Here is a 53,230-nt window from a genome sequence, read left to right as displayed (position 1 = left end):
CGACCTCGCGGCCGAGGTAGGAGGGCAGCACGACGTCGTCGGCGAACCCGATCACCAGAGCCGGGGTCTGCACGTTCTGATAGGCGGCCAGCCGGCTGCTCTGCGGCGCGATCGACAGCTGTGTGCGCATGCCGGGCGTCGGCTTCTGCGGCCACATCGTGAACATGTCGATCCAGTCGCGGATGGCATTGTCGTCGTTCAGGGTCTTCGGCGAAAAGCTCTCCAGCAGGCGCACTTTCGCCTCGAACTCGACGGGGAGTTCGATCCCGGAGTCGGCCAGCGCCTGCTCACCCTTCCAGAAGAAATCGCGGGTGCGGTCGTGGCGGCCGCGGGTGGCCATCAGCACTGCCGAGCGCACCAGTTCCGGGCGGGCGACCATCAGCTCCTGGGCGATGTAGGAGCCCATCGACAGCGCGACGATCCGCACCGGGGCCAGGCCGAGCTGCTCGATGATGTCCACGACGTCACCGACCATGGTCTCGGTGGTGAAGCCGTCGGCGTTCTCGGTCGCGCCGACCCCGCGGTTGTCGAACGTCACACATCGGTAGCCCGCGCGGGCGAAGACGGGCACCTGGTGCAGATGCCAGGTGCGACCGGCGCCCCCGCGACCGGCGATGAAGAGCACCGGATCGCCGGTGCCGCGGTCGTCGTAGGCCAAATTCACCCCGCAATGGTACGAATCCGGCGCGCTGACCGACATCGGGCGTCGTTTCGCGCGCCGGATTCGCGGAGAAGGGAACCGATCGACCCCCTGCTGCGTCCGACAGACATGCTCAGCGACTATCTGCGCGATCAAGACGGAGTCATCACGCTCGCGCAGGCACGTGACGCCGGGCTCAGTCAACGGGCGGTGCAGTACCGGGTGCGGACGGGCCGCTGGCGCCGATGCGCTGTCGGCGTCTACTTCGTCGACGACCGTCCGTTCACCGATGCGGCACGGGTGCGCGCGGCTGTGTGGGGTCATGGCCCTCTCGCTGCGGCGAGCGGCTTGACTGCAGCCTGGTGGCAGAGCCTGACCCAGTTCGCGCCGAACAAGCATGAGGTGACCGTGCCTCGCGACAGTCACGGCCGACCGCACGACGGCACTCGGGTGCGGCGCCGGGATCTCCATCCGGCTGACGTGATCGAAGTCCGCGGCGTGCGCGTGACGGCCGTGCCGTTGACGGTGGTGGAGGCCGCGGTCAGACGTCGCGACGGTGCAAAGCTGCTGGACAGCGCACTGCAGCGGCACGTCGATCTCGAGAGCTTGTGGCGGACGCATCTGCGCAACAAGGGGCGAACCGGTGCGCCCAGAGCACGCCGGCTGCTGCAGGCGGCATCCGACGGGGCCCGATCGGAAGCGGAACGCCGGATATTGGCGCTGTTGCGTGGCGCGGGAATCACCGGATGGAAGGCGAACTACCCGGTGGGCGGTTACCGAGTCGACGTCGGATTCCCGTCGGCCAAGGTGGCCATCGAGGTCGACGGTTTCGCCTTCCACAGCGGTGCGCAGGAGTTTCAGATCGATCGCCGTCGTCAGAACGCCATCGTGCTGAGGAACTGGCAGGTGCTGCGGTTCACCTGGCTCGACCTCGTCGAGTACCCCGAGAAGGTCATCGCGACGATTCGGGCCGCGATTGCGGCGCGCTAACCCACACTCATTGTCGTTTCGCGCGCCGGATTCGCGCGAGCGCAGCGTCCCACATCAGGCCGCCGGCCGCCGCGAGCGAGGCGGGTTTGGCCAGGTCGCGTGCCATCAGCGCGGTGGCGGCGGCCTTGGTCGACGCCGACGCCTTCGACATGTGCCCGGAATCGAACGGCGGCTGCGGGTCGTACTCCATCGACAGCTGGATGACCTTGGCCTTGGCCTCTCCGCCGATGCGACCGGCCAGCCACAGCCCGAGGTCGATCCCCGCCGACACGCCTGCACAGGTGACGAGGCGGTCGTCGGCCGGCACGATCCGCTCGTCGCCGACCGGCACCGCCCCGAACGTCCGCAGCACCGGCAGCGCCGCCCAGTGCGATGTCGCCCGCTTGCCGTCGAGCAGCCCCGCGGCGGCCAGGATCACCGACCCCGAGCACACCGACGCGGTCCACGTCGACGTCGCGTGCGCGCGGCGCACCCAGTCGAGCACCGCTTTGTCACGGGCGTGCTCGAGCGTGGTCATCCCGCCGGGGATCAGCACGATGTCCGGCGACGGGGTCTCGTCGAAACTGTGCGTGGCCCCGACGAGCAGCACCTGGGAGTCGGCAGCGATGGGACCCGGCTGGTGCCAGACGAAACGGACCTCGGTGTCGGGCAACCACCGCAGGCACTCGTAGGGGCCGATGAAGTCCAGGGCGGTGAACCCGGGATAGAGCACGATCGCGACCTGCATGGCCGATCTCCTTTCAGGCGAACGTCTTTCGATACTGGTCAGGTGAGACGCCGAGACGGCGGACGAAGTTGCGGCGCAGCGTCTCCGAGGAGCCGAACCCGCAGCGCGCGGCGATGACGGTCACGGGGTCGTCGGTCTCCTCGAGCTGACGGCGGGCCGCCTCGACGCGCACGCGCTCGACGTAGGCGCCGGGTGCCTCGCCGACCTCCTCGGTGAACACCCGGGTGAAGTGACGCGGGCTCATCGCCGCGCGGCGCGCCAGCTCGGCGATGCTGTGGGTACCGCCGGGTGCGGCCTCGATGGCCTCCTGCACGTCGCGGATCGGGGTGCGCCGCGCGCGCGGCATCCACACCGGCGCGGCGAACTGCGTCTGCCCGCCCGGCCGGCGCAGATACATCACCAGGTAGCGGGCCACCGTCTGCGCGGCCTCGGTGCCGAGGTCGTCCTCGACGAGCGCCAGCGCCAGATCGATGCCGGCCGTGACGCCCGCGGCCGTCCACACCGTGGCCGAGCTGCGGATGAAGATCGGGTCGGGGTCGACGGTGATCGCGGGGAATTCCGAGGCCAGCTGCGGCGCGAACGCCCAGTGCGTGGTGGCGACGCAGCCGTCGAGCAGGCCGGCCTGCGCGGCCAGCACCGCGCCGGTGCAGACGCTGACCACGCGGCGGGCGTGCGGGGCCACGGCCGAGATCCAGTCGATCAGGTCGGGATCCTTGCGTGCCGTCTCGGTGCCGTAGCCGCCGGGCAGCACCACGGTGTCGACCGGCCCGGCCGGATCGGGCAGTGGGTCGGCGACGAGCGTCAGCCCGGTGCCGGTGCTGACCGGCACGCCGTGTGCCGAGACGACGCGGACGTCGTACCCGTCCGCGTGGTGGGCGTGCGCATACAGCGTCGCCCCGGTGAACACCTCGAACGGGCCCACCATGTCTAGCGCCTGGACTCCCTCGAAGCCGAGGATCAGGACCTGCCGCGCCATGTCCTCAGTGTCAGCGACCACCGCGATGGCGTCCAGGCCGTGTACCCCACAGATCAGGACACGAGCGGGTAGCACTGCCGGATGCGCTCGATCCACCAGTCCCGACGCGCGGGCGGCGCCGCCAACGCCGCGATCCGGGCCGGGTCGGGGGTCGCCGCCGCCGCGGGCAGGAAGCCGTCGACCGGCACCAGGGGGTCGGCGACGTCGTCGACGAACAGGCTGCCGGTACCCAGCCCGCACGCGTGCCGAAGCTCGGGGAGACACCCCGCGGCGACCAGTCCGGCGCCGATGCCGACCGCCGAGTCCAGCGCACTCGACACCACCACCGGAATGTCGATCTGCGCGGCGATCGCCAGCATCGCCCGCACGCCGCCCAGCGGCGCGACCTTGAGCACCGCGACGTCGGCCGCACCCGAGCGCACCACATGCAGCGGATCGTCGGCCTTACGGATGCTCTCGTCGGCGGCCACCGCGACGTCGACGCGGCGGCGCACCTCCGCCAGTTCGGGCACCGTCGCGCACGGCTGCTCGAGATACTCCAGCGGCCCGTCGGCGGTCAGCGCCGCGGCTGCCGCGACCGCGTCCTCGACGCTCCAGCCGCCGTTGGCGTCGACCCGCACCGTCGGGACGAGGGCGCGGACGGCGTTGACGCGCGCGACGTCATCGGCCAGCGACTGCCCGGGTTCGGCCACCTTCACCTTGGCGGTGCCCGCGCCGGGGAACCGGGCCAGCACCTCGGGGACCTGCGCGGCCGGCACCGCGGGCACGGTCGCGTTGATCGGGATGCGGTCCCGCCGCGTCGGAGGCAACGGCTGGTAGGCGGCCTCGAGGCCGGCGGCCAACCAGTGCGCGGCCTCGGCGGGGCCGTACTCCACGAACGCCCCGAACTCGCCCCAGCCGGCCGGGCCGTCGATCAGCGCGACCTCCCGCGTGGTGATGCCGCGGAATCGCACACGCATCGGCAGGGCGACGACGTGCAGGCGGTCGAGGAGGTCGGCGAGGTCCATCGCTTCGATCATCCGGCACCCGGCGGTTGCGCCTGTTCGAACGCCGCGGCGATCTCGTCGAGCCCCCTCACCAGCGCGCGACGATCCCGCTCGCTGAGGGCGGCACCCGCCGCGGAGACGCGCTGTCCGAGGGGTCGGTAGATCTCGGCGAGCGAGCGCCATGTGGTGTCGCGCAAAGCGACGAGCACGCTGCGCCGGTCGCGTTCGGAGGGGAGGCGCTCCACCAGCCGCGCCGCTTCGAGCCGGTCGACGAGCGCGGTGACCGATCCGCGTGACAGCCCGAGATGGTCGGCGAGGGACGCGGCGCTGCGCGGCCCGTCTTCCAGGGAGTTCAGTGCCCGCAGGTCGCTGCGACCGACACCCAGGGCTCGGCAGGCCGCCTCGTCGAAGTCCTCCATGGCGCGCCACAGCGCACGGCACGCCTGAAGCACGCTGTCGGCAGGTTGTGCAGCTGCGTCTCGCATGGTTCGATGACCATATCATTCGATCATCGAACTTCCTGGGAGCCCCGATGGAGTGGTCTGAGACCGTGATGATCGATCAGCCGCTGGCCCGAGTGCGACAGGCGATCGCCGATGAGAACGAGCTGCTGGCCTGGTCGGCATGGCCGGAGGCCACCGGGTACACCTGTCGGATCGAGGGCGATGGACTCAGCGTCGGATCCGCGATCGTGTTCACCGACGCCAAAGGCACGACCCAGGGACGTCAGGAACTGCACTCGCTCGACGAGCACACCGTCGACTACCGGCTGCGCAACCGCGGCCCCGGCGGCCGGGAGATGACCCCGCACCTGAGGTTCCGGCTCGAGGACGTCGACGGCGACCGCACCCGCGTCCACCTGGACTTCCAGGCGACCGCGCCCCTGCCACCCGGCCTGCGTCACCTCGTCGAGGCGGTGATGGGCCGGCGTGTCCGTCGCCTGCACATCAAGGATCTCCAACAGCTCAAGCAGCACGTGGAGAACACCACCGTCCGGTGAGCGATCGGCGGACCCATCCACGGGGTACCCCGGCCACGAATACCCCACTGACGAGTCTGGGAAAGGACATCCTGTGGCCAACCGCATCGTGAAATTCGCCAGCCAGCTGGGAGAATCCGCGCTGTCCATCGTCGGCGTCCGCACCGTCGAGGAGCCCCACTACATCAGGCGACCGCTGACCGACACCGTCGAGATCCGGCAGTACGGCTCGCGGATCGCCGCAGAGACCACCGTCACCGGCGACAAGCAGAAGGCCCTCAACACCGGGTTCCGCCGGCTCGCGGGCTACATCTTCGGCGGCAACCACCGCGACACCGAGATCGCGATGACCGCGCCGGTGAGCCAGCAGTCCGCCAAGGAGTCAATCGCGATGACCGCGCCCGTCTCCCAGACGGGCAGCGCCGAGGACGGCTGGACGGTGCGCTTCTTCATGCCGTCGAAGTGGTCGATGGAGACCCTGCCCGAACCCGACGACGAGAACGTCCGGCTGGTGACGGTGCCTCCGCAGACCGTCGCGGTGCTGACGTTCACCGGCGACCGCAGCGCGGCCGCCGTCGCCGCGCGCACCGAGGAACTGCGCACGACGCTGCGCGACAACGGCATCGAGCCCGTCGGTGAGACGACCGCGTGGTTCTACGATCCGCCGTGGACGCTGCCGTTCCGCCGGCGCAACGAGGTCGTCGTCGGCATCTAGACCGTCGCGCGGTCCCGGCCGTCCCAATGCGGTTTGCGCAGTTCCTTTTTCAGGACCTTGCCGGTGGGGTTGCGGGGTAGCTCGTCGGTGATGTCGACGGACTTGGGGCACTTGTAGGCGGCCAGCCGCTCGCGGGCGAACGCGATCAGGTCCTTCTCCGAGACCTCCGATTCGACCACGACGACCGCCTTGACGACCTCGCCCCACTTCTCGTCGGGTACGCCGATCACCGCGACCTCGACCACCGCCTCGTGCTCGGCGAGCACCCGCTCGACCTCGATCGAGTAGATGTTCTCGCCGCCGGAGATGATCATGTCCTTGAGCCGATCCTCGACGAAGATGTAGCCGCCGTCGTCGACACGGCCGATGTCGCCGGTGCGGAACCAGCCGTCCTCGGTGATCGCCTCGGCGGTGGCCTCCGGCTTGTTGTGGTAGCCCTTCATCAATTGCGGTGTCTTGAACCACAATTCGCCCTGCTCACCGGTGGGCACGTCCTCCAGGGTGTCGGGGTCGACGACCCGCACCTCGGCGTTGGGGACCAGCGTGCCCGCGCTCGAGAGCCGCTCCTCGCGGCCGGGATCGCGATGCGCCTCGGGCAGCAGGTGGCTGATCACCCCGCACACCTCGGTGAGCCCGTAGGCCTGGATGAAGTCGGTGTCCGGCCAGGCCTGCAACGCCTGACGCAGCAGGGGCAGCGGCATCGGTGACGCCCCGTAGGCGTAGGTCTTCAGCGCGGCGAACAGCTTGACCGCGTCCTCGCCCGACTCGAGCACCTTGGCCAGCACCGCCGGCACCAGGAAGGTGCGGTTGGCGCCCTTGAGGATCGCCCCCGCCAGCGCCGCGCCGTCGACGTCGCGGGTCATCACGCTCGGGAAGCCGTCGTGAATGCCGAACTGCACGTAGGACGATCCGCCGACGTGGAACAGCGGCATCGAGACCATGTTCTTGTCGCCCTCGTCGAACTCGAAGCCCTCGTGGGCGTTGACGGTGTGGGCGATGATGTTGGCCTGCGTGAGCTCGACACCCTTGGGCCGGCCGGTGGTGCCCGACGAGTACATGATGATCGCCACGTCGCCCGGTTCCACGTCCTCGGAACGCTGCACCGGCGTCGACGCGGCGAGAATCTCTTCGTACTCGTCGTCGCCTTCCGGCGTCACGGCGATGACGTGCTCGACGTTGGTCAGCTTGTCGCGGATCCGGTCGATCGAGGACATGAACTCCGCGCCCACGATGAGCACCTTGGCGCCGGAGTCGTTGAGCACGTAGTCGAGTTCGTCGGCGGCCAGCCGGAAGTTGATGATCGCGGTGGCGGCGCCCAGCGACGCGGCGGCGATCGTCGTCTCGACACACGCGGGATGGTTCTTGTCGAGGAACGCCACGACGTCGCCGCGCTTGATACCCCGTTCGGTCAGCGCCCCGGCCAACCGTCGGATCCGGTCGTCCCACTGCGCCCAGGTCCAGTTGCGGTCGAAGTAGTCCATCGCCTCGGCGTCGGGGGTGGTGGCCGCCCAGTGGGCGACGCGTTCGTCGAGGAAGCGGGGTTCGGGCAGATCGGCCATGGTCAGCAGCGTGCCATGCCCGCGCCCGCCCCGGGCCGAAAAACTTTTCTTGCCGGCCGTGTCGATTTGCGTCTGCGCCGATCGACGAGTGGGTGAAGGGCATCCTGAACAAGACCTGACGAGCCCTTCCCACCGAGAAGAAGGAGAGAGACCATGACCCGCTACATGCTGATCCTGCGGTCCACCCCCGAGGCCGAGAAGGCCATGGAGAACGTCGACTTCAACGACGTCATCGCCGCGATGGGCCGCTACAACGAGGAGCTCCTCAAAGCCGGGGTGCTGCTCGCCGGGGAAGGCCTCGCCGGACCCGAGGACGGCTTCGTCGTGAACTTCGACGCCGAGACGCCGGTGATCACCGACGGCCCGTACACCGAGGCCAAGGAGCTGTTCAACGGGTTCTGGATCCTCGGGGTGTCGTCGATCGAGGAAGCCAAGCAGTGGGCGCTGAAGTGCCCGCTGGGCTGCGGCGCACGGCTCGAGGTCCGGCGCGTCACCGAGACCGAGGAGTTCCCGCAGGACAACGAGTGGGTGCAGAAGGAGATGCAGTGGAAGAAGGAGGGCTACCCGGGCTGAGCCCTCAGCCGCCGGCATGGCCGTCCGTGCGGACCGCCATGCCGGCGCGGTGCGTCAGACGTCCTGTTCGACGTGACCGAATTCGACGTTCTTGCCGTTGAAGTCGCCCTTGCAGGACACCGTCACGTGGTAGGTCGACAGCGGCGGCGGCGGGAGCACCGGGAAGCTGGTGCTCCCGTTCGGGCCGATCGAGAAGGTCTTGTTGACCCCCGGCAGCACCGGGTTCGTCGCGACATAGGTGCACGTGCCGGCCAGCGCCGAGGAGTTGGTGATGTTCACCGTCCAGCTGGTCAACCCCCGGTCGAACGCCAACCGGATCGCGTCCGTGGGGGCGACGGGGTCGGGCTTCGGGGGCTCGGGAACGACCACGGGCGCGGGATCGGGGCCCTTGGCGACCGGCGGTGGGTCCGCCGGCTTGTTCGGAGCGCCCAGCACGATCGTCACGACGTCGACCTCGCGATCCTCGTGCCGGATGAAGCCGACGCCGAATTCGGTGAAGTCGCAGTTGGTGATGACCCCGCCGGCGCCGCGCGAGTACGCGCTCGTCGTCGCCGCGGCCTGCGGATCGCCGGACCCGAGGAACGCGAGCGTCCGCCCGTTGTATCCGGCGGGCTGTCCGTCGACCGGGTTCTCCGAGCGCGCATACGTCTGAGCAGCGCCCTCGAGGACGCCTCTGTCGTACTTCAGCGCCGGGCAGCGCGCCGGACGGTCCTTGTTGACGGTGTTGATGATCGCGTCCAGCGGGTCGGCGTGCGCGACCGGCATCGCTGCGAGCGAGCCGGCGAATGCGGTGGCCAGGGCCAGCGAAACGGCAGTTCGGGTGGTCATCAGAAGTTCTCCCCTCGGTGTCGGCCGACGCTCTGCCGGCCGTCGGGGAAAGTGTTTCGCCTGAAGTGTTTGCGATCGCGCGTAGTCGACTACGCGACTTGCGCGGACCCCGCCCTCGTCGCCCCGGGTACCGGGCCTGGTGACTAAAATTGGAACACGTTCTAATCTGTAGCCCATGAGTGATCTGCTGCGGCATCCCCTGCACTCCGGCCACCTGACCGTCGGCGCGCTGAAGCGCCACCGGGACCGGCCCGTGCTGTTCCTCGGCGACATCACGCTCACCGGCGGTGAGCTGGCCGATCGCATCAGCCAGTACATCCAGGCCTTCGAGGCGCTGGGGGCCGGCACCGGCGCCGCGGTCGGACTGCTGTCGCTGAACCGGCCCGAGGTGCTGATGATCATCGGCGCCGGCCAGACGCAGGGGTACCGGCGCACCGCACTACACCCTCTGGGGTCACTGGACGACCACGCGTACGTGCTCGCCGACGCCGAGGTGACCTCGCTGATCATCGACCCCAACCCGATGTTCGTCGAGCGGGCGCTGGGCCTGCTGGAGAAGGTGCCGTCGCTGAAACAGATCCTGACCATCGGTCCGGTTCCCGCCGAGCTCGCCGACGTCGCCGCCGTCGACCTCAGCGCCGAAGCGGCGAAGTACGCGCCGCAGCCACTGGTCGCGGCCGACCTGCCGCCCGACCACATCGGCGGGCTGACCTACACCGGCGGCACCACCGGCAAGCCCAAGGGCGTGATGGGCACGACGCAGTCGATCACCACGATGACGACGGTGCAGTTGGCCGAATGGGAGTGGCCGGAGAACCCGCGATTCCTGATGTGCACGCCGCTGTCGCATGCGGGCGCGGCGTTCTTCACGCCGGTCATCGTCAAGGGCGGCGAGCTGATCGTGCTGACCAAGTTCGACCCGGCCGAGGTGCTGCGGGTGATCGAGGAGCAGAAGATCACCGCCACGATGCTGGTGCCGTCGATGATCTACGCGCTGATGGACCACCCCGACTCGCACACCCGCGACCTGTCGTCGCTGGAGACCGTGTACTACGGGGCCTCGGCGATGAACCCGGTGCGCCTGAAGGAGGCGATCCGGCGGTTCGGACCGATCTTCGCGCAGTACTACGGGCAGTCCGAGGCGCCGATGGTGATCACCTACCTGGCCAAGAAGGACCACGACGAGAAGCGGTTGACGTCATGCGGGCGGCCCACGCTGTTCGCGCGGGTGGCGCTGCTCGGCGACGACGGCCAACCGGTGCCCCAGGGCGAGGTGGGAGAGATCTGCGTGTCCGGCCCGCTGCTGTCGGGCGGGTACTGGAAGCTGCCGGACGCGACCGCCGACACCTTCCGCGACGGGTGGATGCACACCGGCGACCTCGCGCGCGAGGACTCCGACGGCTTCTACTACATCGTCGACCGCACCAAGGACATGATCGTCACCGGCGGCTTCAACGTGTTCCCGCGTGAGGTGGAAGACGTTGTGGCCGAACACCCCTCGGTCGCACAGGTGTGCGTGATCGGTACGCCCGACGAGAAGTGGGGCGAGGCGGTGACGGCCGTGGTGGTGCTGCGACCCGATGCGGCGACCGACGAGGCCGCGGTCGACACGATGGTCACGGAGATCCAGGTGGCGGTCAAGGAGCGCAAGGGCTCGGTGCACACGCCCAAGCAGGTGATCGTCGTCGACTCCGTGCCGGTGACCGCGCTGGGCAAGCCGGACAAGAAGGCGGTGCGGGCGCAGTTCTGGGAGGGCGCGGGGCGTTCGGTCGGCTGACGACGCGGCGAGCGTGCGCCTTCTCGGGACTTTTCGCGGCGTGGCTGCCGCAGACACGCACGCTCGCGTTGAGAAACAATGACGGGGTGGCCAGCGACCCCTACGTCCAGCGCACCGTCGACGCGGTGTGGCGCATGGAGGCCGCGAAGATCGTCGCGACGCTGACCGCCGCGGTCGGCGATGTCAGCTTCGCTGAAGACATGGCTGCCGAGGCACTGGTCGACGCGCTCACCCAGTGGCCCGAGCGCGGGGTGCCGCGTAATCCCGGCGCGTGGCTGACCACCGTCGCCAAGCGCAAGGCCATCGACCACTGGCGCCGCAGCGACAACCTCGACGCCAAATACGCTGTGCTGGCCCGCGAACTCGAGACCGTCACCGACAGCGCCTGGGATCCCGACCGCATCGACGACGACGTGCTGCGGCTCGTCTTCATGGCCGCTCATCCGAGCCTGCCGCGGGAAAGCCAGATCGCCCTGACGCTGCGCCTGGTCGGCGGCCTGACCACCGACGAGATCGCCGCCGCCTTCCTCGTCCCGAAAGCCACCGTCGCGCAACGCATCGTGCGTGCCAAGAAGGCGCTCACCGGCGTACCGTTCGACATCCCCGACCGCTCCGACCACCCCCAGCGGCTGTCCGCCGTGCTCAGCGTGATCTACCTGGTGTTCAACGAGGGCTACTCGGCATCCTCCGGCGACCGCTGGATCCGCGACGAATTGTGCAGCGAGGCACTGCGTCTCGGGCGGGTCCTGGCGGCCCTGCTCCCCGACGAGGCCGAGGTGGCCGGCCTGCTCGCGCTGATGGAGTTCCAGTCCTCGCGCCTGGGCGCCCGCACCCGCGCCGACGGAACGCCGATCCTGCTCGAGGACCAGGACCGCACCCGCTGGGACCGCGCCGCCATCGGGCGTGGCGTCGCCGCATTGCGTCGGGCCTCGGAGATCCTGCAGCGCACCGAGATCGGTTGGGGCTGGTACACGCTGCAGGCCGCACTGGCGGAGTGTCACGTCGTCGCGCCGACCGCCGCCGACACCGACTGGGCCCGCATCGTTTCCCTCTACGACGCGCTGCGCCGGCTCGCCCCGTCCCCGGTGGTGGAGGTCAACCGGGCGGTGGCCGTCGCCATGGCCGACCCGGCCGCCGGCCCCGCGGCGGCATTGCGCCTGATCGACGACATCCGCGGCCTCGAGGGCTCCTACCTGGTGCCCAGCGTGCGCGCAGAACTGCTGTCGCGGATGGGCCGGCACGCCGACGCGGCCGGCGAGTTCGACCGCGCCGCGCAGTTGGCGGACAACGAGGCCGAGCGGAAAGTGCTGCAGGACAAGGCGTTGCGCGCTCGCAACGGCTAGGCGCCGGGTACCGCCGTGCGCTCGGCGACCGATGCCGCGCTCACCGTGTCGAACACGTCGATGACCACGTCGGTGTCCGTGTAGCCGCCCAGGCGGTGCAGCCCCGCGGTCTGTGCGACGACGTCGTTGGCCGCGTCACCGCTCATCGGATAGTCGTCGACGGCGTGCCGCCAGTGCGCGGCAACGACGGTGGCCGACGGTGCCAGCCGGGGCACCTCGCGGTCGAGCACCTGCCGCAACGTCTCAGGCTGCAGGTAGTAGCACAGTTCCGACAGCACCACGAGGTCGAACGGGCCGTCCGGCCACGGCTCGTCGAACGAACCACGGAGCAGTCGAACCCGGTCGGCCACCCCGGCCGCCGACAGACGCCGGTGCGCGGCGTCCAGTGCCGCGATGCTGACGTCGGTGCTCGTGACGCGGTCACAGCGCCGGGTCAGCAGTTCGGTGAGCACGCCGACCGAGCAGCCGGGCTCGAAGGCGTGCCGGTATCGCCGGTACGGCAGCACGGCTGTGGTGATCGCGTACTTGCGCTGTTCGTACCACCGCGTCCCCAGCGACCATGGGTCGTCGGCGTCGGCGTACATCCGGTCGAAGTAGGCGTCGGGCAACCGGGCACTCACCGGAACGCCACCTCGCCGACGGTCAACAGCCGGTGCACGACCGCGGGCGGAAGCACCGGTTCGCCGCCGGGAGTCGGTGCGGTGAACTGGCTTTCGAAGCACCGCGCCGCGCGTTGCTTGCGCTCCAGCGCCGCTTCCGTCAGACGCGTCATGTGGGCACGCCCCCAGGGCACCGCCGTGTCGCCGGGCCGCGCCCAGTGCCACATCCACACCGGATACTCCACCAGCACCGCCCCGGTCTGCTCGACCGCGACCGCGGCCGCCCTGCCCACCGCCTCGTGATCGGGATGACCGTCACCCCGCCACGGCGCGGCGCACCACGTGCCGGGCGGCTTTCCGTCGAGGATCTCGACGAGCAGATCGGCGAGTCGCTGCTCGTGCGCCGCCACCTGCCCGTCAGGGAGGCCGAGGCTGACCGGCGCATACAGGCCCAGCACACCGGCCGCGCGCCTCAGCTCCTCCCGTCGCGTCTGCTCGAGCCGATACCGTTGCAGCAGAGACAGTTCCGGGTAGGCCGCGCCGCCGTCGGTGGCCGACACGATCTGCGCGCGCACCCCGGACTCGGCGAGCAGCGCCGCCGTCGCACCGAAACCCAGTGTCTCGTCGTCGGGATGGGCACCGACCACCACCAGCTCCCGACAGGTCGTCAGATCCAGTTCCGGCAACTGCAGCCCGGCGTCGACCCAGGTCTGCGTCGGGGTGCCGCCGTCGGGGACGGGCTGCGCCGACAGCCGCGCACCATTTCCCACCCGCGCGGCCGTCATGGCGACGCTCCGGCGAGCACACCGAGTCGTTCCAGGTCCCGTTCGGCGTGGCTCTGCCGCACGTAGACCGAGAGGTCGGCCACCCGCCGCGCGTGCTCGGGGTCCAGGCACAGCGGCGCCGGCCCCAGCGCGCGGCCCGTCCGCGAGATCGCCTCGTCCACCGCGGTCTCGACCACCGCGCGGGCCCGACGGGCCAGCAGTTCTGCACGTCCGGAACGGTTTTCGGGATCCGCGTCGACGTCGCCGGCGACCGCGGTCAGCGTCGCCTCCGCGCAGGCCAGCGCCGCGTCGACCGCGCCCAGGTGCGCCAGCGCGTGTGCGTCGGCCTTGTCCGCCGCCGCCCGCGCGTACAGCGGCGCGGCGACCGCGCGTGCGCCACCGAGCCAGCACGCCGCCACACCCGCTCCGCCCTGCCAGAACCCGGGCCGGGTCAGGTACTCCCCCGGCTCGCCGACGACGACAGCCGGGGCGTCCTCGAAGTGCACCGATCGGGTGTCGGAGTCGGCCATGCCGGCGTTGCGCCAGGTGCTGGGCAGGGGCCGCACCCCGGGCGCGCCGAGGTCGACGGCGAACAGTCCCCGCTCCCCCGACGGCAGCTGCGCGGTGACCAGAGCGTGCGAGCACAGGGCCGCGCCCGAGCACCAGACCTTGGTGCCCGACAGCCGGACCGCACCGTCGTCATCGCGCGCCGACAACACCGCGTCGCCGGCCTCCGCAGCCCACACACCCCACCACTGGCCCGGCTCCGGACGGGGACCGCCGAGCTCGGCGAGAATGGCGACCGCGTCTGCATGCGCCTCGGCGAGCCGTCCGGCGGTCACGTCCACCTCCGCCATCGCCGCCAGCCGCTGCCAGCGCAGGGCGGTGGAGCCACGGCCCGGCAGCGGCAGGTCGAGCTCACCCGAGACCAGCCACTCCGTGACCAACCCTGTGCTCACGAGGCCGCTTTTCGCGACAATCCCCTGAGGTGGCCGGCGAATCCGTTCGGGGCGCGCCCCTCGGCGCGATCGGAGGTCGCCACCGACAGGTTGCTGTCGCGGTGGACCAGCAGGCCCGCGGCCTTGACGCGGTCCACGAGGTCGACGTCCTCACCGGTCTCGAGCGGCCGGAACCCACCGACATGCCAGTAGGCGTCGGCACGGAAGCCCATGTTGGCGCCGTGCACGTGGTGATGGCCGGGCCCGCCGGATCTGTAGGCGCTCAGGTAGCGACGGACGACCGCCGCCGAGAAGTTGCGCCACGACGGCACCCGGACCACCCCGAGCACCATGTCGGCTCCCGGCGCCGTCATCCGCACCAGCCAGTCTGCGTCGACCTGGCTGTCGGCGTCGGTCGTCGCGTACCAGGTCGCCGCGTCGTCGTCGTGGATTCCCCGCGCGTAGGCGAAGCCTGCCGCGCGCGCCGCACCGACGTTGCCGGCCTCCACCGAGACGAAGTGCACGTCGGGACCGAACTCCCCCGCCAACTGCTCGCTGCCGTCGTCGCAGCTGTCGAGCACCACGACCGTCAGGACCGGAGCGGAGACGGCCAGCGCCGCCGTGGCCAGCGCACGCAGGCAGGCGGGCAGGTGAGCGGCTTCGTTGTGGGCGGGCACCACGACGACGATCTGCGACGGAGCCGTCGCGGAGAAGCGCATGGCCCTTAATTAGCCGTTCAGCGACGTTTTCACACCTGGCACGATGGGGACGTGGGCGACGCCGTGACAGATCTGCAAGCTGTGCTGTTCGACTTCTCGGGCACCCTGTTCCGTCTCGAGGAGGACGAGAGCTGGTTCGCGGGCATGGAGCTCGACACCCCCGACAACCGGGAGGTGGACGAACACGTGCAGGCCGAGCTGGTGCGCCGGCTGACCGCCCCCACCGGCCGCTCGGTGTCGATGACTCCCGAGGCGTTGCAGGCCTGGGTCAACCGCGACCTCGCCCCGCACCTTCATCGGGAGGCGTACCTGCACGTGCTGCGCGAGTCCGGGCTTGCCCGTCATCACGCGGAAGCGTTGTACGCCAAGGTGATCGACCCGGCGTACTGGACGCCTTACCCGGACACCGCGACCGTGCTCGCCGGTCTGCGCGAGCGCGGAATCAAGACCGCGGTGGTGTCCAACATCGCGTTCGACATCCGGCCGGCGTTCGAGACGATCGGCGTGGCCGGCGACGTCGACGCGTTCGTGCTGTCGTTCGAAGTCGGCGCCGTCAAACCCGACCCGGCCATCTTCACCGCGGCGCTGGAGCAGGTCGGGGTGCCCGCCGAGCGGGCGCTGATGGTCGGCGACAGCGACGAGGCCGACGGCGGCGCCCGCGCGCTGGGCTGCGCGTTCGCGCTCGTCGACCCGCTGCCGACGCGGGAGCGCCGCGACGGGCTGGTCGCGGCGCTGTGGCCCCACGGCATCCAGATCTGATTTCGCCTACCGTCGACACCATGGCCGATCCCCAGCCGCCGTGGTGGCTCAAGCCGTTGAACAAAGTGCTGATCGCCGGGTCGCGCATCGGGCTGATCAAAGACGGACCGATGGTGCTGACCGTGACGGGCCGCACGTCCGGTCAGCCGCGGTCCACCCCCATCACACCGTTCGAGGTCGACGGGAAGCGTTACGTCGTCGGCGGCTTCCCCGGCGCCGACTGGGTGCGCAACGCCCAAGCCAACCCGGACGCGGTGCTGACGCGCGGCAAGGTGCGCGAGCCGGTGCGGATGATCGAGCTGCCCGCCGAGGAGGCGCGCCCGCTGCTGCGGCAGTTCCCGATCCTGGTACCGACCGGGGTGAGCTTCATGAAGAACGCGGGACTGGTCACCGGACCGAACCCCGACGAGTTCGAGGCGCTGGCCGGGCGCTGCTCGGTGTTCCGGTTCGATAGCGTCTGACGGGTGAGCAATCCGTTCGACGCCAGTCTGTGGGAGCCGGTGGCCGGCTTCGAGGACCTGACCGACATCACCTACCACCGCCACATCAGCCAGCCGACGGTGCGCGTCGCGTTCGACCGCCCAGAGGTGCGCAACGCATTCCGTCCGCACACCGTCGACGAGCTCTACCGCGCGCTCGACCACGCCCGGATGAGCTCCGACGTCGGCGTGGTGCTGCTGACCGGCAACGGCCCGTCGCCCAAGGACGGCGGCTGGGCGTTCTGCTCCGGCGGAGACCAGCGCATCCGCGGCCGCTCCGGCTACCAGTACGCCGCCGGCGAGACCGCCGAGACCGTCGATCCGGCGCGGGCCGGCCGGCTGCACATCCTCGAGGTGCAGCGCCTCATCCGGTTCATGCCCAAGCCGGTGATCTGTCTCGTCAACGGCTGGGCCGCCGGCGGCGGGCACTCGCTGCACGTCGTCTGCGACCTGACGCTCGCCTCCCGCGAGCACGCCCGGTTCAAGCAGACCGACGCCGACGTGGGCAGCTTCGACGGCGGCTTCGGATCGGCGTATCTGGCCCGACAGACCGGGCAGAAGTTCGCCCGCGAGATCTTCTTCCTGGGCCGGCCCTACACCGCCGAGCAGATGCACGCGATGGGCGCAGTCAACGAGGTCGCCGACCATGCCGAGCTGGAAAACGTTGCGCTGCAATGGGCTTCGGAGATCAACGGCAAATCGCCGCAGGCCATCCGGATGTTGAAGTACGCGTTCAATCTGCTCGACGACGGGCTGGTGGGCCAGCAGCTGTTCGCGGGCGAGGCGACGCGGCTGGCGTACATGACCGACGAGGCCGTCGAGGGCCGCGACGCCTTCCTGGAGAAGCGCGACCCCGACTGGACGCCGTTCCCCCGCTACTTCTAGAGCGATTTCGGCGTCGTTGGTCGCGCTGAGCGCGACCAAGCACGCCGAAATCACGAGGAGATCTCATGACACGAAACCCGCTGCGGCGGCTGGCCGAGCAGGTGGCGCTGACCAGCATGCGGCCGCCGCTGATCCCGACGCTGCTGCAGTACCGCCCCGACCGGGAGATCATCGACCTGAAGGGCAAGCGGATCCTGCTGACCGGCGCCTCGTCGGGCATCGGGGAGGCCGCGGCCGAGAAGCTGGCCCGCCGCGGCGCGACCGTGGTCGCGGTCGCGCGCCGGCAGGATCTACTCGACGCGCTGGTCACCCGGATCACCGACGCCGGCGGCGACGCCCGCGCCCACACGTGCGACCTGTCCGACCTCGACGCGATCGACGCGCTGGTCGCGACCGTCGAGGACGAACTCGGCGGCATCGACATCCTGGTCAACAACGCCGGCCGCTCAATCCGGCGCCCGCTGACCGAATCGCTGGACCGCTGGCACGACGTCGAACGCACGATGGCGCTGAACTACTACGGCCCGGTGCGGCTGATCCGCGGGCTGTCGCCCGGCATGCTCGAGCGGGGCGACGGCCACATCATCAACGTCTCGACGTGGGGGGTGAAGACCGAGTCGCCGCCGCTGTTCGGCGTCTACAACGCCTCCAAGGCGGCGCTGTCGTCGATCAGCCGGATCATCGAGACCGAGTGGAGCGACCGCGGCGTGCACTCCACGACGCTGTACTACCCGCTGGTGAAGACCCCGATGATCGCGCCGACCCGCGCCTACGACGGGCTGCCCGGGCTGTCGGCGGAGGAGGCCGCGGGCTGGATCATCACCGCCGCCCGGCACCGGCCGGTCAGCATCGCTCCGCGCATCGCGGTCACCGCGCACGCGATCAACAGCATCGCCCCCGCCGCGGTCGACACGATCATGAAACGTCAGCGCATGCAGCCGCGGGACTGACCGTGATCCACAGCGTCGCCGGCGTCGTGCGCGTGCACGGCCGTGACCGCCCGGACGCCCCGGCCCTGATCGTCGACGACCGCCCGATCACCTTCGGCGAGCTCGACGACCTGTCCAACCGCGCCGCGCAGGCGTTCGCCGCGGCCGGTGTCGGGGCAGGCGACCGGGTGGCGTTCCTCGACCGCAACGGCGCCGAGTTCTTCGTCGTGATGTTCGGGCTGGCCAAGCTCGGCGCGATCGGTGTGCCGGTGAACTGGCGGCTGGCGCCACCGGAGATAGGGCACATCATCGGCGACTGCGGGGCCGCCGCGGTGGTCGTCGGCGCCGACTTCGTCGGCCACGTCGAGGCGATCGAATCCACCCTGGACGCCCGCATCGTCGCGATCGGCGCCCACCCCCGCTGGCCGGACCTGCACGACTGGCTCCGGACCCATCCTGCGGTCGACCCCGGCGTCGTCACCGGACCCGACGACCTGGTGTTCCTGATGTACACCTCCGGCACGACCGGTCTGCCCAAGGGCGTCATGCTGAGCAACGCCAACTACGTCTGCAAGACCAGCGGTGTCGAGCAGCCATGGCGCTTCGACGCCGACGCCGTCAGCCTCGCGGTGATGCCGCTGTTCCACATGGCCGGTTCGGGGTGGGCGTTCGCCGGGCTGTGGCACGGGGCGGTGACGGTCGTGCTGCGCGACGTCGACCCGGCGGCGATCCTCGACGCGATCACCACCCACCGCGTCACCAACATGCTGGTGGTGCCCGCAGTGGTGCAGTTCCTGCTCGACACGCCGGGCATCGACGCGGCCGACCTGTCGAGCCTGCGGATCGTCGTCTACGGCGCGTCCCCGATCAGCGACGACGTCCTGGTCCGCGGGATCGCACGGTTCGGCGGCGTCTTCGCCCAGGTGTACGGGATGACCGAGACCACCGGCTCGATCACCCAGCTCGGCGGCGACGAGCACTCCCCGGAGTTGATGCGCTCATGCGGAAAACCGTATCCGTGGGTGCAGATTCGCGTCGTCGACCGGGCCGGCGCCCACGTTCCGACAGGCACCGTCGGCGAGGTCTGGACCCGTTCGGCGCAGAACATGCTGGGCTACTGGGCCAACCCCGACGCGACCGCGGCGACGCTGACCCCCGACGGGTGGCTACGCACCGGCGACGCCGGCTATCTCGACGCCGATGGCTACCTGTACCTGCACGACCGGATCAAGGACATGATCGTCTCGGGCGGGGAGAACGTGTACCCGGCCGAGGTGGAGAACGTCCTGATGACCCATCCCGGGGTCGCCGAGGCCGCGGTCATCGGCGTCCCCGACCCGCGCTGGGGCGAGGCCGTCAAGGCCGTGGTGGTGGCTGCGCCGGGCGCGCACCTGACCGAGACCGACCTGATCGGGTACGCGCGGGGCAGGCTCGGTGGGTTCAAGCTGCCCAAGACCGTCGACTTCGTCGACGCGCTGCCGCGCACCCCCAGCGGCAAGATCCTCAAACGCGCGCTGCGCGAACCGTATTGGGCCGACGCGGATCGGCGCATCGGCTGACGTGGTAGACACTGAAGCCATGGAGATCCTGGCCAGCCGGGTGCTGTTCCGTCCCGCGGACTACCACCGATCGCTGGCCTTCTACCGCGACGGGCTGGGGCTCGCGATCGCCCGCGAGTACTCCGGGGGAACGGTGTTCTACGCCGGGCAGTCGCTGCTCGAACTCGCCGGCCACGGCGCCCCGGCCGCCGGCGGGCCGCCGTTCCCGGGGGCGCTGTGGCTACAGGTTCGCGATCTGCACGCGACACAGAATGCGTTGCGGGAGCGGGGAATTCAGATCACGCGCGAGGCGCGCCGGGAGCCGTGGGGGCTGTTCGAGATGCACGTCACCGATCCCGACGGGGTGGCGCTGATCTTCGTGCAGGTGCCCGAGGACCATCCGCTGCGCCGCGACGTGCGCGACTAGCGGACCGGCGCCGCCAGCGGCCACCCGACCGAGGCCAGGCGCGCCGCCACCTGGTGCATCTCCTCCGGGTTGGGCTCCTTGTCGGTCACCAGGTGGATGGCCGCGTGGATCTCCTCGGGCGTGACGGTGTCGGAATCGGCGCGCTTGAGCACCGTCTGCGCCACCTTGACGACCTCCTCCTCGGACAGCGTCCGGGCCAGCAACGCCAGCAGCGGGAAGTAGTCGGTCTGCGGAACACCTTGGGGGTAGCCCTCGTGGAGCCACCCGAGAACGTTGTTGAGGACGTTCTGGGTCATCAGCGTGTCAGCTCACTTCTTGGGGAGGAAGGGGAACAGGTCGATGCCGGTGTGGTGAATGATCGTCGTGCGGGTGATCCACAGGACCGCGGTCAGGATCACCCAGCCGACGAACACGAACAGCGCCACACCGAGGAACTTGAGGGCCGGATTCGGCGCGACGGCGGCGGTGCCGTCAGAGCCGTCGTTGCCCGCCCCGCGGGAGAACGCCACCAGGCCGGTGGCGAAGACGGCCGGCAGGCCCGCGCCGAGGACGAGACCGACGACGAGCACCTTGAGGATGCTCTCCAGGTAAGTCATGGGATTTCCTTCGCTGTCGGCGTCGGTCAGACCGCGGCGGGCTTGGAGGGCTTGGACTCTGCGGGCGCGGCATCGCGCACCTCGGCCGGGACCACGGAGTTGGTGGAGGTGTCCCAGTCGGCGTTGACGTTGCGGTGGTCCACCTTCTGTTGCTGCGCCCGCCACCACATGTAGAAGGACAGGCCGACGAGGATCAGGAAGATCAGTCCGTCACCGGCCAGCGCCGCCCCGGTGAGCCTCTCGACGGCGTGGGACAGCCAGAACGCGAGCGCGCCGACCAGTGCGGCTGCGGGCAGCGTGACCAGCCACGCGACCGCCATCCGGCCCGCGACCGCCCAGCGCACCTCGGCGCCCGGCTTGCCGACGCCGCTGCCCAGGATCGACCCGGTCGCGACGTGGGTGGTGGAAAGCGCCATGCCGGCGGCGCTGGAGCTCAGGATGATCGCGGCCGACGACGCCTCGGCGGCCAGGCCCTGTGGCGACTCGATCTCGACCAGGCCCTTGCCCAGCGTGCGGATGACCCGCCAGCCACCGATGTAGGTGCCCAGGCCGATCGCGACGGCGCAGCTCAAGATGATCCAGAACGGCAGCCCATCGGCTTTCACGTCCCCGGTGAGGTGGCCCGTGGTGATCAGCGCCAGCGCGATCACGCCCATGGTCTTCTGCGCGTCGTTGGTGCCGTGCGAGAGCGCCACCAGCGAGGCGGTGGCGATCTGACCCCAGCGGAAGCCCTGCTCGCGACGGTTCTTCATCACCTTGCGGGTGATCCGGTAGACCAGCCAGGTGCCGCACGCGGCGACCAGGCACGCGATCACCGGCGCGGCGACGGCCGGGATCAGCACCTTCTGGGTGACGCCGGTCCAGTTGACGCCGTTCAGCCCGACCGCGGCGAGGCCCGCGCCGATCAACCCACCGAACAGGGCGTGCGAGGAACTCGACGGGATGCCGAACAGCCAGGTGAGCAGGTTCCACAGGATGCCGCCGATCAGGCCGGCGAAGATGATGGTCAACCCGGTCGAGGCGTCGATCGACGGCAGCAGTGCGCCGGTCTTGCTGTCCTGGATCTTGAGCACCGACGTCGTCACGGTGACCGCGACCTCGACCGACAGGAAGGCGCCGACCAGGTTGAGGACGCCGGCGAGCAGCACCGCCGTCTTCGGCTTGAGAGCACCCGTCGCGATCGACGTCGCCATCGCGTTGCCGGTGTCGTGGAACCCGTTGGTGAAGTCGAACGCCAGTGCTGTGACGATCAACAGCACCAGGATGATGAACTCTCCGCTCATGGCGCTCATTCTGCTGGTCCCCGATCGCTTTTGACTAATCGACATGGACCCGAAATCCAGGTGCCAAAAGGCACTTTTTCCGCTGCAGGCCAGGTGTTCATCTGATGTTCATCTTGCCGCCCGGAACCGTTGCCCGGGCGCAGCTCTCGTGCCGTGTCGGACAGGCACCGGGGCTACTATCGAGCTGCCGAGGGCGGTTCGCCCAGCGTTGTTCGTGGGAGATGGCGTTGACCAAGTTTCTGGCCAAGATCGTGGCGTGGATCGCGGCCGGGTATCCGGAAGGGGTGCCCGGTCCTGACCGCGTGCCGCTGCTCGCACTGCTGCGCCGCCGCCTGACCGACGACGAGGTCAAGGCCGTCGTCGCCGAGCTCACCGCCCGCGCGGAGTTCGATGATCCGACGGCCAACGGGATCGACCGCGTGGACATCGGGGTGCTGATCACCCAGATCACCGACGATCTGCCCTCCCCCGACGATGTGGAGCGCGTGCGCGAGCGGCTCGCGGCCCAGGGATGGCCACTCGACGACCCCCGCGACAGCGAGGACACCCCATAACCACGCTGCGCCCGCTCGCCGTCGGTTCGGGCGCCGCGGCGCTGTCCGCGATGAGTGCGATCGGCGACGCGCTCGACGGCCGGGCCGGCCTGCTGCCGGTGCCCGCCGACGATCCCGAGCAGTCCGCCGCGACGGCCCGCGCTCTGCGGGCCGGCGAGCCGATCGACGACACGGTGGCCGCCGTGCTGTCCACGTCGGGCACCACGGGCATCCCGAAGGGCGCGATGCTGACCGCGGCGGCGCTGCTCGCCAGCGCCGGCGCCACCCACGACCGGCTCGGAGGTCCCGGCCGCTGGCTGCTGGCGCTGCCGGCCTACCACGTCGCCGGCTTCCAGGTGCTGGTGCGCAGCGTGGTGGCGGGCACCACCCCGGTGGCCGTGCCCCCGAGTGCCGCCCCGGCCGAGCTGGCGGACGCGATCGAAACGATGGGCCCAGGCCGCCGGTACGCCTCGCTGGTCGCCGTCCAGCTGGACAAGGCACTCGGGGATCCGAGGGCGACCGCGGCGCTGGCCTCGCTGGACGCGATCCTGATCGGCGGTGGCCCGATGCCGGCGACGATCGCCGAAAAGGCAAGTGCGGCAGATCTTTCGGTGATTCGCACCTACGGGATGAGCGAGACGGCGGGCGGCTGCGTCTACGACGGGGTCCCGTTGACCGGGGTGCGGGTGGCGCTCGACGACGGGGGCCGGATCTCGCTGGGCGGGCCGACGGTGGCGTCGGGTTACCGGAACCCGGTGACGCCGGACCCGTTCGCCGATCCGGGCTGGTTCCGCACCGATGACATTGGCGCAGTAGATGATTCGAGGGTGCTGAGAGTGCTCGGTCGGGTCGACGACGCGATCAGCACCGGCGGTCTGACGGTGCTACCGGCACTGGTGGAGGGGGCGGTGGCCACCCACCCGGCGGTGGCCGACTGCGCGGTGTTCGGGGTGGCCGACGAACGACTGGGGCAGCGTGTCGTCGCCGCCGTGGTTCTGATCGACGGGGCGACGATCACGCTGCCCGAGTTGCGTTCTCATGTCAGTGCGGCGTTGTCGCCGACGGCGGCACCCCGGGAGGTGCACGTCGTCGACGAACTGCCGCGGCGCGGGATCGGAAAGATCGATCGCCGCGAACTCATCCGCCGGTTCGGCGGAGAAGGCTAGCTGGTGAACTTGTCCTTGATGTTCTCGCCGACCTTCTTGGCGCCCGAGACGCCCTGATCCTTCTTGCCTTCGGCCTTCAGGTCGTCGTTGCCGGTGATGTCACCGACCACTTCCTTGACCTGACCCACGGCGTCCTCGGCGGCGTTCTTGGCCTTGTCGATGAATCCCATGTCACTCATCCCTTCTCGTGTTCGCAGCACCCGTTGCGGGTGCCGACACAGGTTGGTCGTCCCCGGCGTCGCGATCCGAACGCGCCAGGGACGTGATGTGCGACACGACAGCGGGATACACCTGCGACACCGGCCACATCACCAGACCGTGCACCAGGCTGCCGAAGCCCTCGAGCAGGGAGGAGGGGACGTGGTCGGGATCCATCAGATCGTTCTCCCCGAAAGGCCCTGCGTCACCGGAGACCATGAGGCGGGTGAACTTGCGCAGCGATCGGCCCGTGCTGCGCAGAGCGTTGACGGTGGCCAGGAACGATCCGTGCCGCTCCATCTCGGCGCGGAACTCGGTCACCGACACCCCCAGGTGTTCGGACACCAGATCGTCTCGGGCGAGCAGGATTTCGTGGGCGACGTCGGCACGGTCGCCGGCCTCGATCGCGACGTCGCACTCGCTGTCGAAGCCCAGCGAGCGGTTGTTCAGATTCGACGACCCGATCCGCAGCAGGCGGTCATCGATCACCATCACCTTGGAATGGACGTAGACCGACATCCCGCCGGTGGTGACGGGCCAGTAGACGCCGAATCTGTTGTGCTCGTCGGCTTTCCACAGTTTGCGCAGCAGCCGCTCGCGGGCGCTGTCCATCGATTCCTGCTCGAGCCGGCTCTCCGAGCTGCGGGGCAGGATGATCACGACCTCGGGGCCGTCGGGCTCGCGCAGCCGCGCGGCGAGCGCGTCGGCCAGCCGCCTCGACGCGAGGTACTGGTTCTCCAGGTAGATGACCGAGCGGGCCTGCCGGATCGCGGCGAGGTTGAGCGCCTCGACTTCGCGGACCTCCGGGCGGGTGCGCAGCGGGGGCTGTGTACGGGCGATCGCGACGTCGACGTCGCGCACCGCGGGGTTCAGGCCGCGCGGCCACACCGGCCCCACGGGGCTCACCGGGTGCAGCGTCACCCCGGTCGCATCGTGCCACCGCTGGCGCGCCTGATCGGCCAATGCTCTGGCCGCGTGGTCGTCGACCACCGCGGCCACCTCGTGCCGCGGGCCGTAGGTGTGTCCCGCCGCCGAGCGGCCGTGGTCGTGGCGCTCGTGTTCGCGCCGGTCCCAGCGACCGAGGGTGAGGTCGATGCCGCCGCAGAACGCCACGGCGTCGTCGATGACGACGATCTTCTGGTGGTGCACCGCACCGGTGGGACGGGCGCCGTCGACGGCGAAATGCATGCGCGGCAGGGTCAGCCGGTTCACCAGTGACACCGGGGTGAGACCGAACCAGAACCCGTCGAGCGCGGGCAGCAGCTTCAGATTGGACTTGAGCAGGTAGATCTCGAGCTCGGGGCGGCGCCACACCAGCCAGGTCAGGAACAGCCCGAGATGGTTGGGGCCGCTCAGCGACGCCCCAGTGGGCTCGAAGGCGGTGCGGGCGTCGAGATCCCAACCGATCAGCATGATCCGCCGGCGCGCCCCGAGCATCGCCTCTTTGACGTAGTACAGGTAGTCGGCGCCGTCGACGATGCGGCTGAAGCGCCCGGCGCGTTCCGTGCGCCAGCACGTCACGCCGGGCACCAGCACCTGGCCGCCCTGCCCGACCGCCGTCATCGCACGACGGCCCCGGCCTTGGTGTCGATGTGCAAGATGGTCCGCAGGGCGACGCTGTCGCCCAGCATCACCGCGGCGGTGCGGGCGGCCTCGTCGGCGGCGCCCACGGCGGCGGGCAGGCCGTGCCGGGCCGGCACCCGCGCGGTCAGGGTGACCGTCGGACGCCCGCGCAGCACGGTGGCCGCACCGGACGCCTTGGTCACCGCGGCGTCGGCGCCCAGCGCGTCGGCGGCGGCGGACGCGACCGACGTGGCATCGGCGGTCGTCCCCGCGTCGCCTGCCAGGCTCACCCGGCTGGCCCTGGCCGCCCACCGGTGCGCGGCCAGCCACCGCAGTGCCAAAAGGATCAACACGATCCCGGCACCGCCGGCCGCCCACGGCCACCAGGACGCCGCCATCCAGTCGCCCAGGGGCGTCTGCACGGCGCGGTTCGCGCCGATGACGCCGTTGTGCCAGGCGACGGCGGCCAGACCCAGGGCGAGCAGGCCCAAGCCGGTCAGAAACGTGAAGGTGCGGTCGAAGCCGACGGACATGCGGCTCATGAGGTCTCCTCGGTTCGGGTGCGGACGACGACGCGGGGCGGGTGCTCCAGCGCACCCAGGGTCTGGGTCACCGCGTCGGTGATGGTGCTGCGCAGCGCGCCGCCGTCGTCGCGGGTGACCCGGCAACGCAGCACGACACGCCGCTTGGAGGCGGTCGCCCGCGCGTCGACCACGCCGGCCACGTCGCGGGCGCGGGCGGCGGCCAGCTTGGCGATGCCGTCCACGCTCAGATAGACCGGCGTCTCGGCGCGCACCGCGACCGCGGTGCGCCGGCGGGGCGACAGCGCGATCACCATCAGCAGCAGGCCGAGCAGGGCCAGCACCACACCCGCGGGAATCAGCCAGCCGCCGGGGGTGACTCCGTCGACCGTGTCGGCGACCGCGGGCAGCCACGTGGACCCGGACGCCCAGCCCAGCCCGACGACCGCGTCGCGAACGGCGACCCCGCCGGCGGCGGCCAGGACGAGCGCCAGGACGACCGCGACCTTGCTGGCCCCGGCCGCGGCGACCGGAACGGGTCCGGATCGGAGCGAAACATTCTGCGACGGAGGTGTTTCCAGCGTTGTCATGAGAGTGTCCTTCCGTTCGTGCGCCCCTCGGGGGTGACGATCGCCGCGACGTGCACGGTGATGCCGTCGACCACGAGACCCGCGTGATCGCGCAGCGCCGTGGTGATCCGGGAGCGCGCGTCCGCCGCCAGGGCGGCCAGCGGGCGGCCCCACTCCGCGGCGATCTCCACCTCGGTGCGGACGTGATCGCCGGCGACGACGGCGTCGACGCGCGGCAGATCGTGGCCGATCAGGCCGCTGAGCGCCTTCCCGTGCCGGCGCACGCCCGGCGTGGTCAGCACGGCGGCCTCCACCAGATGCTCGATCGCGCGGCCGCGCACCTGCAGGCTGCCACGGTCACCGGGGTCGGTGACCGGGGCAGCCTCGTCGAGCACGGCCGCGCCGGTCTCAGCCACGGCGCCGGCCCTGGAACCAGGTCGTCACGTCGAACTCGCCGTCGCGCTGTCCGCCGATGACGTAGCCGATCGCGCCCAGGATCAGGGCGACGAGGAAGCCGGTGAAGCCACCCGCGGCCGCCGCCACCCCGAGGAGCACGCCGGCGAGCATGCCGACTGTTGCAGTGGTCATTGTTGGTTCTCCTCTGACGTTCGTCCGGGCGGCCGTCACTCGACCCGGCCGGAGCGATCCTCGGCGTCGTCACCCTCGTCGGGGACGTGAACGTCGTGCACCGTGATGTTCACCTCGACGACCTCCAGACCGGTCATGCGCTCCAGCGCGGCGATCACGTTACGGCGGATCCCCGAGGCGACATCGGAGATGGACACCCCGTACTCGGCGACGATATCGAGATCGACGGCCGCCTGCTTCTCGCCCACCTCGACCGAGACGCCCTGCGCGTAGTTGGTGGACGCGCCCGGGATGCGGTCGCGCAGCGCGCCGACGGCGCGGCTGGCATTGCCGCCGAGATCGTGCACGCCGTGCACCTCACGGGCGGCCAGGCCGGCGATCTTCGACACCACGACGTCGGCGATGGTCGTGTTGCCCTGGGTGGTCACCAACGGGCCGGCCGGCTTGGTGGCAACGGCGGTCGTCGAGCTGGTCATGTCAGGTCCTCCTGTGTGGATGTGTTCGTCTTCGTACACGTCTTCTGTCGTGCGGCCCGACCCGATCCGAATGCCGGCTCGATGTAATCCGGCACACATCCCCACCACGGAGCAAATAGGCAGCGGTATCCAATACCCGGTGCGGCTCGGCGGGCAAACCCACGTCACCGACGTGTCAGACCTCGTGCCGCACCCGATCCCTAGGCTGTCGGACGTGTCTATCGGTCGCAGAGAAACGGTCGCCGTCGCGGTCGGCACGGTCCTGGTGGTCGCGGCGTTCGTCGTCCCCCGCCTGGACCTGGGCCCCGTCACACCGCTGATCAACGCGACACCGGACCGGTTCCGCGACTTCGCCGACACCGCCCCGATCTTCGGCTGGTGGAACGCCCACGTGGGGCCCGGTACCGTCCCGGCCGTCGCGCTGGCGCTGGCCGCCGTGCTGTGGGGACCCGCGCTCGCCCAACGGCTGCCGTGGCGCTGGCTGCCGTGGACCGCCTGGGCGGTGTCGTGCGCGTGGGCGTTCAGCCTCGCGATGGTCGACGGCTGGCAGCGTGGCTTCGCCGGCCGGCTCACCGCCCGCCACGAATACCTGCGCCAGGTCCCGACCATCGACGACGTCGGCGAGGCGGTGCGCACGTTCGCCGGCCGAATCCTGGACTACCAGCCCGATTCGTGGATCACCCACGTCTCGGGGCACCCGCCGGGGGCGCTGCTGACGTTCGTGTGGCTGGACCGGATCGGGCTCGGCGGAGGGGCGTGGGCCGGGCTGCTCTGCCTGCTGGCCGGGTCGAGCGCGGCGGCCGCCATCGTCGTCGCGGTGCGCGCGCTCGCCGACGAGGACATGGCCCGGCGGGCGGCGCCGTTCGTGGCGGTGGCGCCGACCGCGATCTGGATCGCCGTGTCCGCCGACGGCTACTTCGCCGGTGTCGCGGCATGGGGCATCGCGCTGCTGGCTCTCGCGGTCACGGGCACGACGCGGCTGGCGGTGCCGGCCGCGGCGGGGGCGGGGCTGCTGCTGGGCTGGGGCATCTTTCTCAACTACGGCCTGGGGCTGATGGCGCTGCCCGCGGTCGCCGTGCTGATCAGCGCGCGCACCCGACGGGCCGCCCTGACCGCGCTGGTGCCGGCCGTGGTGGCCGCACTGCTGGTCGTCGGAGTGTTCGCCGCGGCCGGGTTCTGGTGGCTCGACGGCTATCACCTGGTGCAGGAGCGCTACTGGCAGGGCATCGCCAACGACCGCCCGTTCGCGTACTGGGGCTGGGCGAACTTCGGATCGGTGGTCTGCGCGATCGGGCTGGGCAGCGTGGCCGGGCTCAGCCGCGTCTTCGACCTCGCCGCGCTGCGGCGGCGCAGCGGGATGCACCTGGTGGTGCTCGGGGCGCTGCTGGCGATCGTGGCCGCCGACCTGTCCCGACTGAGCAAGGCCGAGACCGAACGGATCTGGCTGCCGTTCATGGTGTGGCTGGTGGCCTCGGCGGCGCTGCTGCCGCGGCGGTCACACCGCTGGTGGCTGGCCCTCAACGTCGTCGGCGCGCTGGCCGTCAACCACCTGATCCTGACGAACTGGTAGCCGCCGCGCCACGAGCAGGTACACCGGGACGCACACCCAGACCACCGCGAGCGCGATCCACAGCCCCGCCGCGTAGTCGCGGTCGAGCACCGTGAGGTTGTCGGGCCGCGCGCCCGGCTTGTCGTAGACCGGGATCGCCAGCAGGGCCAGCACCACACTGCACAGCGCCGCCACCGCCACCGGTGTCCGCCACGCAGCCGGCACCAGCCGTCGCCCGGCGAAACCCAGTGCCGCGCACAGCGGCGCGAACACGAAGTCGTGCAGGACGACCCCGGCCGCCGCCCACACCGCGATCCGCACCAGCACCACCGGTGGTTGGTCGAGCAGCAGCAGCGCGCCGTACGCGCCGACCGCGAGCCCGGCCACCACCAGGGCGATACGCAGGATCCTCACGGCACCACCTCGATCCGGGTCAGCCATTTGGTCTGCAGCACACCGGGTCTCGTCGGCGCGATCAACCGGCACGGGTAGCCGTGGTCGAGATTCAGCGTCTCACCGTTGATCTGCAGGGCGATCAGCGACATGTCGTCGCGGGCGTGCCGGGCGGGCAGCACGGTCCGCGAGTACGGGCCCGGCGGCTCCAGCGAGATCATCCGCACATCGGAGTCCGGCGCCGCCCCCACCTCGGCCAGCAGCCGTGACAGCACCACCCCGGTCCATTGCGCCTCCGCGCTCCAGCCCTCCACGCACGCGATCGGCAACCGGTGGGTGCTCTGCGGCATCGCGGCCAGCTCGGCGAGGGTGAACGACCTGCTGCGTGCACCGTTGGTCACCGTGAGCCGGTACTCCGGCGACCGGGCCGCGGCGACCACTCCGGCTGCCACGGCGGACCTGTTGACCGGAATCCCTTGCGGCCCAGTGCCCGAGCGTGGCGCGAGCACCGAGACCCGGCGCAGCAGCGGGACCGTCTGACCTGCGGTGACGACGGTGGCGACCGCGACCGACAGCCATGTTCCGATCAGCACGGTGCGCCGCGTCGGGCCGGCCTGCGGGACATGCGACCCGTCGTCGAGCGGCTCTCCGAGCGCACGCCGGATCACCGGCAACTTGACCCCGATGTGCACGATCACCGCGCCGATCGCCACGTAAGTGGCCGCGTAATGCGCTGTGGTGAAGAAGAATCCGAACACGTACCACTGCGCGGTGTTGAGCAGCCCGGTACTCAACTGGAAGATGATCGAGGCGACCAGCACCAGGATCGAGATCCGCTCGAGCGCGCGGACCGGGCCCCCGAGCAGCGGACGCTCGAACAGCTTCGGCCAGACCGACCACAGTTTGACCACGAGCAGCGGAATCGCGGCGATACCGCTGACGACATGCAGCCCCTGCGTGAACCGGTACAGCCACACGGGCCGGGTCGGCCACCAGAACCACGGCTGCGGATGCTGGATCAGATGACTGATCAGCCCTGTGGCGAAACAGATTCCGATCGCGACGCCGAGCGCCACGCCGACGCGGGCGGTGACGGCCGTCCCGCGCAGATACAGGGTGGGCATCTCGTCACGCCGCGGCGAGGCTTGCGACGACCCGGTCGCCGATGTGGCGCACACCCGCCACGGACAACCCCACCTCGGCGGCCAGGTCCGGCATGCAGTCGATGCCCACCGAGGCCCAGCGGAACCACGGGCCGATGGTGCTGGCCGACTCCAGCCGCACCCAGCCGACGTCGACTCCCGCTGTGTCGGAATCGAATTCGGCGACGCACTGACCGCCGCTGCGCAGCAGCTCGGCGGCGCGGCGGAGCACTTTGACCGGGTCACCGCCGAGGCCGACGTTGCCGTCGGCCAGCAGCACGGTCTGCCAGCGCCCGGTGCCGGGCAACGGTTCGAACAGGTCGCGGTGCAGTGCCGGCGCACCGCTGCTGCGGGCCAACCGCACCGCCGTCTCCGACAGGTCCACCCCCAGCGCCGGTACCCCGCGCTGCACCAGGTGGGCCACCAGCCGGCCCGGGCCGCAACCGAGGTCGATCGTCGGGCCCTCACACATCTCGACGACGGTGTGGTCGAAGCGCTCGTCGGCGTGCCGGCCGCCCAGCCAGCTGTGCACCGGCAACTTGCTCACCCGCCCGTCGTCGCGACGCACCCAACATCGCTCGCCGTCCAGGGCGCGGTCGTAGAGCTGTCCGAACATCAGGCCTCCACCGTCGCAGTGATCCGGCTGAATCGTGAGCCGGCCGGGCAGGCGCGACGCACCACGTCGACGTCGTCGATCGTGTCGACGTCGGCGAGCTGCGCGACCAGTCCCACCGACAGTCCGGTGTGCTGCAGCGCCGACAGCGTTACAGCGCCGGTGTCGGGCGCCGACATCGGCACGTCGCGCAGACAGTCGGCGCGCGCCGCGTCGCGCACCCCGAGCACCCACCAGCCGCCGTCACACGCCATGCCGAGTACGGCGTCGTGCTCGGCGAGGCCCCGCACACAGTCGGCCAGCAGCTCGGGGGTCACCTGCGGGGTGTCCATCCCGATCTGCACGACCGCCGCCCCGTCGCTCGCGGCCGCCGCGTCGAGGTGCGCGTTGGCGAGCCGGTCGGCGAACCCGTCGCCCCGCTGCCCGACCACGACGAAGTCGTCGAGGCGGGCCCGGATCTCGGCCGAACGGGCGGCGGCGTCGAGGTCTCCGGTCATCGCAACGACCCGCGCCTCGGCGGGCATCGCCGCCACGGCGTCGAGAGTGTCGAGCAGCGCGGCGGCGGCGATGTCGGCGGCCACCGCGTCGCCGAGCGTCGCCGCGAGCCGCGTCTTCGCGAGCCCGGGCACCGGCGCCTTCGCCACGACCAGCAGGCAAATTCCCGTCACGAGATGGCCTTCCAGAAGTCCAGGGCCGCGGTGGCGCTGCCGCGCACCGAGCCGCTCACCTTCGAGGTGCCGCCGGTGCGCGGGCCGTAGGCGACGTCACGTTCGGTCACCGTCCAGCCTGCCTGCGCGGCGCGCACCAGCAGCTCCAGCGGATAACCCGAGCGGCGGTCGGTGACGCCGAGCGCCAGCACCGCATCGCGGCGGGCCACCCGCATCGGGGCGATGTCGTGGACCTGCAGTCCGTAGCGGGTGCGCAGCCGCCAGCACACCGCTGCCGTGCCGAGGCGGGCGTGCCACGGCCAGGTCAGGCCTGGTGTCGCACGGCGGCGTCCGATCGCCATGTCGGCGCCGCGCTCGACGTCGTCGACCAGGGCCGGCAGCTCCTGCGGGTCCAGCGACCCATCACCGTCGAGCACCGCGACGATCGGCGTCGACGCCGCCACCACGCCGGCGTGCACCGCCGCCCCGTAGCCGGGGGTCGTCTCGGCGACCACGTCGGCGCCGCAACGGCGCGCCACCAGCGCGGTCGCGTCGGTGCTGTTGTTGTCCACCACCAGTGCCCTGTACCCCTTGGGCACGGCGGCCAGAACGCCCGGCAAAGACTCGGCCTCGTTGAGGCACGGCAGGACCACCGTGACGGGACAGTCGGGCATAGACCGCAACGCTAGGCCAGGCATGCGGCGGACGCGAGCGGCAAGCCTGACAATTCGATGACATAGCTGCAGGTAGCAGCATTGTGGGGCTAGCCTCTGTGTGGTGACCCGCGTGCTGATCGCCGATGACGATGACGTCGTCCGCGACGTCGTCCGGCGCTATCTCGAGCGCGACGGACTCGTCGTGTCCACCGCACACGACGGCACCGAAGCGTTGCGGCTGTTGGGTTCCCAGCGCATCGACGTCGCGGTGCTGGACGTGATGATGCCCGGCCCCGACGGCCTGTCTCTGTGCCGCAGCCTGCGCAAACGCGGCGGCTACGCAGTGCCGGTGATCCTGCTGACCGCCCTGGGCGAAGAGGACGACCGCATCGCCGGGCTGGAAGCCGGGGCCGACGACTACCTGACCAAACCCTTCAGCCCCCGCGAACTCGCGCTGCGGGTGCGCTCGGTGCTGCGCCGCGCCCCGTCGGCGACCGGCGTGATGCCGATGGATCTGCGATCGGGTGATCTGACGATCTCGACGGCCTCGCGCACGGTGACGCTGGCGGGCAGACCGGTCAGCCTCACCAATCGCGAGTTCGACCTGCTGCTGTTCTTCCTCACCCACACCGACACCGTGTTCACCCGGGAGGACTTGCTCAAGCAGGTGTGGCACTGGGACTTCGGCGACCTGTCGACGGTGACCGTGCACGTCAAGCGGCTGCGGTCCAAGCTCGGCGACCGTCACCGGGTGCAGACGGTGTGGGGCCGCGGCTACATGTGGACCTCCGACGCGACGGCCGATACGAGGGCCGACGCTTCCGCAGAACCGACCTCCGGACGGCCGGATGCCGACGACTGATTTCTGGGAGACCGTCGGCTGGGCCCTGGCCTGCTCGGTACCCGTGGTGCTGGTCGGCGCGGCGGTCATCCGGCTGGCGCGGACGTGGTCGCTCGCGGTCAGCATGGTCGCGCTGGTGCTGATTCCGGTGCTCGCGACGCTGGCCGGGGTGATCGGCGCCAGCGGCTTCATGATCACGCCGGCCAGCATCGCCGTGGTGTTGGCGGTCGTCTCGGTGGTGACGATCCCCGCCGCGGTGATGCTGGGCCGCTATCAGGCGCGGCGCACGGTGTGGGAGGCCGAGATCCGCGACTCCGAGCGGGCCGCCGAGCAGTCGAGGCGCCGGCTGGTCGCGTTCGTCAGCCACGACCTGCGCACGCCGCTGGCCGGCATCCGCGCGGTGTCGGAGGCGATCGCCGACGGGGTGGTCCCCGACGACGAGGTGCGGGTGCACGCCAAGCACATCGAGCACGAGTCGGTGCGGCTGTCGGAGATGGTCGACGACCTGTTCGAGATGTCGAAGATCAACGCGGGCGCCCTGACGCCGTCGTTCGACAAGGTGGCGCTCGACGAGGTGGTCGACGACGTGCTGTCCGCGCACCGGATCGCCGCGGAGCGTGCCGGGGTGCAGTTGGAGGCGAACCTGCCCGAGGAGCCGGTGCGGGTGGTGGGCAGCGACCGCGCGCTGGTGCGGGTGCTGTCGAACCTGGTGGCCAACGCGATCGCGCACACGCCCGAGGGCGGCAGGGTCGAGCTGGCGCTGGGCGCCGACGAGAACAGCGCGTGGGCCCGGGTGGACGACACCGGCGTGGGCATCGACGAGGCGGACCTGCCGCGGGTGTTCGACGTGGCCTATCGCGGGTCCAACAGCCGTGTGCCGCGGGCGGATTCGTCGCTGCCGAGCGGGTCGGGGCTGGGGCTGGCGATCGCGGCCGGCCTGGTGCAGGCGCATCGCGGCACGCTGTCGGCGCACAACCTGCCGACGGGCGCCCGCTTCGAGGTGCGCCTCCCGCTGGCCAGCGACTGAGTTTCCTTGCCGCGGAATAGCATTCCTGGTCGCTGCGAGCGAGATTTCACAGCCCGGAATGCTATTCCGCGCAACGTCAGCCGGGCAGTGAGTTGCTCAGGCGTTCCGCGGCGGCCAGGTAGTCCTCGATGAACTCGCGCACCACCTCGCGGGCCGGCTTCACCTTGTTCATCAGCCCGACGCCCTGCCCGACGAAGTAGGTGGCCAGCGCCTGCGCGCCCTCGTGGCCCTGCGAGGCCAGCACGTCGATGCGGCGGATCACCGGCTCGCACAGCATCGACTGCAGCGGCAACGGCAGCGGCTGATGCCCGTCGGCGCTGGGCTGCCAGGCATCGGTCCACTCCGACTTCAGCTGCCGCGACGGCTTGCCCGTGCGGCCCGCCGAGCGCACGGTGTCCCGCGACGACGCCGCCAGCATCTTCGCGACCGTGTGCGGCGCGGTCTCGGCCTCCTCGGTGGTCAGCCACACCGATCCGGTCCACGCCCCGGCGGCACCCATCGCGACCATGCCCGCCATCTGCCGGCCCGTCACGATGCCGCCGGCCGCCAGCACCGGCACCGCGCCGTCGATGGCGTCCAACACTTCGGGCACCACGACCAGCGTGCTGACCTCACCGCAGTGCCCGCCGGCCTCGGTGCCCTGGGCGACGATCAGGTCGACGCCCGCGGCGACCTGCTTGACCGCGTGCTCCTTGGCGCCGACCAGCGCCGCGACCGGGATGCCCCGTTCCTTGCCGGCCTCGATCATGTAGTCCGGCGGCACCCCGAGCGCGTTGGCGATCAGCTTGACCGGATGCGTCAGCGCGACGTCGAGCAGTTCGCGTCCGGTGTTGCCCGACAGCGACGAGCCGCCGAGTCGGCGTTGCGGCTCGGGCTCGATGTCGTGGGCGCGCAGCAGGTCGTCGACCAGGTCGCGGTAGCTCTGCGGGATCCGGGCGGCCAGGTCGGAACCGGACAGCTTCTCGCCCTTGCCCTCGAACTTCGCCGGCACGATGAGGTCCACGCCGTAGGGCTTGCCCGCCACGGCGTCGTCGATCCAGGCCAGCTCCCGGTCCAGCTGCTCCGGGCTGTACGCGGTCGCCCCGAGCACGCCGAAGCCGCCGGCGTTGGTCACCGCGGCCACCACATCCCGGCAGTGGCTGAACGCGAAGAGCGGAAAGTCGATCCCGAATTGGTCGCACAACGCTGAGCTCATGAAGCCCAGTATCGCTTGACGGCTGTCAAGAACGCCAGATGCTCATCCCCGCAGCGGCGCGGTCGCGAACTCGGTCAGCCCGTCGGCCGGATCGATCACCGCACGGAATCCGAGCACCCGTTCCGCCTTCGCCGGGTCGGCGACGATGTGCCGGACGTCGCCGCTGCGGTACTGGCCGGTGACCACCGGCGCGACGTCTGCGCGCGCGTCGCACAGTTCGGTGGCCACGTCGAGGATCGACACCGGCCGGCCCGAGCACACGTTGAACGCGTCGAACCCGTCGAGGCCCGCCTCCACGGCCGCGACGTTCGCCGCGGCGATGTCGTCGACGTGCACGAAGTCGCGCATCTGCCCGCCGTCCTCGAAAACCCTTGGTACGTCACCTGCTTCGAGCGCCGACCGGAAGATCGCGGCCACCCCGGAGTACGGGGTGTCGCGCGGCATGCCGGGGCCGTACACGTTGTGGTAACGCAGCGCGACCACCGAACCGCCCGTCGATTCGCTCCACGCCAGCGCGTAGTGCTCCTGCGCGACCTTGCTCGCGGCGTAGAGGCTGCGCGGGCGCAGCGCGGCGTCCTCCCCGACCAGCGCCCAGTCCACCCGCTCCCCGCCCAACGGGCAGCGATGGTCGAACACCCCGGCGTCGAGGTCCTCGCGCCGCCGCGGCTGCGGGTCCACGTCGCCGTGCTCGGGACACACGAAGCGGCCCTGTCCGTAGACCACCATCGACGACGCCAGCACGAGGCGTTGACATCCGGCGGCGAACATCTCCGCCAGCAGCACCGCGGTGCCGAGGTCGTTGTGCGACGCGTACGACGGCGCATCCGCGGCGTTCACCCCCGCACCCACCACCGCGGCCTGATGACACACCACGTCGACACCCTCGAGCGCCGCGGCCACCGCGGCGGCGTCCCGCACGTCCACCCGCGTCACGTCGGCAGGCAGGTCGGCGTCCTCCCCGTGCGCGGCGGGCAGCAACGCGTCGACGGCGACGACGTCGTGGCCGGCGTCGGCGAGCCGGGCCCGGATCCGGGTGCCGATGAAGCCGGCGGCGCCGGTCAGCAACACCCTCATGGCAGGTCGAACGGCAGCTCGACGCCGTTGTGGGGGAGGCAGTGGGTACAGGTCCGCTCGGAGTCGACGTTCTCGATCGCCTCGTGCACGAGCTGCTTGAACGGCACCAGGTTGCGCTCGAACTCGGCGAACACGTCCACCGCCCGCACGCCCTGTCCGGACTCGATACCCGCGTCCAGATCGGTGACCAAAGCGATTGCGGCGTAACACATCTCGAGTTCCCGCGCGAGGACAGCCTCCGGGTATCCGGTCATGTTGACCAGCCGGAAACCCTGATCGGCGAACCATCTGCTCTCGGCGCGCGTCGAGAACCGCGGCCCCTGGATCACCACCATCGCCCCGCCGTCGACGACACCGGGCAACCCCGTCACCGCGTCGCGCAGCGTCGGGCAGTAGGGGTCGGCGAATCCGACGTGGATGCCGCCCGAATCGAAGTACGTGTCCGCGCGCGCCGATGTCCGGTCGACGAGTTGATCGGGCACCACCATGGCGCCCGGACCGAGTGCGGGGTCGAGACTCCCGACCGCGCACGGGCCGAAGATGCGGCGCACGCCCAGCGCGCGCAGCGCCCACATGTTGGCGCGGTACGGCACGGTGTGCGGCGAGAATTCGTGGTTGACGCCGTGCCGCGGCAGGAAAGCGACCTCGTGCTTGCCGACCGTCCCGACGGTGATCGCCGCGCTCGGTGCGCCGTAGGGGGTGTCCAGGCTGACGCTCCTGGCGTCGGATCCGAAGAACGAATAGAACCCGCTGCCGCCGATCACTCCCAGCACTCACCCGCTCCTCACGTCACCGACACTGCGCCCCATTGTGGAGCATGGGTCCGGCCCGCCGTCCATGACGTTGCTGTGACGTCTCGGCGTGGGCCGGCGGGACGAGGGGCGCAACGATGCAGGCTGACCGCAACGCTATGCGGCCGCACATGTCGAGACCCCGGACCTGGTTCGCTCTCCTCGTCGGCCTCGCCGGCGTCGCGAGCGCGCTGGCCCTCCCGTTCGCCCCCGTCGTCGCCGAGACGTCGACCCTCACCTGGCCCGCGTCCGGCAGGCCGCCGGTGTCGAGCACCGTCCTGACGGTGCCCTACCGGCCGCAGGAGCTGACGGTGGCGCTGCCGTGCCCGGTGTTGCGCCCGGCGGCCGACCGTCCGACGGCGGTGACCGTGCTCAGCACCGGCGACGGGGGGCTGACGGTGACCGGCGGCCCCGCCGGGGTGCTGCTGCGCGCGGGTGACCGGACGGAGGAGCTGCCGGTTCCCGCGGCACCGGCGGACTGCCGGATCAGCATCGAGGCCGGACCCTCCGGCATCGCGGTGCTGCAGGCCGACGGACGCGTCACGTACCTCGCCGACCAGCAGGTGCCCGAGATGTTCGAGCTCCGCACCGACCTCGACCCGGCCCGCGCACTGGGACTGTCGGTGACCGCCCTGATCGGGGGCCCGTTCGGCACGACGCCGACCACGGCCAAGGCCGTACTCGTCGCGGTGCAGCTGCTCTGCGCCGCCACGGCACTCGCGCTGCTGCTGAGTGGCCGTGTCCGGCGGCCCCGGCTGCGTTGGACCCGGCTGTGGTGGATCGACGCCGCGGTGATCACCATCTTGTGCGGGTGGGCCGTCATCGGCCCGCTCGCCGTCGACGACGGCTGGGCCACGACGATCGCCCGCACCGTCGCCGCGACCGGCGACCCCGGCAACTACTACCGCTGGTGGAACGCCGCGGAAGTCCCGTTCGCGCTCAGCCAGGAGCTGCTCGCCCCGCTGACCCGGATCAGCCTCGCACCGCTGTGGCTGCGCGTCCCCAGCACCCTGCTCGCGGTGGCGACGTGGTTCACGCTCAGCCGCGGCGTCCTCGGCGCAGCGCTGCCGCGTCACGCCGGCCGGGTGCGGCTGCTGGCCGCCCTGTGCCTGCTCGTCACCTGGCTGCCGTTCAACCTGGGCACACGTCCGGAGTCCTACGTGGCGCTCGGCGTCACCGCGGCGCTGGCCCTGGCGTGGCGGACACGGGGGCCGGCCGGGCTGGGCCTGCTCGCGCTCGTCGTCGCGCTGACCGTCCCGATCAGTCCGACCGGCCTGCTGGTCGCGGCCCCGATCCTGGTCTTCGCCGACCGGCTGCGCGCCGCGGCACGTGCGCCCAGCCGCCTGCACATGCTGGCCACGCTGGCGTTGGTGGGCAGCATCGGCGCCGTCGCGCTCTCGGTGATCTTCGCCGACCAGACGTGGGATGCGCTGGTCACCGCCACCGAGTGGCACAACACGTTCGGGCCGTCGCTGCCGTGGAACGAGGAGCCGACGCGGTACCGCTACCTGTTGCAGGCCGACCAGCAGGGCAGCATGGCCAAGCGGCTGCCGATCCTGGTCGCGATCGCGCTGCTGCCGATCGCCGGCGCGACCGCTCTGCTGCGCCGGGACCGCACGGGTGCGTCGGCACTGCGCCTCGCGGCGGTCGTGGTGGTGATGCTGGCCCTGTTCGCGACCGGCCCGTCGAAGTGGTCCTATCACTTCGGGGCCGGCGCCGGGGTGTTCGCGGCGTTCCTGACCGTGACGACGGTGCTGCTGACGCAGCGGGTCCGCGCCGCCGGCCGAGTGCAGGCCGCGGTGGGGGTGGTCGGCTCGGGGCTGCTGGCCGCGGCGGCGGCGCTGGCGTTCGCCGGCCCGGACGCCTGGTGGCTGCCGGTGCTCTACGACGTGCCGTGGGCGTCGTCGTCGATCCGGCCCGCCGGTGTGCCGCTGGACAACCCGCTGCTGTGGGCCGCCCTCCACGCGGCGGGTGCGGTGGCGCTCGCCGTCGTCGCGCGAACGCGGCTGCCCGCGCTTCTGGCCGCCGGGCCGGCGGTGCTGACGCTGGTCACGTTCGGCACGGTGGTGGTGCTTCTGCTCGGGTCCTTCACCGCCGCTCCGTTGCGGCGATCGGCGGGATCGCTGGCGATGGTCAACCTGCATCGGCTCGCGTCGACGCGGGTGTGCGGACTGGCCGACGACATCGAGTTGCTGCCCGACGGCGAGGTGTTGGCACCTACCGAAAGCACCGACGAATCAACAGGTTTCGCCGCCGGAGCCGGATACTTTCCCGGCGCTGCGCCACCCGACCCGCCGGGCACCGGGACGTCGGCCTCCCTGTGGGGCAGCTGGACGCCGGACCCGTCGTCCACCGGCACGATCACCACCGAGTGGTTCACGCTGCCGTCGTTGGCGCCGAATTCCGGTGTGGCCCTGTCGGTGTCGGGACGCACCTCGGACGGCAACGCACTGAGCCTGGAATTCGGCAGGACCGACGGCAACACCGTCGCGGTCCTGGGCAGCAGCACCCCGGTCGACCGGCCCGCCGCCGACGAAGTGCCGACGCAACCGCTGTGGCGATCGATCGGTGTCGACGCCGCCGACGTCCCGGCGGGCGCGGACCGGGTCCGGGTGCGTGCCGTGGACGGCCGGACCGACGAGCAGGGCTGGCTGGCGTTCACCGGGCCGCGGCTGCGCTCGACGATCCCCCTCACCGCCTTCCTGGCGGCGAACGGTCCCGTGCTGATCAGTTGGCCGCAATCGTTCCTGTTCCCGTGCGTGCACGACATCGCCGCGGTCACCGGCGGTCTGGCACAGACGCCCCGGACGGTGATCGAGTCTCCGCGCCCCTGGTTCACCGAGGACCGCGACCCTGCCGTCGGCGGAACGTTCGCCGGGCTCACCGGGTCCGCGGTGCTCAACGAGATCCCCAGCCGCATCATCGGACATCCCGACCTCGACTGGGGCACGGTGCGCGTCGTCGACACCCGCTTCGAGCGGGACTCCTACGCGCGCAGCACGACTCGCGCGACGGTGTGGGGTATCGGCGCTACTGCTCGTCGTCGTCGACGTGATGGGCAGCGGCGCGCCGCGCCCCGTCACGGATCTCGAACACGTCGGTGGCGAATCCGCCGATGGCGTTGGCGACGTCACGCACCGCCGTGGTGATGATCGAGGTGACCTCGCCGACCGCCGATGCGCCCGCGCCGACGATCTCCTGCACCACGTCCTTGCGGATCTCGCCCCTGCTGAGTCGGTCGTCCATGCGCCCAGTCTGCCACGGTGGGCACCTGCAAGACTGACCTCGTGGCGACTTTTGCGCAGTGGGTGGAGGGGGCACGTCCCCGGACGCTGCCCAACGCCGTCGCACCGGTGATCGCCGGTACCGGCGCCGCCGCGTGGCTCGACGCAGCGTCGTGGTGGAAAGCGTTGCTGGCGTTGCTCGTCGCGGTCGGGATGATCGTCGGGGTCAACTACGCCAACGACTACTCCGACGGGATCCGCGGCACCGACGACGTGCGGGCCGGTCCGCTGCGGCTGGTCGGCTCCAAGCTGGCGGCGCCGCGCGCGGTGCTGACCGCCGCGGTGGTGAGCCTGGCCGTCGGCGCGGTCGCCGGCCTGGTGCTGGCGTGGTTCTCGGCGCCGTGGCTCATCGCGGTCGGCGCGGTGTGCATCGCCGGCGCGTGGCTGTACACCGGCGGCTCGAAGCCGTATGGCTATCTCGGCTTCGGCGAGATCGCGGTGTTCGTGTTCTTCGGTCTGGTCGCCGTGCTCGGCACCCAGTTCACCCAGGCGCTGCGCATCGACTGGGTGGGCGTCGTGCTGGCCGTCGCGATGGGCTGCCTGTCGTCGGCGGTGCTGGTCGCCAACAATCTGCGCGACATCCCGACCGACGCGCAGACCGGCAAGATCACCCTGGCGGTGCGGCTCGGCGACGCCCGCACCCGGGTGCTGTACCAGGCGCTGCTGGTGGTCTGGCTGCTGCTCACGCTGGTGTTGGCGCTGGCCGCGACCCCGGCGTGCGCGGGCGGCTTCATCGCCACGCCGCTGGCCGTCCGCGCCGCCCGGCCGGTGCGCGCCGGGCAGGGTGGCCGCGACCTGATCCCGGTGCTGCGCGACACCGGGCTGACGATGCTGGCCTGGGCCGTGCTGGTGGCGGTGGCGTTGGCCTTCGGCTGACGCTGTGTGAGCGCGTACGCGACATCAGCGCGCACACCCCGGTTTGCCCGCCCGATCCCCGTGGTACATAGCGCGGGATGACTGCTGCCCCGGCCCCCCGCCCGATCGACGACGAGGCGCGCGCCGCCCAGCAGGTCGTGGCGAGGCTGTCCGAGGCGTTCTCGGCCAAGGTGGTCGGCCAGGAACACCTGCGGGAATCCCTGCTGATCGGCCTGCTGACCAGCGGGCACGTGCTGCTCGAGAGTGTGCCGGGGCTGGCCAAGACCACCGCGGCCCGCGTCATCGCCGAATCCATCGACGGCCGGTTCCGCCGCATCCAGTGCACGCCCGACCTGTTGCCCAGCGACATCATCGGCACCCAGGTGTACGACGCGGCGACCACCTCCTTCGTCACCCAGCTCGGCCCGGTGCACGCGAACGTCGTCCTGCTCGACGAGATCAACCGGTCCAGCGCCAAGACCCAGAGCGCGATGCTCGAGGCGATGGAGGAACGCCAGACCACGATCGCCGGCACCGTCTATCCGATCCCCGAGCCGTTCCTGGTGATCGCGACGCAGAACCCGGTCGACCAGGAAGGCACCTACGCGCTATCGGAAGCCCAGACCGACCGCTTCCTGATCAAGGAGATCGTCACCTACCCCTCCCCGGAGGAGGAGGTCGAGGTCCTGATCCGTCGGGACACCGGGCTCTACGACCGCGACCACCACACCCGGCCCGTCGCCAGCCTGGACGACATCCGCCGGGTCCAGCGGGTCGTGCGGGACGTCTACCTCAGCCGCGACCTGATGCTCTACGCCAGCCGCCTGGTGGGCGTCACCCGCGACGCCGAGAAATACCTGCCGAACCACGTCGCCCGCCTCGTCGAGTACGGCGCGAGCCCGCGCGCCACGATCGCCCTGTGCACGGCGGCGCGCGCGCTGGCGGTGCTGTCGGGGCGGCACCACGTGCTGCCCGGCGACATCGCCGACCTCGCGCACCGGGTGCTGCAACACCGGCTGATCCTCGGTTTCGAGGCCGCCAGCGCCGGGGTGAGCCCCGGCAGGGTGATCGACGCCGCCCTCAACGCGGTGCGGGTGCCCTAGCGGGGTGCGACGGTGGGCAAGTACCTCAACAGGGTGACCTCGCTTTTCGGCCGTGACACCCGCGGCCTGCTCGAAGGCGGCCGGCACGCGCTGCTGCACACGCGCACCCTCGAATTCGACGAGCTGCGCCCGTACGTACCGGGCGACGACGTCCGGGACATCGACTGGAAGGCGTCGGCCCGCTCGGGCAGCGTGCTGATCAAGCGCTTCGTCTCCGAGAAGCACCACAAGGTGCTGCTGGTGGCCGACGCCGGGCGCGACATGACCGCCCGCACCCCCGGCGGGGAACGCAAAAGCGATGTGGCAGGCCAGGTTCTGGGTGCAATCGGGCTGATCACGCTGGGCCGCTCCGACGAGATCGGAATGGTGTACGGCGACGCCCGCGGCAGCGTCAACGTCCGGCTGCGGCGCGGCGAGACGCACATCGAGAGCATGCTGCACCGCTATCACGACAGCGACGCCGACCGCGGTCCCAGCGACATCGTCTGCCAGCTGGAGTACGTGGCGACGCACTACCGGCATGCGCTGCTGATCGTCGTGGTCTCCGACGAACCCGATGTCGACGACCGACTCGCTGACGTGTTGCGCCGGCTGGCGGCGCGCCACGACGTGGTGTGGGCGATGGTGGCCGACCGTCCCGCGGTCGCGGTGGGCCCAGAGGGCGGCTACGACGTGGCGACCGGCCGGCCGGTGCTGGGCAGCGCCGCCACCGACGCGAAGGTGATGGCCGCGTACGAGCGTGCCGAGCAGCGGCGCCGCCAGCGGCTCCGCGAACTGTTCACCGAGCACGCCGTGGCGCACGTGACGATCGCGGCGAGCGGCGAGTTACGGCGTCGCATCGTCGAATTGACGGGGGTGTCCTCCCGTGCCGGATGACCTCCTACGGTTCGTCGGCGGTCCGCCGGCGTACTCGATGTGGTGGCTGTGGCTCGGCATCGCGTTGATTCTCGGCGTACTGCTCTGGTACGCAATCGTTTTCGTGGCGACGATGCCGTCGGGACGGCTACGCACGCTGCCCGTCGTCCGCACCCTGCACGCCCGGCTGATGCGCTACCGCTTCGTCAGAACCGTTCGCGCGATCACCCGGCAGCATCACGAGGGTGAGCTGACCGCCGCAGAGACCGGCGCGGCGCTGAGCCGCACCCTGCGAAGCTTCCTGCATCAGGCGACCGGCCGGCGCGCGCAGTACATGCAGCTGAGGGCCATCGCCGCAAGCGATCTCGCGCCCGCGGTACCGGTGCTCGCGGCGCTGGGCGAGGTGCAGTTCGATGCCACGTCCACCGCCGACGTCGACCGTCTCGCCGCCGACACCGAGGACGTGATCCGTTCATGGACCTGATGTGGTGGGCGGTGCCGGTCGCCGGACTGTGCGCCGCGGCGGTGGCGATCGCCGCGGCGGTGCTGGTGCCCGACAGGCGGAACGCTCAGCGGCGAGAACCGTTGGCGCACACCGTGCGGCTGACCCGCCTGCCCGAGTACCGCACGGTGGTGCGCCGGCAGACCCGCGCCACGGCGATGGCGGTGCTGCTGCTGGCGCTGCTGTTCGCGACCACGCTTCTGGCCAGCGCCCGACCCACCGAGCCGGTGACCAACGCGGCCGGCCCGCGTGACGACATCATGCTGTGCGTCGGCCAGCCCGTCACCGACCCGGCGACGGGTCGGTTCCTCGGCTACTTCGCCCGGCAGGCCCTGACATACGGCACCGAGCGCATCGGTCTCACCTCCACCGACCGCAGGCTCGTGCCGCTGACCCGCGACTACCAGTTCGCCGCGGGACGATTCGGCGAGTACGCGCAGGCGGGCCGGGTACCGAATCCGCCTCGCCTCGAATCGTTCACCAGTGCAGTCGAATACGCCGACTACGCACCGACCGTCGCCGACGTCCTGGCGCTGTGCCTCACCGGCTTCCCCGGCTTCGAGAACCCCGGCGACGAGCGCCGGTCGGTGATCTACCTCGGTCCCGGTGCGCTGCGGGCACCCGACGACAGCAGGCCGTCACTGTTCACCGATGCACAGGTCATCGAGATGGCCCGGCGCGGCGCGATACAGATCAACGCGGTCGCCACCCCCGGGCACCAGACCGACGCGTTGACCACCATGGCGCGCTCGACCGGGGGCACCTTCGTCCGGTTCGATCCGGCGACCCTGGACACCCAACTCGACGCCATCCGGGCCCACACCCCGGGCGACGACGATCAGCGCCGCGACTCCCCCGTCGTGGTCCTCATCGTCGCGTTGGCGCTCACAGGCCTGCTCGCCGTCTCCCTGATGGCGGTGCGGCGATGACCTTCGATCCCGTGCTGCCGCCCGCGGCGCTCGCCGCCGTCGCCGCCGTCCTCGTCGCCCTGCGGGTGTTGTCGCTGCGGCCGGCCGCTGCGGCCGGCCGTCCCGTGCTGCTGCGCTGGACCGGCATGACGGTGGCGCTGGCGCTGCTCCTGGTCGCGGCGGCGCGCCCCGGCGGCGCAGCCGAGGCGCGCGCTGAGGCCCCGACGTCGTCGCGCGGGGGCGACAACGTCTTCTTCGTGGTGGACCGTTCCGAGGATTCGGCCGTCGACGACTTCGGTGGCCGCCCGCGGATGGCCGGCATCCGCGACGACATCGACGCGCTGATCGACGCCCACCCCGGCGCCCGGTTCGCGGTGATCTCGTTCGCCTCGCGGCCGGCGGTCGACTGGCCGTTGTCCGGCGACGCGTGGAGTCTGCGTCCCGTCGTCGAGGCACTCAACCCGTATCCGGGCGTCACCGCCGACCAGGTCAACGCCGCGGCCGCCGCGACCGTGCTGCGCTACCAGATGATCTCGGCCGGGCAGCAGTATCCGGGCGCGGACAACCTCGTCTACTACTTCGGCTCCGGGGCGCCGCGATCCACCGTCCCCCAGGGCGAATTCGACATCGACGCGGTCGATGGCGGCGACGTGTTCGGCTATGCCGCCGACGGCGCCGGAGATCAGCGCCTGCGCGAGGTCGCCGACCAGCTCGGCGTTCCCTTCGTCACCCGCCGCCCCGGCGAGGCCGTACCGACCGGCACGCAGTCGACGTCCTCGGCGCCGGTCGTGGACCCGGCCGGCGAGCGACGCGACGAGTTCTACTGGCTGCTGACGCTGGTCGCCTCGGCGCTGCTGCTCATCGAGATGGCGCTGTCGGTGCGCGACCTGCGACGGGCCCGCTCGACGGCGCGGGAGATGACGCGGGAGGTCTCGACGTGACCCCGTCCCGACTGCGGCTTCGACGCCGCCTGCTCGTGCTGTCGACGCCGCCGGCCGTGGTGGCGCTCGTGGTGGCGGCCAAGCTGATCTCGGTGGTCGTCGCCGGCCAGGCCGCCCAACAGCACTACGACGACAGAGCCATCGCCGACCTCCGCGACGACGTGTCGACACTGCGCACGCTCGACGTGATCCAGCCCGCCACCACAGACTTCGCCGCAGGCACGCTCGCGGTGCTGGAGGACCGGCTGGACACGGCGGACGCGGAGTTCACGCAGTCGCTGGCCGGCACCGCGATGGACCGGTCGTGCCCGGTGCGGGTCAACCTCGAACTCGTGCGCGAACGGCAGGGTGACATCGCGGCGTGGGAGGCCCGGCTGGACGACGCCCGCGACCGGTACGGCAGCGCGCTGACCGTCATCGACGACGCCCCGCCGGCATGCTTCGCCGGCAACGCCGATCCCGATCCCGATCGACGTGCGGTCCGGGCCGACGCCGCCGCGCGCATCGCGGCCAAGCTGCGCACGCTGGGCACCGTCGCACCGCTCGCGCCGCCGCCTCCCCCGCCACCAGCGGATGCGGCGCCGCCGGCCCCGGTCGTGGCAGCGCCGGAGTCGGAGCCGCCGCAGACGCGTCGCCTCGAGCCGGCTCAGGGCGATCCCCTCGAAGCGCTGCGGCGACTCCTGAGAGACGCGGCCACCGGCTAACCCGGGGACGCGCCCGTCCAGTACTCGACGATCCGGCCGTCGGCCACCCGGACGATGTCGTTGCCGGTGAACCGGGCCGGCCCCCGCTTGGTCGACCCGGTGCTGATCCACCGGGCCGCCATCAGGTCGCCGTCACCGAACGGCCCCACATCGACGACGAACATCAATTCGCGCAATTGCCTGCGGGTGTCGTCGACGAGGGCCTGCAATTCCTCGGGGCCGTGGATGTCGCGGGTGGGCCAGTGGCCGACGAAATCGGCGGACACCAGTTCCCGGGCGATGGGTTCGCCCGCCCACAATTCGTTGATCCACCGCAGGTAGAGCGCCTGATTGGCTCCAGGGTCGCGAGTGACCGTGCGTCCGTGCCGCGTGACGAGATCCTGCTGGGGCATGTGACGGCGGTTACCCATCCAGCCGTCAGACTACGCACCCGAAAAAGTTTGCTGCTGAACGGCGGGTCAGGCGTCGTCCTGATCACGGCCGGGACCAGCGGCGGTGTCGGGTGTGCTGTCGCCGCGCAGCCGCGCCTGCAGGTTCGCGCGTTCCGCGCGACGGCGTTCGTCGAACAGCGCGATGCTCTCGGTCGCCCGCCTGCGCAGCGGGGCGAACACCCAGATGCCGAGCGGGAAGGCGATCACGATCGCGAAGAGCAGTGCCACCGCGATCGGGAACTCGCGCAACCCGATCAGATGGCCGACTCCGAGGATGACGGCGGCGACCACGGCGACGAGCACCAGACGCGCCACGACGTAGGCCGCAACGTCGAAGAAGAGGCGAGAACCGGTGCGTTCGTCAGACACGATCCGAGCCTACCGAGGGCGCGTATATTGACAGGAAGGAGGTTTCGAGTGGCGTATCTGCTCCTGATTCTCGTCTTGGCCGCATTGGTCTACGTCGGCTGGCGGGTGACCCGGATGACCGCGAATCGCACGCGCACCCGGGTGATCGGACCGGACGACGATCCGGATTTCCTGCGGCGCATCACACCGCGCGACGACAAACCGCGGTCCTGAGCCGCTAACCGGCGACGGTGTCGCCGGCTGGGCGCGCGCCCGGAAAGCCTTGTGCCACCGTGGCCGCCAACTCCAGCAGCGCATCGGTGGTCTCCGGCCGTAACCGGTCCAGGCTGATCTCCGCGCCCTCCTCCAGATGCGGATCGAACGGCACCTGACACACCGCCCGGCAGCGACGCGCGAAATGGTCGACGACCTTGTTCAGATCGACCTTGGTGACGCCCCGGCGCGCCCGCGGGCGCACGCCGTTGATGACCGCGATCGAGTTGCGCACCAGATCTTCTCGGCCGTGCGCGTCGAGCCAGTCCAGCGTCGCCGACGCACTGCGCGCCCCGTCCACCGAACCCGAGCTGATGACCACCAGCGCGTCGGCCTTGTCGAGCACCGCCGACATCGCCGAATGCAGCATGCCGGTGCCGCAGTCGGTGAGCACCAGGCTGTAGAACCGCTCGAGCACATCGAGAGTGCGCCCGTAGTCCTCGGCACTGAACGCCACCGACACCGCGGGGTCGCTCTCCGAGGCGAGCACCTCCAATCGGCTGGCACCCTGCGAGGTGTATTGGCGGACATCGCTGTACGCCGCGATGCCCTCGGCGTCGCGCAGCAGGTGCCGCACCGTCGCGGCCGTCTCCAGCGGCACCTTCTGGCTCAGCGTGCCGCGGTCGGGGTTGGCGTCGACGGCGACCACGCGGTCACCGCGGGTGCTCGCGAACGTCGCGCCGAGCGTCGCGGTGATCGTGGTCTTGCCGACCCCACCCTTCTGCGAGAGCATCGCGATCCGGTAGCAGCCGCGCAGCGGGCGCTGCACCTGGGCGACCAGTCGGTCGTGCCGTACCGCCCGCGGATCCTCTCCGACGTCGACCAGCCGGCCGGTCCCCCAGTAGAGCCACTTGCGCCAGCCGGCGGACGGACCCCGGCGCGCCCTGCCGAGCAGCGCCACCGTCGACAGGTCCAGGTAGGGCGGCGGATCGGGCGTACCCGGATCCATCGGCGCCGGTGCGGCGGGCGTCGGCACGACGGGCAGGGCGGGCTGCGGCGGGGTCGGCGCCGTCCACTCGGCGGGCAGCTCGGCCATCGGATCGCGGAAGCGCTGCTGCGCCCGGAATCCGCCCGGTACGTCCGACAAAACTCCGGTCCCCCTAGCCGACGCCGGCGTAGGAGTGCAGGCCTACGGTCACCAGGTTGATGAAGAACAGGTTGAACACCATCGCCACGAACCCGACCACGTTGATCCACGCGGCCTTGCGGTCGCGCCACCCGGCCGTGGAGCGGGCGTGCAGGTACGCCGCGTACACGACCCACGCGATGAACGACACGGTCTCCTTGGGGTCCCAGCCCCAGTACCGGCCCCACGCCTCCTCGGCCCAGATGGCGCCGAAGATCACGCCGAACCCGAAGATCGGGAACGCGAAGATCGTTGTCCGGTAAGCGATCCGGTCCAGGGTCTGAGCGTCGGGCAGCCGCGCGACGATGCGGCCGATGGCGTCGCCGCGGCCGGGATCACCGAGCCGGGACATCTTCAGCAGGAACAGGATGCTCGCCACACCCGCCACCAGGAACACCCCGGAACCGAGGCTGACCACGGACACGTGGATCGGTAGCCAGTAGGACTGCAGCGCCGGCATCACGGGCGCGGCGTGCGAGTACAGCCACCGGCCCGACACGGTCAGCAGGATCAGCACCGGCACGAGAACGAACACCCACAGCGAGCGGTACTGCGGCTTGCGCAGCACCACGGCGCCGGCCACCAGACCGCAGAAGCAGGTCAGGTTGATGAACTCGTACATGTTGCCCCACGGCACCCGCGCCGTGGAGAGCCCACGCAACACGATGCACGCCAGCAGCAGGCCGATGCCGACGTAGACCAGCGCCAGCCCCGCCGAGCCGATCCGCTCGTCGAACGGCCGCCGCGGCGCGTCGACCACCCGGCCGGGCGTCGCACTGTTGCTCGCCACCGATCCCGCGTTCACCAGTTCGCGGCTGTCCACCCGGCGGCCCTCGCTGTAGGCCAGTTCGACGGCGAGCAGCAGCAGCGCCACCACGAGCACCACCAACGACGAGGTGTACGCCCAGTCGGAGTAGCGGGCCAGTCCGAGATCGATGTGGGTGGTGTTCATGCGCGATCCGCTTCCTTCTCTGTGCCGTCCCGCCGGCGCACCGGCTCCGCCTCCTCGATCGCCGAGAGCAGCTTCGTCGTCAGGCGCTCGAACTCGTCGCCCCACCCCGAGTTGTCGGTGCGGGCCAGACCGCCCAGCTCGACGTTCACGGTACCCGCAGGCCCCGGCGTCAGCCGCACCCACACACGTCGGCGCCGCACGATCAGCGACACCAGCAGACCCGCCATCATCGTCATCGCGAACACCAGCACCCAGACCTGCGCCGGGTCGTGGGAGACCTGCAGGTTCACGAACGGCACCGCGCCGTCGAAGCGGACGATCGTGCCGTCGGGCAACCGGGTGTCCTGCCCGGCCCGCAGATTGACGCGGGCCACCTTGCTGAGCCGGCCCTGGTCGATCATCCGGGGGTCCAGGGAGAACAGCGACTGCGGCCGGCCGGTGTCCAGCCCGGTGTCGCCCTTGTAGATGTCGACGGCGACCGCGGGATCGTTCATCGCCGGGAACTTCGACGACAACAGCGTGCCGTCGAGTTGCTCGGTGGGCGCGAACAGACCCTGGATCGCGATCTGGTTCTTGCGGCGTTCGCGTTCGTCGGCGTAGGTGCCGCCGGGCGGGTCGAACCGCATGGCGCCCGACGACAGGAAGGTGATCTGGTCCTCGGGACGCCACTGCAACGTCTGGGTGCGGGTCTTGCCGTCGGGGAACGTGACGCTGAAGGTCGGTGCGTAGCCGTGGCCCTGCAGGTACACCCGGTCCCCGCCGACGCGCAGCGGCTCGTTCACCTTGAGCAGGTACGGCCGCCAGCTGCCGGAGTCGAGGTCGCCGCCGGCCTGATAGTCGATGTCGGCCTGGAACGACGTGGCCTGCCCGCTGGGCAGATAGGTCGCCTGGAAGTCGTTGACGCGCACGCAGATCGGATACAGCGACGTGCCGTCGACGGTGTTGCCGGCCCGGAACGAGTCGAACGCGGCCGGCGACGCGGAGCAGAAGCCCGGGCCGCCGTCGGCGACCACGATGACGTTGCCCTCGTAGCTGAACAGCTTGCCCGCGGCGATCGCGACGAGCAGGCCGAGCAGCGAGAAGTGGAAGACGATGTTGCCGAACTCGCGCAGATACCCCTTCTCCGCTGAAATCTCGGCACTGTCGCCGTGGCGGGTGAAGCGCCGCCACCCCGACAACGTCTCGTCGACGGCCGCGGCCATCGCGACGACGTCGTCGCCGGGCACCTCCGCGGTGTGATGTTTGGGCAGCCGGGACAGATTGCGCGGCGCCGCGACGGGCTCGGCGCGCAGGCTGCGCATGTGCTCGGCCAGTCGCGGGGTCAGACAGCCCACCAGCGACACGAACAGCAGCACGTAGATCGCGGTGAACCAGAAGCTGGAGAACACGTCGAAGGCCTGCACCCGGTCCAGCCACGGCCCGATCGTCGGATGCTCGGCGAGGTACTCGGCCACCTTGGTCTCGTTGAGGCTGCGCTGCGGCAGCAGGGCGCCGGGGATGGCGCCGAGCGCGAGCAGGAACAGCAGCACCAGCGCCGTGCCCATCGAGGTCAGCGTGCGCCAGGTGTTGCGCGCGTAGGCGAGAAGGCGCATCAGATCGGCAACCTCACGTCGCTGACGAACGCGTCGCGCACCCAGGACACGAACTCGTTCCACAGCCCGGTCACCAGCGCCGCACCCACCAGGATCAGCAGCACGCCACCGAAGATCTGAATGGCGCGGGTGTGGCGGCGCAGCCAGCCCAGCCCGCTGACCGCACGGGCCGAGCCGAACGCCAGCAGCACGAACGGAATCCCCAGCCCCAGGCAGTAGGCGATCACCAGGATCACGCCGCGGGCGACGTTGCTGCCTTCGGTCGCCGATGCCACCGCGATCACCCCGGTCAGCGTCGGCCCCAGACACGGCGTCCAGCCCAGCGCGAACACCGCGCCCAGCAGCGGGGCGCCGCCCAGGGTGGAGATCTCGCGCGGGGTGAACCGGGTGTCGCGCTGCAACATCGGTACCAGCCCGATGAACACCAGGCTCATCAGGATCGTGATCACTCCGCCGATACGTTGCAGCAGCACCTGATTGGTGATCAGCGCCGTCGTCATCCCCAGCACCGCGACGGTGCCCAGCAGGAACACCACCGTGAAACCGGCCACGAACAGCGCGGCCGCGCCGGCGACCCGCAATCGCGCCCCGCGCACCTTCACCGAGGACGGGGAGTCCTCGACACCGACGACGGCGGCCAGGTAGGACAGGTATCCGGGCACCAGCGGCACCACACACGGCGACGCGAACGACACGATGCCGGCCAGCAGGCTCACCGCCATGGCGAGCAGCAGCGGACCTCCTGAGGTCATCTCGGCAAAGTTCATTTCTCGGCAGCCAACCGCTCGACGACCGGCTGCAGATCCGAGGCAAGCAGCTCGCGCAGGAAAACCGCGGCGACCCGGTGTTGCCGGTCGAGCACCACCGTGGACGGGATCACGGTGGTCGGATACCGCCCGCCGAAGGCGATCAGCGTGCGCATCGCCGGGTCGTAGATGGACGGGAACGTCACGCCGCGGTCGATGACGAAGTCGCGGGCGGCGTCGATGTTGTTGTCGCGCACGTCGATTCCGAGGAACGCGACGCCCCGGTCCCGAGTCGCCTTGTACACCTGCTCCAGCTGGGTGATCTCGGTGCGGCACGGACCGCACCACTGCCCCCACACGTTGAGGACGACGATCTTGCCGTCGAAGTCCTTCAGCGACAACGTCCTCGTGGTGTCCATCAGGTCCGGCCCGGACACCGGCCCCGGTGTGCCGCGCTCAGCCGGCGGGTCGTAGAAGATGTCGGTCTTGCCACCCGGCGCGACGAACTCGAAGCTGCCGCCCTGCGCGACGGCGTCGCGGCCGGTCGAGCATCCCGCGAGCACGACCACCGCCATCAGCAGGGCAACAAGCCGGTTCACTGCCCGGCCAGCTCCGCGTACCCCCAGCCCACGCAGGCGTCGTCGTGGAAGTAGAACGACGTGACCGACGCCAGGTTGCACATCCTGCGGGTCGGGAAGTGGTGCAGCGGTTTCTCGGTCATCGAGCGGCGCAGTGTCTCGACGGGCAGCTGGTGGCTGACGCAGACGGCTTCGTGACCGGAAGCCTTCACCACCGCGCGCCGCACCGCCCGCGTCATCCGCGCGGCGATCTCGGTGTACGGCTCGCCCCACGACGGGGTGCGCGGGTTGCGCAGATGCCACCAGTTGCGGGGATCGCGCAGCGCGCCGTCGCCCGGGGAGACCCTCTGCCCCTGGAAGACGTTGGCCGACTCGATCAGCTCGTCGTCGGTGCCGACGACCAGGCCGTGCCGCGCCGCGATCGGCGCCGCCGTCTCCTGCGCACGCTCCAGCGGCGAGGCCACCACGTGCGTGATGTCGC

63 protein-coding genes and 1 pseudogene (2 of these 64 only partly in view) are annotated in these 53,230 nt (G+C 70.9%); 26 read left to right on the top strand and 38 right to left on the bottom strand.

Annotated elements, in window-relative coordinates:
- Window positions 1–664, bottom strand: partial view of an alpha/beta fold hydrolase gene (locus tag MCHLDSM_RS14110; RefSeq protein WP_048420654.1) — the 5' portion only. 119 nt of this gene lie to the left of the window's left edge; the window shows 664 of its 783 coding nt (coding positions 1–664); the start codon lies at window positions 662–664; the stop codon falls past the left edge of the window.
- Window positions 665–769: 105 nt separating this feature from the next.
- On the opposite strand from MCHLDSM_RS14110, the gene MCHLDSM_RS14105 reads away from it, so the two are divergent.
- Entirely contained in the window at window positions 770–1,630 is an 861-nt protein-coding gene (locus tag MCHLDSM_RS14105) for a type IV toxin-antitoxin system AbiEi family antitoxin domain-containing protein (protein WP_048470617.1), read from the top strand.
- A 7-nt stretch (window positions 1,631–1,637) separates the two neighbouring features.
- On the opposite strand, the gene MCHLDSM_RS14100 is transcribed toward MCHLDSM_RS14105, so the two are convergent.
- The 4 genes from MCHLDSM_RS14100 to MCHLDSM_RS14085 are packed head-to-tail and all read right to left on the bottom strand — an operon-like array spanning window position 1,638 to window position 4,804.
- Window positions 1,638–2,357, bottom strand: coding sequence for a DJ-1/PfpI family protein (locus tag MCHLDSM_RS14100; RefSeq protein WP_048470616.1), 720 nt, complete (start codon window positions 2,355–2,357; stop codon window positions 1,638–1,640).
- A gap of 13 nt (window positions 2,358–2,370) precedes the next feature.
- Window positions 2,371–3,333, bottom strand: a complete 963-nt coding sequence (locus tag MCHLDSM_RS14095; RefSeq protein ID WP_048470719.1) for a GlxA family transcriptional regulator — start codon at window positions 3,331–3,333, stop codon at window positions 2,371–2,373.
- Window positions 3,334–3,386: 53 nt separating this feature from the next.
- A complete protein-coding gene (locus MCHLDSM_RS14090) occupies window positions 3,387–4,352 on the bottom strand; it encodes an o-succinylbenzoate synthase (protein ID WP_082168869.1) in 966 nt (321 codons plus the stop codon).
- On the bottom strand, window positions 4,349–4,804 hold the full coding sequence (locus MCHLDSM_RS14085) for a MarR family winged helix-turn-helix transcriptional regulator (RefSeq protein ID WP_048470615.1): 456 nt from the start codon (window positions 4,802–4,804) through the stop codon (window positions 4,349–4,351). Before MCHLDSM_RS14085 ends, MCHLDSM_RS14090 begins: the two co-directional genes overlap by 4 nt.
- A gap of 47 nt (window positions 4,805–4,851) precedes the next feature.
- Here MCHLDSM_RS14085 and MCHLDSM_RS14080 point away from each other — a divergent pair, with 47 nt between their 5' ends.
- Together MCHLDSM_RS14080 and MCHLDSM_RS14075 are read left to right on the top strand one after the other, a co-directional pair.
- Window positions 4,852–5,319: an SRPBCC family protein gene (locus MCHLDSM_RS14080; RefSeq protein WP_048470614.1), complete on the top strand. Its 468-nt coding sequence runs from the start codon at window positions 4,852–4,854 to the stop codon at window positions 5,317–5,319.
- A gap of 73 nt (window positions 5,320–5,392) precedes the next feature.
- Complete coding sequence (locus MCHLDSM_RS14075; RefSeq protein WP_048470613.1) at window positions 5,393–6,013, top strand: SOUL family heme-binding protein; 621 nt, start codon at window positions 5,393–5,395, stop codon at window positions 6,011–6,013.
- Here the strand turns inward: MCHLDSM_RS14075 and MCHLDSM_RS14070 are convergent.
- Entirely contained in the window at window positions 6,010–7,572 is a 1,563-nt protein-coding gene (locus MCHLDSM_RS14070; protein WP_048470612.1) for a long-chain-fatty-acid--CoA ligase, read from the bottom strand. The genes MCHLDSM_RS14075 and MCHLDSM_RS14070 overlap by 4 nt on opposite strands.
- Before the next feature lie 153 nt (window positions 7,573–7,725).
- Here MCHLDSM_RS14070 and MCHLDSM_RS14065 point away from each other — a divergent pair, with 153 nt between their 5' ends.
- The gene (locus MCHLDSM_RS14065; protein WP_109788818.1) at window positions 7,726–8,145 is read left to right on the top strand and encodes a YciI family protein; all 420 of its coding nucleotides are present in this window, start codon (window positions 7,726–7,728) and stop codon (window positions 8,143–8,145) included.
- A 54-nt stretch (window positions 8,146–8,199) separates the two neighbouring features.
- On the opposite strand, the gene MCHLDSM_RS38120 is transcribed toward MCHLDSM_RS14065, so the two are convergent.
- Complete coding sequence (locus MCHLDSM_RS38120; protein WP_048470611.1) at window positions 8,200–8,973, bottom strand: CAP domain-containing protein; 774 nt, start codon at window positions 8,971–8,973, stop codon at window positions 8,200–8,202.
- A 175-nt stretch (window positions 8,974–9,148) separates the two neighbouring features.
- Here MCHLDSM_RS38120 and fadD8 point away from each other — a divergent pair, with 175 nt between their 5' ends.
- Window positions 9,149–10,750 carry a fatty-acid--CoA ligase FadD8 gene (gene fadD8 / locus MCHLDSM_RS14055; protein WP_048470610.1) on the top strand — a complete coding sequence of 534 codons (1,602 nt, stop codon included), beginning with the start codon at window positions 9,149–9,151 and terminating at the stop codon, window positions 10,748–10,750.
- A gap of 134 nt (window positions 10,751–10,884) precedes the next feature.
- Window positions 10,885–12,093: an RNA polymerase sigma factor gene (locus tag MCHLDSM_RS14050; protein ID WP_174545683.1), complete on the top strand. Its 1,209-nt coding sequence runs from the start codon at window positions 10,885–10,887 to the stop codon at window positions 12,091–12,093.
- Here the strand turns inward: MCHLDSM_RS14050 and MCHLDSM_RS14045 are convergent.
- Genes MCHLDSM_RS14045 through MCHLDSM_RS14030 form a run of 4 tightly spaced genes read right to left on the bottom strand, consistent with a single transcriptional unit; the run spans window position 12,090 to window position 15,113 of the window.
- The gene (locus MCHLDSM_RS14045) at window positions 12,090–12,713 is read right to left on the bottom strand and encodes an SAM-dependent methyltransferase (RefSeq protein ID WP_234713970.1); all 624 of its coding nucleotides are present in this window, start codon (window positions 12,711–12,713) and stop codon (window positions 12,090–12,092) included. The genes MCHLDSM_RS14050 and MCHLDSM_RS14045 overlap by 4 nt on opposite strands.
- Window positions 12,710–13,477, bottom strand: a complete 768-nt coding sequence (locus MCHLDSM_RS14040; protein ID WP_048470608.1) for a PIG-L deacetylase family protein — start codon at window positions 13,475–13,477, stop codon at window positions 12,710–12,712. The genes MCHLDSM_RS14045 and MCHLDSM_RS14040 overlap by 4 nt, the downstream gene beginning before the upstream one ends.
- A complete protein-coding gene (locus MCHLDSM_RS14035; protein WP_048470607.1) occupies window positions 13,474–14,415 on the bottom strand; it encodes an acyl-CoA dehydrogenase family protein in 942 nt (313 codons plus the stop codon). Before MCHLDSM_RS14035 ends, MCHLDSM_RS14040 begins: the two co-directional genes overlap by 4 nt.
- On the bottom strand, window positions 14,412–15,113 hold the full coding sequence (locus tag MCHLDSM_RS14030) for a glycosyltransferase family 2 protein (RefSeq protein WP_048470606.1): 702 nt from the start codon (window positions 15,111–15,113) through the stop codon (window positions 14,412–14,414). Before MCHLDSM_RS14030 ends, MCHLDSM_RS14035 begins: the two co-directional genes overlap by 4 nt.
- Before the next feature lie 63 nt (window positions 15,114–15,176).
- On the opposite strand from MCHLDSM_RS14030, the gene MCHLDSM_RS14025 reads away from it, so the two are divergent.
- From MCHLDSM_RS14025 to MCHLDSM_RS14000, 6 genes are all read left to right on the top strand, one after another.
- Window positions 15,177–15,872 (top strand): HAD family hydrolase, encoded by a 696-nt coding sequence (locus MCHLDSM_RS14025; protein WP_048470716.1) that lies wholly within the window; start codon window positions 15,177–15,179, stop codon window positions 15,870–15,872.
- Between the two features lie 20 nt (window positions 15,873–15,892).
- Window positions 15,893–16,333, top strand: a complete 441-nt coding sequence (locus MCHLDSM_RS14020; protein ID WP_048470605.1) for a nitroreductase family deazaflavin-dependent oxidoreductase — start codon at window positions 15,893–15,895, stop codon at window positions 16,331–16,333.
- A 3-nt stretch (window positions 16,334–16,336) separates the two neighbouring features.
- Window positions 16,337–17,236 carry a 1,4-dihydroxy-2-naphthoyl-CoA synthase gene (locus MCHLDSM_RS14015; protein ID WP_048470604.1) on the top strand — a complete coding sequence of 300 codons (900 nt, stop codon included), beginning with the start codon at window positions 16,337–16,339 and terminating at the stop codon, window positions 17,234–17,236.
- Between the two features lie 65 nt (window positions 17,237–17,301).
- Window positions 17,302–18,186: an SDR family oxidoreductase gene (locus MCHLDSM_RS14010; protein ID WP_048470603.1), complete on the top strand. Its 885-nt coding sequence runs from the start codon at window positions 17,302–17,304 to the stop codon at window positions 18,184–18,186.
- Window positions 18,183–19,724: a long-chain-fatty-acid--CoA ligase gene (locus MCHLDSM_RS14005; protein WP_407661864.1), complete on the top strand. Its 1,542-nt coding sequence runs from the start codon at window positions 18,183–18,185 to the stop codon at window positions 19,722–19,724. Before MCHLDSM_RS14010 ends, MCHLDSM_RS14005 begins: the two co-directional genes overlap by 4 nt.
- Before the next feature lie 19 nt (window positions 19,725–19,743).
- Entirely contained in the window at window positions 19,744–20,130 is a 387-nt protein-coding gene (locus MCHLDSM_RS14000; protein ID WP_048470601.1) for a VOC family protein, read from the top strand.
- Here MCHLDSM_RS14000 and MCHLDSM_RS13995 read toward each other — a convergent pair.
- The 3 genes from MCHLDSM_RS13995 to MCHLDSM_RS13985 are packed head-to-tail and all read right to left on the bottom strand — an operon-like array spanning window position 20,127 to window position 22,009.
- Window positions 20,127–20,426 carry a DUF3349 domain-containing protein gene (locus MCHLDSM_RS13995; RefSeq protein ID WP_048420674.1) on the bottom strand — a complete coding sequence of 100 codons (300 nt, stop codon included), beginning with the start codon at window positions 20,424–20,426 and terminating at the stop codon, window positions 20,127–20,129. The two genes, MCHLDSM_RS14000 and MCHLDSM_RS13995, sit on opposite strands and share 4 nt — an antisense overlap.
- A 12-nt stretch (window positions 20,427–20,438) precedes the next feature.
- Window positions 20,439–20,726, bottom strand: coding sequence for a hypothetical protein (locus MCHLDSM_RS13990; RefSeq protein ID WP_048470600.1), 288 nt, complete (start codon window positions 20,724–20,726; stop codon window positions 20,439–20,441).
- Between the two features lie 26 nt (window positions 20,727–20,752).
- The gene (locus MCHLDSM_RS13985) at window positions 20,753–22,009 is read right to left on the bottom strand and encodes an inorganic phosphate transporter (RefSeq protein WP_048470715.1); all 1,257 of its coding nucleotides are present in this window, start codon (window positions 22,007–22,009) and stop codon (window positions 20,753–20,755) included.
- Between the two features lie 227 nt (window positions 22,010–22,236).
- On the opposite strand from MCHLDSM_RS13985, the gene MCHLDSM_RS13980 reads away from it, so the two are divergent.
- Together MCHLDSM_RS13980 and menE are read left to right on the top strand one after the other, a co-directional pair.
- The gene (locus tag MCHLDSM_RS13980; protein WP_082168882.1) at window positions 22,237–22,563 is read left to right on the top strand and encodes a DUF3349 domain-containing protein; all 327 of its coding nucleotides are present in this window, start codon (window positions 22,237–22,239) and stop codon (window positions 22,561–22,563) included.
- Between the two features lie 50 nt (window positions 22,564–22,613).
- Entirely contained in the window at window positions 22,614–23,708 is a 1,095-nt protein-coding gene (gene menE, locus MCHLDSM_RS13975; protein ID WP_048470598.1) for an o-succinylbenzoate--CoA ligase, read from the top strand.
- Here the strand turns inward: menE and MCHLDSM_RS13970 are convergent.
- Genes MCHLDSM_RS13970 through MCHLDSM_RS13940 form a run of 7 tightly spaced genes read right to left on the bottom strand, consistent with a single transcriptional unit; the run spans window position 23,705 to window position 27,623 of the window.
- A complete protein-coding gene (locus MCHLDSM_RS13970; RefSeq protein WP_407661860.1) occupies window positions 23,705–23,887 on the bottom strand; it encodes a CsbD family protein in 183 nt (60 codons plus the stop codon). The genes menE and MCHLDSM_RS13970 overlap by 4 nt on opposite strands.
- A complete protein-coding gene (locus MCHLDSM_RS13965) occupies window positions 23,880–25,469 on the bottom strand; it encodes a phospholipase D-like domain-containing protein (protein ID WP_048470597.1) in 1,590 nt (529 codons plus the stop codon). The genes MCHLDSM_RS13970 and MCHLDSM_RS13965 overlap by 8 nt, the downstream gene beginning before the upstream one ends.
- Complete coding sequence (locus MCHLDSM_RS38765; RefSeq protein ID WP_053082980.1) at window positions 25,466–26,011, bottom strand: hypothetical protein; 546 nt, start codon at window positions 26,009–26,011, stop codon at window positions 25,466–25,468. Before MCHLDSM_RS38765 ends, MCHLDSM_RS13965 begins: the two co-directional genes overlap by 4 nt.
- Complete coding sequence (locus tag MCHLDSM_RS35015; RefSeq protein ID WP_053082979.1) at window positions 26,008–26,580, bottom strand: DUF6286 domain-containing protein; 573 nt, start codon at window positions 26,578–26,580, stop codon at window positions 26,008–26,010. Before MCHLDSM_RS35015 ends, MCHLDSM_RS38765 begins: the two co-directional genes overlap by 4 nt.
- Window positions 26,577–26,975 (bottom strand): Asp23/Gls24 family envelope stress response protein, encoded by a 399-nt coding sequence (locus MCHLDSM_RS13950; RefSeq protein ID WP_048470596.1) that lies wholly within the window; start codon window positions 26,973–26,975, stop codon window positions 26,577–26,579. The genes MCHLDSM_RS35015 and MCHLDSM_RS13950 overlap by 4 nt, the downstream gene beginning before the upstream one ends.
- Window positions 26,968–27,147 (bottom strand): hypothetical protein, encoded by a 180-nt coding sequence (locus MCHLDSM_RS13945; protein ID WP_048420681.1) that lies wholly within the window; start codon window positions 27,145–27,147, stop codon window positions 26,968–26,970. The genes MCHLDSM_RS13950 and MCHLDSM_RS13945 overlap by 8 nt, the downstream gene beginning before the upstream one ends.
- A gap of 35 nt (window positions 27,148–27,182) precedes the next feature.
- A complete protein-coding gene (locus MCHLDSM_RS13940) occupies window positions 27,183–27,623 on the bottom strand; it encodes an Asp23/Gls24 family envelope stress response protein (protein WP_048470595.1) in 441 nt (146 codons plus the stop codon).
- A 214-nt stretch (window positions 27,624–27,837) separates the two neighbouring features.
- On the opposite strand from MCHLDSM_RS13940, the gene MCHLDSM_RS13935 reads away from it, so the two are divergent.
- Complete coding sequence (locus MCHLDSM_RS13935) at window positions 27,838–29,193, top strand: hypothetical protein (RefSeq protein WP_048470594.1); 1,356 nt, start codon at window positions 27,838–27,840, stop codon at window positions 29,191–29,193.
- Here the strand turns inward: MCHLDSM_RS13935 and MCHLDSM_RS13930 are convergent.
- Genes MCHLDSM_RS13930 through MCHLDSM_RS13910 form a run of 5 tightly spaced genes read right to left on the bottom strand, consistent with a single transcriptional unit; the run spans window position 29,119 to window position 32,641 of the window.
- Window positions 29,119–29,586 (bottom strand): hypothetical protein, encoded by a 468-nt coding sequence (locus MCHLDSM_RS13930; RefSeq protein WP_109788816.1) that lies wholly within the window; start codon window positions 29,584–29,586, stop codon window positions 29,119–29,121. The genes MCHLDSM_RS13935 and MCHLDSM_RS13930 overlap by 75 nt on opposite strands.
- Window positions 29,583–30,689 (bottom strand): molybdopterin-dependent oxidoreductase, encoded by a 1,107-nt coding sequence (locus MCHLDSM_RS13925; RefSeq protein ID WP_048470712.1) that lies wholly within the window; start codon window positions 30,687–30,689, stop codon window positions 29,583–29,585. Before MCHLDSM_RS13925 ends, MCHLDSM_RS13930 begins: the two co-directional genes overlap by 4 nt.
- A gap of 4 nt (window positions 30,690–30,693) precedes the next feature.
- Window positions 30,694–31,323: a methyltransferase domain-containing protein gene (locus tag MCHLDSM_RS13920; protein WP_048470592.1), complete on the bottom strand. Its 630-nt coding sequence runs from the start codon at window positions 31,321–31,323 to the stop codon at window positions 30,694–30,696.
- Window positions 31,323–31,988, bottom strand: a complete 666-nt coding sequence (locus tag MCHLDSM_RS13915; protein WP_109788815.1) for a TIGR04282 family arsenosugar biosynthesis glycosyltransferase — start codon at window positions 31,986–31,988, stop codon at window positions 31,323–31,325. Before MCHLDSM_RS13915 ends, MCHLDSM_RS13920 begins: the two co-directional genes overlap by 1 nt.
- Window positions 31,985–32,641 (bottom strand): glycosyltransferase family 2 protein, encoded by a 657-nt coding sequence (locus MCHLDSM_RS13910; RefSeq protein ID WP_170216885.1) that lies wholly within the window; start codon window positions 32,639–32,641, stop codon window positions 31,985–31,987. Before MCHLDSM_RS13910 ends, MCHLDSM_RS13915 begins: the two co-directional genes overlap by 4 nt.
- Window positions 32,642–32,744: 103 nt before the next feature.
- Between MCHLDSM_RS13910 and MCHLDSM_RS13905 the strand changes: the two genes are divergently transcribed.
- Complete coding sequence (locus MCHLDSM_RS13905; RefSeq protein ID WP_048470711.1) at window positions 32,745–33,485, top strand: response regulator transcription factor; 741 nt, start codon at window positions 32,745–32,747, stop codon at window positions 33,483–33,485.
- A complete protein-coding gene (locus tag MCHLDSM_RS13900; protein ID WP_048470589.1) occupies window positions 33,472–34,491 on the top strand; it encodes a sensor histidine kinase in 1,020 nt (339 codons plus the stop codon). The genes MCHLDSM_RS13905 and MCHLDSM_RS13900 overlap by 14 nt, the downstream gene beginning before the upstream one ends.
- A gap of 76 nt (window positions 34,492–34,567) precedes the next feature.
- Here the strand turns inward: MCHLDSM_RS13900 and MCHLDSM_RS13895 are convergent, their stop codons facing one another.
- The 3 genes from MCHLDSM_RS13895 to MCHLDSM_RS13885 are packed head-to-tail and all read right to left on the bottom strand — an operon-like array spanning window position 34,568 to window position 37,533.
- Entirely contained in the window at window positions 34,568–35,686 is a 1,119-nt protein-coding gene (locus MCHLDSM_RS13895; RefSeq protein WP_048470588.1) for an NAD(P)H-dependent flavin oxidoreductase, read from the bottom strand.
- Between the two features lie 42 nt (window positions 35,687–35,728).
- Complete coding sequence (locus MCHLDSM_RS13890) at window positions 35,729–36,760, bottom strand: NAD-dependent epimerase/dehydratase family protein (RefSeq protein WP_048470587.1); 1,032 nt, start codon at window positions 36,758–36,760, stop codon at window positions 35,729–35,731.
- A complete protein-coding gene (locus MCHLDSM_RS13885; RefSeq protein WP_048470586.1) occupies window positions 36,757–37,533 on the bottom strand; it encodes an S-methyl-5'-thioadenosine phosphorylase in 777 nt (258 codons plus the stop codon). The genes MCHLDSM_RS13890 and MCHLDSM_RS13885 overlap by 4 nt, the downstream gene beginning before the upstream one ends.
- 116 nt (window positions 37,534–37,649) lie before the next feature.
- Between MCHLDSM_RS13885 and MCHLDSM_RS13880 the strand changes: the two are divergent.
- Window positions 37,650–40,565: pseudogene (locus tag MCHLDSM_RS13880) on the top strand (arabinosyltransferase domain-containing protein); the annotation flags it as partial.
- A 16-nt stretch (window positions 40,566–40,581) separates the two neighbouring features.
- On the opposite strand, the gene MCHLDSM_RS39280 reads toward MCHLDSM_RS13880, so the two are convergent.
- Entirely contained in the window at window positions 40,582–40,797 is a 216-nt protein-coding gene (locus tag MCHLDSM_RS39280) for a hypothetical protein (protein ID WP_048470585.1), read from the bottom strand.
- Between the two features lie 41 nt (window positions 40,798–40,838).
- On the opposite strand from MCHLDSM_RS39280, the gene MCHLDSM_RS13870 reads away from it, so the two are divergent.
- From MCHLDSM_RS13870 to MCHLDSM_RS13840, 7 genes are all read left to right on the top strand, one after another.
- Window positions 40,839–41,711, top strand: coding sequence for a 1,4-dihydroxy-2-naphthoate polyprenyltransferase (locus tag MCHLDSM_RS13870; RefSeq protein WP_048470709.1), 873 nt, complete (start codon window positions 40,839–40,841; stop codon window positions 41,709–41,711).
- Window positions 41,712–41,788: 77 nt separating this feature from the next.
- Entirely contained in the window at window positions 41,789–42,793 is a 1,005-nt protein-coding gene (locus tag MCHLDSM_RS13865) for an AAA family ATPase (protein WP_048470584.1), read from the top strand.
- Between the two features lie 12 nt (window positions 42,794–42,805).
- Window positions 42,806–43,669, top strand: a complete 864-nt coding sequence (locus tag MCHLDSM_RS13860) for a DUF58 domain-containing protein (protein WP_048470583.1) — start codon at window positions 42,806–42,808, stop codon at window positions 43,667–43,669.
- Window positions 43,659–44,132, top strand: coding sequence for a hypothetical protein (locus tag MCHLDSM_RS13855; protein WP_048470582.1), 474 nt, complete (start codon window positions 43,659–43,661; stop codon window positions 44,130–44,132). The genes MCHLDSM_RS13860 and MCHLDSM_RS13855 overlap by 11 nt, the downstream gene beginning before the upstream one ends.
- Window positions 44,123–45,079 (top strand): hypothetical protein, encoded by a 957-nt coding sequence (locus MCHLDSM_RS13850; RefSeq protein ID WP_048470581.1) that lies wholly within the window; start codon window positions 44,123–44,125, stop codon window positions 45,077–45,079. The genes MCHLDSM_RS13855 and MCHLDSM_RS13850 overlap by 10 nt, the downstream gene beginning before the upstream one ends.
- Window positions 45,076–45,999, top strand: coding sequence for a vWA domain-containing protein (locus MCHLDSM_RS13845; RefSeq protein ID WP_048470580.1), 924 nt, complete (start codon window positions 45,076–45,078; stop codon window positions 45,997–45,999). The genes MCHLDSM_RS13850 and MCHLDSM_RS13845 overlap by 4 nt, the downstream gene beginning before the upstream one ends.
- Window positions 45,996–46,703 (top strand): hypothetical protein, encoded by a 708-nt coding sequence (locus MCHLDSM_RS13840; protein ID WP_048470579.1) that lies wholly within the window; start codon window positions 45,996–45,998, stop codon window positions 46,701–46,703. Before MCHLDSM_RS13845 ends, MCHLDSM_RS13840 begins: the two co-directional genes overlap by 4 nt.
- Here MCHLDSM_RS13840 and MCHLDSM_RS13835 read toward each other — a convergent pair.
- Both MCHLDSM_RS13835 and MCHLDSM_RS13830 read right to left on the bottom strand, forming a co-directional pair.
- Entirely contained in the window at window positions 46,700–47,095 is a 396-nt protein-coding gene (locus MCHLDSM_RS13835; protein ID WP_109788814.1) for a nuclear transport factor 2 family protein, read from the bottom strand. The genes MCHLDSM_RS13840 and MCHLDSM_RS13835 overlap by 4 nt on opposite strands.
- A gap of 66 nt (window positions 47,096–47,161) precedes the next feature.
- A complete protein-coding gene (locus tag MCHLDSM_RS13830; RefSeq protein ID WP_048470577.1) occupies window positions 47,162–47,503 on the bottom strand; it encodes a DUF4229 domain-containing protein in 342 nt (113 codons plus the stop codon).
- Window positions 47,504–47,551: 48 nt separating this feature from the next.
- Between MCHLDSM_RS13830 and MCHLDSM_RS37220 the strand changes: the two genes are divergently transcribed.
- Window positions 47,552–47,716, top strand: a complete 165-nt coding sequence (locus tag MCHLDSM_RS37220; RefSeq protein ID WP_109777979.1) for a hypothetical protein — start codon at window positions 47,552–47,554, stop codon at window positions 47,714–47,716.
- A gap of 4 nt (window positions 47,717–47,720) precedes the next feature.
- On the opposite strand, the gene MCHLDSM_RS13825 is transcribed toward MCHLDSM_RS37220, so the two are convergent.
- The 6 genes from MCHLDSM_RS13825 to MCHLDSM_RS13800 all read right to left on the bottom strand — a co-directional run.
- The gene (locus tag MCHLDSM_RS13825) at window positions 47,721–48,791 is read right to left on the bottom strand and encodes a nucleotide-binding protein (RefSeq protein ID WP_048470708.1); all 1,071 of its coding nucleotides are present in this window, start codon (window positions 48,789–48,791) and stop codon (window positions 47,721–47,723) included.
- A gap of 64 nt (window positions 48,792–48,855) precedes the next feature.
- On the bottom strand, window positions 48,856–49,833 hold the full coding sequence (ccsB, locus tag MCHLDSM_RS13820) for a c-type cytochrome biogenesis protein CcsB (RefSeq protein WP_048470576.1): 978 nt from the start codon (window positions 49,831–49,833) through the stop codon (window positions 48,856–48,858).
- A complete protein-coding gene (gene resB / locus MCHLDSM_RS13815) occupies window positions 49,830–51,425 on the bottom strand; it encodes a cytochrome c biogenesis protein ResB (protein WP_082168866.1) in 1,596 nt (531 codons plus the stop codon). The genes ccsB and resB overlap by 4 nt, the downstream gene beginning before the upstream one ends.
- Entirely contained in the window at window positions 51,425–52,177 is a 753-nt protein-coding gene (locus tag MCHLDSM_RS13810; RefSeq protein ID WP_407661861.1) for a cytochrome c biogenesis CcdA family protein, read from the bottom strand. Before MCHLDSM_RS13810 ends, resB begins: the two co-directional genes overlap by 1 nt.
- Window positions 52,178–52,188: 11 nt before the next feature.
- Window positions 52,189–52,770 carry a TlpA disulfide reductase family protein gene (locus tag MCHLDSM_RS13805; protein ID WP_048470574.1) on the bottom strand — a complete coding sequence of 194 codons (582 nt, stop codon included), beginning with the start codon at window positions 52,768–52,770 and terminating at the stop codon, window positions 52,189–52,191.
- A protein-coding gene (locus MCHLDSM_RS13800; protein WP_048470706.1) for a histidine phosphatase family protein crosses the window boundary here: on the bottom strand, window positions 52,767–53,230 show its 3' portion. Its footprint extends 118 nt past the window's final position; 464 of the gene's 582 nt are visible here — the last part of the coding sequence; the start codon falls outside the window, past its right edge; its stop codon occupies window positions 52,767–52,769. The genes MCHLDSM_RS13805 and MCHLDSM_RS13800 overlap by 4 nt, the downstream gene beginning before the upstream one ends.

Source organism: Mycolicibacterium chlorophenolicum (genome assembly GCF_001044235.1).
GTDB classification, from domain to species: domain Bacteria; phylum Actinomycetota; class Actinomycetes; order Mycobacteriales; family Mycobacteriaceae; genus Mycobacterium; species Mycobacterium chlorophenolicum.
This window is presented reverse-complemented; position numbering and strand designations above follow the sequence as displayed.

What these genes read in the sequence shown, in the direction of transcription:
- MCHLDSM_RS13925 (WP_048470712.1), bottom strand. Translation starts at nt 30,689, where the DNA reads ATGCCCACCCTGTATCTGCGCGGGACGGCCGTCACCGCCCGCGTCGGC.
- resB (WP_082168866.1), bottom strand. Translation starts at nt 51,425, where the DNA reads ATGCGCCTTCTCGCCTACGCGCGCAACACCTGGCGCACGCTGACCTCG.
- MCHLDSM_RS14000 (WP_048470601.1), top strand. Translation starts at nt 19,744, where the DNA reads ATGGAGATCCTGGCCAGCCGGGTGCTGTTCCGTCCCGCGGACTACCAC.
- MCHLDSM_RS13865 (WP_048470584.1), top strand. Translation starts at nt 41,789, where the DNA reads ATGACTGCTGCCCCGGCCCCCCGCCCGATCGACGACGAGGCGCGCGCC.
- MCHLDSM_RS14085 (WP_048470615.1), bottom strand. Translation starts at nt 4,804, where the DNA reads ATGCGAGACGCAGCTGCACAACCTGCCGACAGCGTGCTTCAGGCGTGC.
- MCHLDSM_RS14065 (WP_109788818.1), top strand. Translation starts at nt 7,726, where the DNA reads ATGACCCGCTACATGCTGATCCTGCGGTCCACCCCCGAGGCCGAGAAG.
- MCHLDSM_RS13825 (WP_048470708.1), bottom strand. Translation starts at nt 48,791, where the DNA reads ATGGCCGAGCTGCCCGCCGAGTGGACGGCGCCGACCCCGCCGCAGCCC.
- MCHLDSM_RS35015 (WP_053082979.1), bottom strand. Translation starts at nt 26,580, where the DNA reads ATGACAACGCTGGAAACACCTCCGTCGCAGAATGTTTCGCTCCGATCC.
- MCHLDSM_RS13970 (WP_407661860.1), bottom strand. Translation starts at nt 23,887, where the DNA reads ATGAGTGACATGGGATTCATCGACAAGGCCAAGAACGCCGCCGAGGAC.
- MCHLDSM_RS13835 (WP_109788814.1), bottom strand. Translation starts at nt 47,095, where the DNA reads ATGCCCCAGCAGGATCTCGTCACGCGGCACGGACGCACGGTCACTCGC.
- MCHLDSM_RS14095 (WP_048470719.1), bottom strand. Translation starts at nt 3,333, where the DNA reads ATGGCGCGGCAGGTCCTGATCCTCGGCTTCGAGGGAGTCCAGGCGCTA.
- fadD8 (WP_048470610.1), top strand. Translation starts at nt 9,149, where the DNA reads ATGAGTGATCTGCTGCGGCATCCCCTGCACTCCGGCCACCTGACCGTC.
- MCHLDSM_RS14100 (WP_048470616.1), bottom strand. Translation starts at nt 2,357, where the DNA reads ATGCAGGTCGCGATCGTGCTCTATCCCGGGTTCACCGCCCTGGACTTC.
- MCHLDSM_RS13920 (WP_048470592.1), bottom strand. Translation starts at nt 31,323, where the DNA reads ATGTTCGGACAGCTCTACGACCGCGCCCTGGACGGCGAGCGATGTTGG.
- MCHLDSM_RS14010 (WP_048470603.1), top strand. Translation starts at nt 17,302, where the DNA reads ATGACACGAAACCCGCTGCGGCGGCTGGCCGAGCAGGTGGCGCTGACC.
- ccsB (WP_048470576.1), bottom strand. Translation starts at nt 49,833, where the DNA reads ATGAACACCACCCACATCGATCTCGGACTGGCCCGCTACTCCGACTGG.
- MCHLDSM_RS13895 (WP_048470588.1), bottom strand. Translation starts at nt 35,686, where the DNA reads ATGAGCTCAGCGTTGTGCGACCAATTCGGGATCGACTTTCCGCTCTTC.
- MCHLDSM_RS13900 (WP_048470589.1), top strand. Translation starts at nt 33,472, where the DNA reads ATGCCGACGACTGATTTCTGGGAGACCGTCGGCTGGGCCCTGGCCTGC.
- MCHLDSM_RS13945 (WP_048420681.1), bottom strand. Translation starts at nt 27,147, where the DNA reads ATGACCACTGCAACAGTCGGCATGCTCGCCGGCGTGCTCCTCGGGGTG.
- MCHLDSM_RS14080 (WP_048470614.1), top strand. Translation starts at nt 4,852, where the DNA reads ATGGAGTGGTCTGAGACCGTGATGATCGATCAGCCGCTGGCCCGAGTG.
- MCHLDSM_RS14020 (WP_048470605.1), top strand. Translation starts at nt 15,893, where the DNA reads ATGGCCGATCCCCAGCCGCCGTGGTGGCTCAAGCCGTTGAACAAAGTG.
- MCHLDSM_RS14090 (WP_082168869.1), bottom strand. Translation starts at nt 4,352, where the DNA reads ATGATCGAAGCGATGGACCTCGCCGACCTCCTCGACCGCCTGCACGTC.
- MCHLDSM_RS13940 (WP_048470595.1), bottom strand. Translation starts at nt 27,623, where the DNA reads ATGACCAGCTCGACGACCGCCGTTGCCACCAAGCCGGCCGGCCCGTTG.
- MCHLDSM_RS13890 (WP_048470587.1), bottom strand. Translation starts at nt 36,760, where the DNA reads ATGAGGGTGTTGCTGACCGGCGCCGCCGGCTTCATCGGCACCCGGATC.
- MCHLDSM_RS13910 (WP_170216885.1), bottom strand. Translation starts at nt 32,641, where the DNA reads ATGCCCGACTGTCCCGTCACGGTGGTCCTGCCGTGCCTCAACGAGGCC.
- MCHLDSM_RS14070 (WP_048470612.1), bottom strand. Translation starts at nt 7,572, where the DNA reads ATGGCCGATCTGCCCGAACCCCGCTTCCTCGACGAACGCGTCGCCCAC.
- MCHLDSM_RS13965 (WP_048470597.1), bottom strand. Translation starts at nt 25,469, where the DNA reads ATGACGGCGGTCGGGCAGGGCGGCCAGGTGCTGGTGCCCGGCGTGACG.
- MCHLDSM_RS13995 (WP_048420674.1), bottom strand. Translation starts at nt 20,426, where the DNA reads ATGACCCAGAACGTCCTCAACAACGTTCTCGGGTGGCTCCACGAGGGC.
- MCHLDSM_RS13990 (WP_048470600.1), bottom strand. Translation starts at nt 20,726, where the DNA reads ATGACTTACCTGGAGAGCATCCTCAAGGTGCTCGTCGTCGGTCTCGTC.
- menE (WP_048470598.1), top strand. Translation starts at nt 22,614, where the DNA reads ATGAGTGCGATCGGCGACGCGCTCGACGGCCGGGCCGGCCTGCTGCCG.
- MCHLDSM_RS13985 (WP_048470715.1), bottom strand. Translation starts at nt 22,009, where the DNA reads ATGAGCGGAGAGTTCATCATCCTGGTGCTGTTGATCGTCACAGCACTG.
- MCHLDSM_RS13850 (WP_048470581.1), top strand. Translation starts at nt 44,123, where the DNA reads ATGGACCTGATGTGGTGGGCGGTGCCGGTCGCCGGACTGTGCGCCGCG.
- MCHLDSM_RS14030 (WP_048470606.1), bottom strand. Translation starts at nt 15,113, where the DNA reads ATGCGCTTCTCCGCGACGGCTCCGTCGCAGATCGTCGTCGTGGTGCCC.
- MCHLDSM_RS14050 (WP_174545683.1), top strand. Translation starts at nt 10,885, where the DNA reads ATGGAGGCCGCGAAGATCGTCGCGACGCTGACCGCCGCGGTCGGCGAT.
- MCHLDSM_RS38765 (WP_053082980.1), bottom strand. Translation starts at nt 26,011, where the DNA reads ATGAGCCGCATGTCCGTCGGCTTCGACCGCACCTTCACGTTTCTGACC.
- MCHLDSM_RS14105 (WP_048470617.1), top strand. Translation starts at nt 770, where the DNA reads ATGCTCAGCGACTATCTGCGCGATCAAGACGGAGTCATCACGCTCGCG.
- MCHLDSM_RS39280 (WP_048470585.1), bottom strand. Translation starts at nt 40,797, where the DNA reads ATGGACGACCGACTCAGCAGGGGCGAGATCCGCAAGGACGTGGTGCAG.
- MCHLDSM_RS13810 (WP_407661861.1), bottom strand. Translation starts at nt 52,177, where the DNA reads ATGACCTCAGGAGGTCCGCTGCTGCTCGCCATGGCGGTGAGCCTGCTG.
- MCHLDSM_RS38120 (WP_048470611.1), bottom strand. Translation starts at nt 8,973, where the DNA reads ATGACCACCCGAACTGCCGTTTCGCTGGCCCTGGCCACCGCATTCGCC.
- MCHLDSM_RS13845 (WP_048470580.1), top strand. Translation starts at nt 45,076, where the DNA reads ATGACCTTCGATCCCGTGCTGCCGCCCGCGGCGCTCGCCGCCGTCGCC.
- MCHLDSM_RS14040 (WP_048470608.1), bottom strand. Translation starts at nt 13,477, where the DNA reads ATGACGGCCGCGCGGGTGGGAAATGGTGCGCGGCTGTCGGCGCAGCCC.